Raw genomic sequence first — 55,587 nt, forward strand, 5'->3', positions numbered from 1 at the left:
GCTTTTACGTATACCGGCGGGGGGTCGCAAGCGGTTTTTTCGCGGACGGTGGCATTTTTTCGGATTTTTCTGAGAGTGCCTGTTTTTCAACGATTTTTTCGCTGACCCGTCGGTCCGGGCACTTCGTGTCAGCTGACCGCGACACTCCAATCCGAGCCGTTTTGGTGGCTCCGGGGGCGACTCAACCCTGATTCAGGGCCGAGTCGCCCCATATTTGCGTCCAATACAGCCGCGATTCAGGTGTCTCGCGGGTGAGTCACCCCAAGAGGACCCGGTGTTCGGGCTGACCCGCCACCCCGGGCCGGGACTCGAAGGTCCGGCCTTGCGACTCGTCGGGGTCATCCAGCCCCTCGAAGGCGCTGGTCACATAAAGCGTGGTCAGACCTTCCCCGCCGAAGGCCGGGCAGGTCGTGTGGTGCCCGGCCACCCCGATCACCCGGTCGAGCGTCCCGTCCGGCAGATAGCGTGCCACACGTGACGCCCCCCATTGCGCGTTCCAAAGACCGCCCTCGGCATCGACCACTGATCCGTCCGGGTTCAGCCCGTCCGTGTTCAGGTCGAGGAAGACCTCTGCCCTACCCTTCGGCCACCCGGAGGCGTCGAGGGCCTGCACCATTATCTGCCGCTTCGGCGTGTCCGCGAAATAGGCCGTGCGCCCGTCCGGCGCGAAGCAGATCGAATTGGGAATAGTGATCTCCGGATAGAGCACCTCGACCGTGCCCTTGTAATAGCGATAGATCGCGCCCGCCCCCGTCTCGGCCTTGAGCCCCATGGTGCCGATCCAGAATCCGCCCTGCGGGTCTGCCCGACCGTCGTTCGAGCGCGTCACATCGTTGTCGGCTTCCAGCGGGCATAGGGGCTCGGACGTGCCGGTCTCTATATCGAATCGCGACAGCCCGGTCTGCGATGCGACCAGCAGCGTATCGCGGTCCACCCAGCCAGCGGCGGAGACATGCGCGTCGAACTGCCACTCCAGTGGCGTGTCGCCGTCCCGGCTCAGCAACCGCATTCCGTTGATGTCGAACCAGAATAGCTGTGCCCGTTCCGGATGCCAGAGCGGCCCCTCGCCCAGACTGCAGGCCCGCGCATCATATACCGTCGTCATCCGCTCATCCCTGCCTGATATGGTATACCAGAAAGGTCACATCCTGCCCCGTCTGCGTCAAGCCGCGATCGGCCGAAGTGGAAACGCGCTGCTCCCCGGTCTAAAGAGAGCGGACTCCAGTGATCAGGACAGACACATGAAGACCATTTTCGTTTTGAACGGCCCCAACCTGAACCTTCTCGGCAAGCGCCAGCCCGAGATCTACGGTCACACCACGCTCGACGATGTCCGGGCGCTCTGCGAGGCCACGGCCAGCGAAGGGTTCGACATCCGGCTGGAACAGTCCAACCATGAGGGGCAGTTGATCGACTGGATCCACGAGGCCCGCGAAGCCGCCTGCGGCATCGTCTTCAATCCTGCAGCCTACACCCATACCTCGGTGGCAATCCTCGATGCGCTCAAGGCGTTCGACGGTCCGGTGATCGAGGTGCATATTTCCAACGTCCATCAGCGCGAGGCGTTTCGCCACCACTCTTATGTGTCGCTGCGGGCCGACGGGGTGATCGCGGGACTGGGAATCGAAGGCTACGCGGCGGGCGTACGCCGGGTGTGCCAGCTGGCATCGGATTGACGGCGCGGAAGAGCTTCGACAAATCCGCGCCGGTCCCGGACCTGATCCCGGACCTCTTGCCCAAGCCTGCGGAGAGGCCCCGGATCAAGCCCGGGGCAAGCGCCCACACCAAATCCGCGGCGCGCCCTCGCATCTCAAGCCGTCTTATTCCGCCGCGACGGTCTCCTGCCGCTGCGTGCCCAGCCCTTCGACCGTGACTTCCATCACGTCGCCGGGCCTCAGGAAGCGTTGCGGCTTCATCCCCATGCCCACGCCCGAGGGCGTGCCGGTGGCGATGATGTCGCCGGGCATCAGCTTCATGAAGCGGCTCATGTAGGACACGATCTCGCGCACCGAAAAGATCATGTCAGATGTGTTGGACTCCTGCACCGTCTCGCCATTCAGCTTGAGCGACACGCCCAGGGTCTGCGGGTCCGGCACCTCGTCCGCAGTCACGAGGTAGGGGCCGACCGGGCCGAAGCTCGGCGCCGACTTGCCCTTGATCCACTGGCCCAGCTTCTCGATCTGGAACTCGCGCTCGGACACGTCGTTGATGGTGCAATAGCCTGCCACGTGATCCAAGGCGTCCTCTTCCGAGACGTAGAGCGTCTCGCGGCCGATCACCACGCCCAGTTCGACCTCCCAGTCCGCCTTCTGCGAGCCGCGCGGAATGATCACCGGATCGTTCGGGCCCGACAGCGCCGAGCTTGCCTTGGAAAACACGATCGGTTCGGCCGGCGCATCCATGCCGCTTTCCTTGGCGTGCAGCGCATAGTTCAGCCCGATGCAGAAGAAGTTCGGCACACGTCCCAGGCACGATCCGATCCGGCCCGGATCCTCGACCACCGGCAGCGATGCCGGATCAAGCGCGCGAATGCGGTCCAGGGCCTCCGGCGTGACCGCCTCGCCGCTCAGGTCGGGCACGTGCTGCGACAGGTCGCGCACCTTGCCGTCGCCGTCCAGAAGGCCGGTCTTTTCCGAGCCTGCCGGCCCATAACGCAGAAGTTTCATGCATCACTCCAAGTTTCGTTGATTTCGATCGGATGTCTGCCGGGATCAGCTTGCGCTGTCCACCGTGTCACCGGCCTCTTCCTCGGTCAGGAAGTACTCCCGGACGTTGACCACCAAATGCTCAAGGTGTTCGTTCAAGTGCTGACGCGCCATCTCGACGTCGCGCCGCTCAAGCCCGTCGGCAATCGCCTTGTGCTGCGTCAGCACGCGATCGCGCGACCGCTTCTTGATCGCGGACAGGTACCGCGCGCGCCACAACCGTGCCAGATAGGCGGAATGGGTTTCGGCCAGCATCTCGTTGTGGGCCGCGCGTGTGATGGCAAGGTGAAAGCTCATGTCGAGTTCGAAGCGCTCGACTTCGTCGAGGGTGTCGTACTCTTCGGCCATGCGCCGTTCGAGCGAACGGATATGCGCGACCTCCTGATCGGAAGCGCGTTCGCACGCCAGCCGGACCGACAGCATCTCCAGCGCGCGCAGCACCTCGATGGCATCGGAGACCTCTTTCAGCGTAGGCTGTGCGACAGTGGGGCTGCGCGACGGGCGCAGCGTGACCAGACCCTCCTTGGCCAGGATACGAATCGCCTCGCGCATCGGAGTCCGGCTGACGCCCATCTCCAGCGCGTTGTCGCGCTCCTTTATCGGCGCGCCGGGTTCCAGCACACCTCTCAGGATGTCGCGCCGCAACTGGTTCGCGATGTGCTCTGCCCGGTTTTCTTCGGCCATGCTCCCCCCGCGGGTTACCGTAACTACAGGCGGATTTACCCCTTGCCCGCCCGGGCCGGATACGCCGCTGAAAGGGCCGGAAAACCGGCCTTCAAATTTGGTATACCAAAAGTTGTTGATTGTCGAGAAGCCTTTCGCTAGCGTTCATGACGGAATGGTATGCCATTTCGACCCGGGTGCGGGAGACGCCCGGTCAAAGCGGGCCGTCGCGGCCTTAAGGGAGGAAAGACACAATGAAATTGAAAACGCTTCTGAATTCGGCTGCGGCCACGGCCCTCGCCGTATCGGGCTCTGCCGCGCTCGCGCAGGAGGTCACCCTGCGCATCCAGACCCACTATGCCACCGAACACCCGACCGGCCAGGCGCTGGCAACCTTCATCGACGACGTGCAGACGATGTCGGGCGGCGAGATCGCCATCGAGATGTTCTATTCCTCGTCCGTCGTCGCCACGACCGAGACCTTCGACGCCGCCATCAACGGCATCCTCGACTGCGATGCCACCGGCGGCGCCTACCAGACCGGCAAGAACCCGGCATTCCAGTTCGTCGGCGACATCATGGGCGGCTACGACACCCCGTGGCAGCAGTATTCCTGGCTTTACCACGGCGGCGGCTACGACGCCGCGCAGGCGCTCTACAACGAACAGAACATGCAGCTCATCGGCTGGTCGATCTACGGGCAGGAATCGCTGTCGTCCTCCAAGCCCATCGCCGGCCCCGAAGACCTCAAGGGCTGGAAATTCCGTTCGCCCCCGGGCATGGAGACCGAGATCTTCGAGGAACTCGGTGCCTCGCCCATCGTGATGGACTTCACCGAGATCTTCACCGCGCTGGAAACCGGCATCATCGACGGCGCGGACGCCAGCGGGCTGGCCAACAACGTGGGCCTCGGTCTCTATGACATCGTCAAGCACGCCACCTATCCCGGCTTCCACTCGATGCCGTCGGACCACCTGGCCTGCAACAAGGACGTCTGGGACGGTCTGAGCGAACAGCACCGCCGGATCATCGACACCGCCTGGCAGAAGCTCGGCTTCCAGATCGCGCTGTCGAATGAAAAGGCCAATGCCGAGGCGGCTGCCACGCTGCAGGAAGAGGGCGTGACGCTCTATGCCTGGTCGGCCGAGGATCGCAAGATGTTCCGCGAAGCGGCGCAGACCGCGTGGGAGCGCTGGGGCGACAAGAACGAAGAGACCCGCGCGCTGGTTGACAGCCACAAGGAATACCTCACGCAGCTCGGCCTGATCGGCGGCGAGTGATCCCGGTGCGCGGCGCCCGGCGCCCGCACCCGTGACATCGGCGGGTCCCGTCCCGGGGCTCGCCTTTTTTGACAGACCTGCAAAGGTGGGGAGGCCTGCGCATGGAACAGAAAACCGACACGGAGTCCGTCTGGCTGGGGACGATGCAGCGGCCCGTCAAGCTGCTGGCGATCGGCTTCGCCGCCGTGACCTCGCTGCTTTACATATACCTCGTGGTCAACAAGATCATGGACCCCGAAGGCGCCATCGGCATGCACGAGATGATCCGCCCCGAGGGCAGGCCGCTGGTGCTGATCATGCTGCTGGCCATCGCCGGCACGCTGCTGTTCGCCTCGCTCTACCTGTCCGATCACATCGGCCCGATCGAGCCGAAGCCGCACGGGTTCTTCGACATCCTGTCGCTGGTGACATCCCGGCTGGCGATGATTTCCATCGGGCTGATCGTGCTGGTGATGTTCTACGAAGTGGTGTCGCGCTACGTCTTCAGCCGGCCGACGCTCTGGGCCAACGAGCTGTCGCTGTGGATCGCCGCCTTCGTGTTCCTCTTCGCCGGGCAATACGCGATGCAGCAGCGCAGCCACATCCGCATTTTCGTGATCTACGACATCATGCCTCGCTGGATGCAAAAGACCGCCGACGTGATCTCGGTCCTTCTGATCGTCGGTTTCACCTTCGCGCTGGTCTGGGGCGGCTACAACGACGCCAAGCGCCGCGCGCTCCGGATGGAGACCTTCGGCACCGCCTGGGATCCGCCGATCCCCGGCACCGTGAAGGCGGCGATCCTGATCATCATCGTGCTGGTCACGATCCAGGCGGTCTCGAACCTGATCGCCGACTGGAACAAGCGGCCCGAACACCATTCGCCGCTGGACGACATCGACCAGACCGAAATCGAGCACATCCGTGCCACCCTGAAGGATGACAAGTAATGGTCGATATCGGCACACTCAGCCTCCTCGTCCTGCTGGGCATGTTCGCGCTTCTTGCGATCGGCATGCCGCTGGGTTTCGCCTCGGCCTTCCTCGCCGTGGTGACGCTGATCCTCAAGTTCGACGTCGACATCCTGTTCCGGTCCTTCGGGCAGGGGCCGTTCAACGTGCTGGGTCAGGCGGTCTACCGGCAGATGACGAACTACGTGCTGATCTCGATCCCGCTGTTCATTTTCATGGCGGCGCTGCTCGAACGATCCGGCATCGCCCGCGACATGTACTCGTCTCTCAACACCTGGCTCAGCCGGGTGCGCGGCGGCATCGCCGTCGTCACCTCGATCATGGCCGTCATCATGGCCGCCATGTCGGGCATCATCGGCGGCGAGGTGGTGCTGCTGGGCCTTATCGCCCTGCCGCAGATGCTGCGTCTGGGGTATAACCAGAACCTCGCCATCGGCACGATCTGCGCTTCAGGCAGCCTCGGCACCATGATCCCGCCCTCGATCGTGTTGATCTTCTACGGCCTCGTCACCGAGACCTCGATCAAGGCGCTCTTCACCGCGTCGTTCCTGCCCGGCTTCATGCTGGCCTCGTTCTTCATCCTCTACATCATCGTCCGCACCAAGCTCGACCCCAGCCAGGCCCCTCTTCCGCCCGAGGACCCCACGGCCCCCAAGGGCCGCGAGAAAAGCCTGATGTTCCTCGGCTTCCTCGCCCGCTTCACCATGTGGCTGACCGCCGTGCTGCTGGTCCGCGCCCTGTTCTTCACCGTCACCGGCGCCAACGAGGTGCAGGAAGGCTTCGATCCGATCGCGCTCGGCATGGTCTCGGACATCCCCTGGATCATCGGCGCCTTCGCGATCGCCGCGCTGATCGTCTTTGGCCTGGTGGGCCGCGAACGCACCGCCGCCGGCTGGGCCATGGGCAAGGGGCTGATCGCTCCGATCATCGTGATCGGCGTGGTGCTGGGCTCGATCTACATGGGCATCACCGGCATTACCGAAGCCGCGGGTATGGGCGTCGTCGCCGTCTTCATCATCGGGCTGGCGCGGCGTGAAATGACCTTCGATATCGTCTGGGAAAGTCTGATGCGCACGCTCAAGTCCACCGGCACGATCATCTGGGTCACCATCGGCGCCGCCGCGCTGGCCGCCGCTTATACGCTGGCGGGCGGGCCGACCTACGTGGCCAACGCCATTGTTGGCGCCGACATGCCAACCATGGGGGTGATCCTGATCATGATGTTCATCTTCCTGATCATGGGCATGTTCATGGACTGGGTCGGCATCGTGCTGCTGATCATGCCGGTGTTCCTGCCCATCGTGCTGAAACTGCCGGTGGAAGAGATCGGCATACTGGGCGAGTTGAACCCCCGTCACGTCGCGGTCTGGTTCGGCGTGGTGTTCTGCATGAACATGCAGGTCAGCTTTCTGTCGCCGCCCTTCGGCCCCGCCGCCTTCTACCTGAAATCGGTGGCGCCGCCGCACATCTCGCTGACCGACATCTTCCGCGGCTTCCTGCCCTTCATCTGCCTGCAACTGCTGGCGCTGTCGGTGCTGCTGATCTGGCCGCCCATCGTCTCGATCTTCCTCTAGACCTCGACCGGGGCGGGCCCCTCCGCCCCGGCACACCCTCCAGGTCCTTCTCTGGTTTCCAAAATATCCCGGGGTCCGGGGCAGAGCCCCGAACTGCCCCACGCCCACCACGCGAGACACCCCGATGAGAACCGTCCGCCTCTCCGACGCCGACAATGTCGTCACCGCCATCGCCGCGCTGCAAACGGGCGACGACGGCGCAACCCAAGCCATCCCCCGAGGCCACAAGATGGCCAGCGAAGCGATCCCGCGCGGCGCCCCGGTCCGCAAATACGCCCAGGTCATCGGCTACGCCGCCTGCGACATCGCCAAGGGCGCCCACGTCCACAGCCACAACCTCGAATTCCGCAAGGTCGGCGACATCGCCCATGCAGGCGACGGCCCCGGCACCACTCCCGAGGCCCCGCCCTACGAATATTCCACCAACCTCCGCCCGGCGCCCGAACCGCAGACCCGCGACACCTTCATGGGCTACCGCCGCCCCACCGGCCGGGTGGGCACCCGCAACCACATCGCCGTGCTGACGAGCGTGAACTGCTCCGCCACCGCCGCCCGCATGATTGCTCAACACTTCACCCCCGAAAAGCTGGCAGCCTATCCCAATGTCGATGGCGTCACCGCCTTCGTCCATGGCACGGGCTGCGCCATGGGCGGCGACGGCACCGGTTTCGAGGCGCTGCAACGCGTGCTCTGGGGCTATGCCCGCAATTCCAACGTCGGTGGCGTGCTGATGGCCGGGCTGGGTTGCGAGATGATGCAGATCGACTGGCTCATCGAAGCCTACGGCCTGACCCCCGGCCCCCTGTTCCAGACCATGAACATCCAGGACGTCGGCGGGCTGCGCAAGACCGTCGAGCTTGGCATCGCGAAGATCGAAGCAATGCTTCCCCTCGTGAACGACATAGAGCGGCAGGAATGCCCCGCCTCCGAACTCATGGTCGCCCTGCAATGCGGTGGCTCCGACGCCTGGTCCGGGATCACCGCCAACCCCGCCGTGGGTCATGCCTGCGACCTGTTGGTGGCCCAGGGCGGCACCGGCGTGTTGGCCGAAACCCCCGAGATCTACGGCGCCGAACACCTGCTCACCGCCCGCGCGCAGACCCGCGAAGTGGGCGAAAGGCTGATCGACCTCATCAGGTGGTGGGAGGATTACACCGAGCGCAACCGTGGCAGCATGGACAACAACCCCTCGCCCGGCAACAAGAAGGGCGGCCTGACCACGATCCTTGAAAAGTCCCTCGGCGCGGCGGCCAAGGGCGGCACCACGCCGCTGACGGGCGTCTACAACTACGCCGAACCGGTCACCGCGAAAGGCTTCACCTTCATGGACAGCCCCGGCTACGACCCCGCCTCCGTCACCGGCCAGATCGCATCGGGCTGCACCCTCGTCTGCTTCACCACCGGGCGCGGCTCGGCCTTCGGCGCCAAGCCGAGCCCCTCGATGAAGGTCGCCACCAACACCGAGATGTACAACCGCATGACCGAGGACATGGATGTCAACGCCGGCCGCATCCTCACCGACGGCGCCACCGTCGAAGAGGTCGGGCGCGAGATCTACGACATGTGGCTCCGCATCGCCTCAGGCGAGCCGACCAAGTCCGAGGCGCAAGGTCTCGGCGACTTCGAATTCGTCCCCTGGCAGATCGGAGCCGTGATGTGATGCCTTTCCCCGACACGACCAAAAGTTTTCAAAAACTTTTGCAAAATTCATCAATGAATTTTCCCCCGCCGAGATGACAGCTCCCCTTCCCCTCTGCGTCATCGGGGCCGGTCTAATCGGCCTGCGCCATATCGAGGTCGCCACGGCCTCGGACCACGTGCATCTCACCGCCGTGGTCGAACCGCACGCCTCGACCCGTGACCGCCTTGCCCGGCAGGGCCTGCCCACCTGCGCCAGCCTCGACGACCTGCCCGCCGACACCCGCGCGGCCATCATCGCCACCCCGACACCGACCCATCGGCCGCTCGCCCTCGACTGTCTCGCCAAGGGTCTCGCCGTTCTGGCCGAGAAACCCCTCGCCGGCACCCTCGATGACGCCCGCGCGATGATCGCCGCCGCCGAGACGCATGGTCTGCCGCTCGTCACCGGTCACCACCGCCGCTGCCACCCCTTCAGTACCGCCGCCCGCGACGCGCTTGGCCACATCGGCGACCCGGTCGGCCTGCAGGGGTTGTGGAGCCTGCGCAAACCCGATGTCTACTACGCACCCGACTGGCGCCGGCAACCGGGCGCCGGCCCGCTGCTCACGAACCTCAGTCACGAAATCGACCTGCTGCGCTTCCTGATGGGCGAGATCAGAGAAGTCACCGCGCTGCTTTCCTCCGCCCGCCGCGATCTGGCGATCGAGGACACCGCCGCCCTCGCGCTGCGTTTCGCCAACGGCGCCCTGGGCACCTTCCTGATCTCCGACGCCGGCGCCTCGCCGTGGTCGTTCGAGACCGCCAGCGCCGAGAACCCCAACATCGGCGCCTCCGGCCAGGACTACCTGCGCCTCACCGGCACCCGGGCGGCGCTCGAATTTCCCTCCCTCACCCTCTGGCAGCAGACCGACCCGGGCGAAGCCGACTGGAAACACCCGATGGCGCCGAAGCCCGGTCCGACCCTCGCCAGGATCGACCCGCTTCGCGCGCAGATCGACCGTTTCGCCACCCTTCTGTCCGGCACCGCCGACGACGTACTGGCCACCGGCGCCGACGGTCTGGCCGCGCTCGAAATGACCCTCGCAACCGCGCTTTCCGGTCATACCGGCCGCCCGGTACGCCGCGGCGAAGTGCCCGGAGACTTCACCGGCATCCTGCCGCTGCACACCCAAGGAGCCACAGCATGAGACTGACCGGCAAGACCGCCTTCATCACCGCCGCAGGCCAGGGCATCGGCCGCGCCATCGCCCAGCGCTTCGCCGAAGAAGGTGCGCGGGTCACCGCCACCGACCTCCACGCCGAACTTCTGGACGGGCTCCAAGGCACCACCTTCGCCCTCGACGTGCTCGACAAGCAGGCATTGCAGGACGCCATCCGCGACACCGGCCCGGACCTGCTCGTCAACTGCGCCGGCGTGGTCCATTCCGGCACCATCAGCGACGCCACCGACGCCGAGTTCGACATCGCCATGGACCTCAATGTGCGCGCCCAGATGCACGCGATCCAGGCCGCGCTGCCCCGGATGCTCGAACGCGAAGCGGGCGCCATCGTCAATATCGCCTCGGTCGCCTCATCGGTACAGGGCGTGCCCAACCGCTTCGTCTACGGCACCTCCAAGGCGGCCGTCATCGGCCTCACCAAGGCGGTGGCCCGCGACTTCGTCACCAAGGGTATCCGTTGCAACTGCATCGCGCCCGGCACGGTGGACAGCCCCAGCCTGCACGACCGCCTTCGCGCCATGGGCGACTACGACGCCGCCATGAAGCAATTCGTCGCACGCCAGCCCATGGGCCGTCTCGGCGAAGCGCGGGAGATCGCCGACCTCGCCGTCTACCTCGCCTCGGACGAAAGCCGCTACATGACCGGCCAATGTGTGAACATCGACGGCGGCATGACCTGTTGAGGCACCCATGAGCACCCCCGAACCCGTCGAGGAACGCACATCCTCCGGCGTCCTGCTGATGGCGCTGGCGGTGTTCTTCTTCACCTGCATCGACAGTTCCGCCAAGTGGCTGATCATCGCCGGCCTGCCCGCGCTGCAGGTGGTCTTCGCCCGCTACATCGGCCACTTCATCGTCGCCCTGCTGATCTACCTGCCGCAAGAGGGCACCTCGGCACTCAGGTCCAACAGCCCCGGCAAGCAGTTCCTGCGCTCGGCCTTCCTGCTCAGTTCGACCGCGCTCAACTTCACCGCCCTGCAATACCTGCCGATCACCGTGACCACGACGATCATGTTCGCCGGCCCGGTGGTGGTGACCCTGCTGGCGATCCCGATCCTCGGCGAAACCGTCGGCCTGCGCCGCATCATTGCCGTCTGTGTCGGCTTTCTGGGGGTGATCGTGGTGATGCAGCCCTGGGGTGCCGAATTTCACCCGGCCATGCTGCTCAGCCTCGGCGCGCTCTGCGGTGCTTCGCTCTATTTCATCATGACCCGCAAGCTGGCCGGCGTCGAAGGCAACGCGACCCAGCAAATCTGGTCCAGCGGGATCGCCGCCGCCGCCATCCTGCCCTTCGCACTGGACACCTGGCAATGGCCCTCGGACCTCGTCACCTGGGCGGTGTTCTGCGTCATCGGCATGTTCGGCGCCTCCGGCCACATCGCCGCCACCATCGCTCACCGCTGGGCCGACGCCTCGATCCTCGCGCCGGTGATCTATATCCAGATCTTCCTCGCCGCCGTCGCCGGCATTCTCGTCTTCGACACCTGGCCCACGGTCTGGACACTGGGTGGCGGCGCCATCATCATCGCCTCCGGACTCTACATCTGGCAGCGTGAACGCAAGGTCCGCGGCCGCGTCCGCCGCCCGGTCCCCAGCACGCGCTAACTACGGCTCTTCTCTGGTTCACAATATCCCGGGGGGCAAGGGGGCAGCGCCCCCAATTCCACGCCAGCCTCAGCCGCGCCCGATATAGGGCATCCGGCTCGCCATCACCGTCATGAACTGCACGTTGGCCTCCAGCGGAAGCTCGGCCATGTGCAGCACCGAAGACGCCACATGCGCCACATCCATCACCGGCTCCACGGCGATGGACCCGTCCGCCTGTGGCACGCCGCGCGTCATCTTTTCGGCCATGTCGGTCAGCGCGTTGCCGATATCGATCTGCCCGCAGGCAATGTTGTAGGGCCGCCCGTCCAGCGACACCGACCGCGTCAGCCCGGTGATCGCGTGTTTCGAAGCCGTATAGGGCGCCGACCCCCAGCGCGGCACGTATGCCGAGACCGAGCCGTTGTTGATGATGCGCCCGCCCTGCGGGTCCTGCGCCCGCATCCGGGCAAAGGCCGCCCGCGCGCAAATGAAGCTGCCGGTCAGGTTGATCTCGATGCAGCGTCGCCAGTCGGCCACGTCCACCTCGTCGATGGTCGATCCCAGTGCCGATACGCCGGCATTGTTGAACAGCGCATCGATCCGCCCCCATTCCGCGACCGCCGTGTCAAAGGCCGCATCCACCGCCGCCTCGTCCGCCACGTCACAGGGCAACGCCAGCACGGCCTCGTGCGCGCTGGCGATCTCTTCCAGGGGCTCCGCGCGCCGTCCGACGACACCGACCCGCCAGCCGGCCTCGACGAAGGCCAGCGCGCAGGCCTTGCCGATGCCGCCGCCGCCGCCGGTAATGATGATGCTCTTCATGATGTCTCCCTCGCCTCTCGCGCCACCAAAAGTCTTCAAAGACTTTTGGCTCCGGCACTCCGCTTGTGCTCAGCCCTCAGTGATTGTCCCGCGGCAGCTGCTGGCGGATCTTCTGATAGGCCGTCGCCAGTTCCAGGCAGCCGCCCTTGTCCAGTTGGCCGACATGCGTGCGGTAAATTTCCTGCCAGGGCGTCTGGCTGACGATCTCCGGTGCCTGCCACGCGTCCTTTCGGGTCTGCCACTCGGCCTCGTCCACCAGCGCATCCATACGCGAGGCATTGAGGTCCAGCCGCACCCTGTCCCCGGTCTGCAAGAAGGCCAGCCCGCCGCCGACCACCGCCTCGGGTGAGGCATTCAGGATCGACGGGCTCTCGGACGTCCCGGACTGCCGCCCGTCGCCCACCGTCGGCAGGTGGTTGATGCCCTGTTTGATCAGCGCATCCGGCGGCTGCATGTTCACCACCTCGGCCGATCCGGGATAGCCGACGCAGCCGACGTTGCGGATGAACAGGATGCAGTTTTCGTCGATCCCCAGCGCCGGATCGTTCAGCCGGTCGTGATAATCCTCCGGTCCCTCGAACACGATCGCCCGCGCCTCCAGGATGCCCTCGCGGCCCGGCTCGGACAGGAAGCGCTTGCGGAAATCCTTGGAGATCACCGAGGTCTTCATCAGCGCCGAGTCAAACAGGTTCCCGGTAAGCACCTTGAAGCCCGCGTTCTCGCGCAGCGGCGCATCGCAGGTCTTCACCACGTCCGTGTCGACACTCTCCACTCCGGCAAGGTTCACCCCCATGGTGTTCCCCGTCGCCGTCATTGCCCCCTCGTGCAGACGCCCGGCCTTGAGCAATTCGCCCATCACCGCCGGCACGCCCCCGGCGCGGAAAAAGCTTTCGCCCAGGTATTCGCCGGCCGGCTGCATGTTCAGCAGCAGCGGCACGTCGAACCCGATGGTTTCCCAGTCCCTGACGTCCAGTTCCACCCCCGCATGCCGGGCGACGGCCTGCAGATGCGGCGGCGCATTGGTCGACCCGCCGATGGCCGCATTGACCACGATCGCGTTTTCGAACGCCTCTCGCGTCAGGATGTCCGACGGCTTGAGGTCGTCATAGGTCATCTGCACGATGCGCTTGCCGGTCTCATAGGCCATCGCCATCCGCTCGCGGAACGGTGCCGGGATCGCCGAGTTGCCGGTCAGCGTCATGCCCAGCGCCTCGGCCATCGCATTCATCGTGCTGGCGGTGCCCATGGTGTTGCAATGGCCCAGCGACGGCGCCGAGGAGCAGACCCGGCTCATGAATTCCTCGTAGTCGATCTTGCCCTCGGCCAACAGCCGGCGGCTTTCCCAAACGATTGTGCCCGAGCCCGCCCGCTTGCCCTTCCACCAGCCGTCCAGCATCGGCCCGCCGTTCAACGCAATCGCCGGCAGGTCCACCGTTGCCGCGCCCATCAGCATGGCGGGCGTGGTCTTGTCGCACCCGGTCGTTAGCACGACGCCGTCGATCGGATAGCCGTGCAGCACTTCGACAAGGCTCAGGTATTGCAGGTTCCGGTCCAGTGCCGCCGTCGGCCGTTTGCCGGTCTCCTGGACGGGGTGCACCGGGAACTCCATCGGGATGCCGCCGCCGGCGCGGATGCCCGCCTTGATGCGTTCCATCAGGAAGACATGGATCTTGTTGCATGGCGCCAGGTCGCTGCCGGTCTGGGCGATGCCGATCACCGGTTTGCCGCTTTGCAACTCCTCGCGAGTGTATTCCTGGTTCTGGTAGCGCTCGAGGTACAGCGCCGTCATGCCCGGGTTGTTCGGGTTGTCGAACCATTCCTGCGAACGGAATTGCTTGTTGGCGCGGGTGTCACTCATGGCCTGTCCTCCCCCCATGGGTCCGAATGTCTGCGGCAGCTTCGGTATTGCGACAGCTTCCGCATTTGGTATACCAAATGCAAGAGCAATTCGCCCTCCTGGCCGCGCCGTTAACCTCTGCGTCTGGGCATGGCAATCGCCGACACTTCCTGACCTGACCAGAGGCTAACATGATCGAATCCCCGCCGCTCCTGACCGTTCGCCGCAGCGCTCCGCGTCCCACCGCCGACCAGGTCGCCGCCTTTCGCAACGTTCCCACCAGCTTCGTCTGCGATGCGATGAACGGCACCGGGGCGCTTGCCGGTGGTATCGGGCCGATCGGCTTCGGCCGCGACCTTGCCTGTGCCGCCGCCGGACCCGCGCTTTGCGCCGACAACGCGGCGGGTGACGTGCTCGCCACCCTGGCTGCGCTCGAAATCGTCGCGCAGGGCGACATCCTCGTTGCCGGAGTAAGAGGCCACCAGGACGCCGCCGCCGCCGGTGATCGTGTGGCGGGGATGCTGCGCAACGCCGGCGCGGCGGGGCTCGTCACCGACGGGCCGATGCGCGACTACGACGGCATCGTCGCCGCCGGCCTGCCGGTCTGGTGCACCGGGCTGACGCCGAATTCCCCCAACGCCACCGGCCCCGGCCGCGCCGGCGACGACGTCCACATCGGCGGCATGACCGTCCACAGCGGCGACATGATCGTGGCCGACCGCGACGGCGTGGTGGTCGTCCCTTTCGCCCGGATCGATGCGGTGATCGCCCGGCTCAAGCAGATCAGGCAACTGGAAAGCCAACTCGACGCCGAGGTCGCAGACGGTCGCCGCACCATGGCCCTCATGGAAGACCTGATCGCGCGGGGCGAGGTCGTGTTCATCGACGACTAGCGCAGTTCCAGCCCGAACCCTGACCTGGAACGCGATCCTCATGCCGGAGGCGTCCCACCGGCACGCTTCCCCGTCATGGCACCAGCGAGCCTGCGTCCCTCACACCGCCCGAACCAGCCGGAGTGCGTCGTAAATCGCCGCATGGACATTCCGCGCGCTGACCGCGTCGCCGATCCGGAACAGCTGGAACCCGCCCTCGCGGTTGCGCACGGTCGCCTGCGGCGCGCCCGCCAGCAATGCCTCGTGGTCCACCTCGCCCAGGTTCGACGACAGCGGCTTAAGGTCGAAGTAGAGATCCGCCAGCGGCAGCGTACCGTAGTTCACCACCACCTGGTCGCAGCGCGCCTCGGTCCGGTGATCGCTGTAATCGGTGCCCAGCATCGCCACCAGCCGGTTGCCTTCGCGCGTGACTTCCAGCAAGCGCCGACAGACGGTCATCCTGACGTCGAGGTGCTGCAACGCCCGCATGTAGGGCGTCAGAGTCATGCCCATGATCTCGGGCGCGAAGGTGCGGTCCGGGGTCACGATCTCGACCTTCGATCCGGCTTCTGCCGCCACTTCGGCCGCCATCAGCGCCGGATGGTCGCCGCTTTCGTCGTAGATCAGAACCTCGCCCGCCGGCTTCACGTCGCCCGAGATGATGTCCCAGGCGCTCACCACATGCGGATGCGCCTCTTTGGTCTCGAACAGCGCCGTGTTGGGCAGGCCGCCGGTGGCAACGATCACCACGTCGGGGTCCAGCGCGGTCACGTCCTCGGCCTCGGCCCAACAGTTGAACCGGAACGCCACGTCCCGCGCCGCGCATTGCGCCATGCGCCAGTCGATGATGCCTTTCATCTCGCGGCGGCGCGGGTTCTGCGCCGCCAACCGCAGCTGCCCGCCCGGGTCCGGCGCGGCCTCCAGCACCGTGACGTCATGGCCGCGTTCCGCCGCGACGCGCGCCGCCTCGAGCCCGCCGGGGCCCGCGCCGACAACCGCCACCCGCTTGCGCTCGGTGGCAGGCGCGACCACGTGCGGCAAGCTCAGTTCCCGGCCGGTCGCGGCGTTGTGGATGCACAGCGCCTCACCGCCCTGATAGATCCGATCGAGGCAATAGGTGGCACCGACGCAAGGCCTGATCTCGTCCTCGCGGCCTTCCATCACCTTGCGCACGATATGCGGATCAGCGATGTGGGCGCGGGTCATGCCGACCATGTCGAGAAGCCCCGCCGAGACCGCGTGCCGCGCCGTCGCCACGTCGGCGATGCGCGCGGCGTGAAAGGTGGGCAGGCCGATCTCAGCCCTCACGGTGCCGGCGAAATCGAGGTGCGGTGCGCTTTTCATACCCTGCACGGGGATAACCTCAGTCAGCGCCGGATCGGTGTGGATGCGGCCACGGATTACGTTGAGGAAGTCGACCTTTCCGGTGGCTTTCAGGATGCGGCTGATCTCTAGCCCCTCCTCGGCGCCGATGCCGCCCGGCTGCGACTCGTCAGCGGTGTAGCGGAAGCCAACGATGAAGTCCGGGCCAACCCGGTCGCGCACCGCGTCCAGAACCTGAAGCGACAGGCGCATCCGGTCCTGCAGCGCCGGGCCGCCGTAAGGTCCCTCCAGCCGGTTGGTCAGCGGTGACCAGAAGCTGTCAATCAGATGCCCGTAGGCCTCGATCTCGATGCCGTCCATGCCCCCCGCCTGCATCCGCTCGGCCGCGTCGGCGAAATCGCGGATGACACGGGCGATGTCCCACTCCTCGACCACCTTCGGAAAGAACCTGTGCGCCGGTTCGCGGTCCGGCCCGGACGAGATCGAGGGCAGCCAGTCGCCCTTCGACCATCCGGTGCGGCGGCCCAAATGGGTGAGCTGGATCATCGCCGCACAGCCGTGTGCGTGCAGGGCATCGGTGAGGTCCCTGATATAGGGCACCACCTCGTCCTTGTAGGCGAGGATGTTGTTGAACGAAGGCGGACTGTCGCGCGACACCACCGCAGACCCTGCGGTCATGGCCAGCGCCACGCCGCCCTTGGCACGCTCTTCATGGTAGGCTCGGTAACGCGCCTTGGGCATGCCGTCTTCGGGGTAAGCCGGTTCATGCGCCGTGGTCATGATCCGGTTCTTCAGGGTCAGGTGTTTCAGCTTGAACGGCTGCAGAAGCGGGTCGTTGGACATGGGCAGGCTCCCTGTTGCCCAGTGGGTGTCCCGGCGACGATTCCAGAAATGTTCATATGCGTCAAGTTTTCGTTCACCAGTGACGATTTTCTTGTCACCGCCCGCGCGGAGGGCTAGACCCGAGGTCATGGAAACGCAGGACGGAACTCCCTCCGCCGGTTGGCGCGGCTCGCGTGAACTCTGGCTCGACGCCGCGCAAGAGGCCTTCGTCGAGAATGGCCTCGGCGCGGTGAAAATCCAGCCGCTCGGCGCGCGGCTGGGCCTGTCGCGGACCTCGTTCTACTGGTTCTTCAAGGACCGCGCGGCGCTGTTGGAGGCGCTGCTCGCGCGATGGGAGACCCGCAACACCGGCGCATTGATCGCCGCCGCCGAGGCCTATGCCGAAAGCGCCGCCGAGGGCGTCCTCAACCTGATCGCCGCCTTCCTCGATCCGGAACGGTTCGAACCGCGCTTCGACCTCGCGGTGCGTGGCTGGGCTCATGGCTCGGACAAGGTCGCGGCGCAGGTCCATGCCGCCGACGAGGCGCGGTTGGCGGCGATCCGGAAAATGTTCAGCCGGTTCGGCTTCGATGCGGCCGAGGCCGACGTGCGGGCGCGAACGGTCTACATGGTGCAGATCGGCTATATCTCGATGCAGGTGCGCGAAAGCATGGCGGTGCGGATGAACCGTGTGCCGGCCTATGTGAAGACCTTCGCAGGACAGCCGCCCACCGAAAGCGAACTGCGGCGCTTCCGGGCCCTGCTGGGATATAATGGCGAAGACCGGAAGCCTCCCGCGTCCCGGACCTGATCCGGGACCTCCACCCTAGCGCCGACCATGAGGTCCCGGGTCAGGCCCGGGACGGTGCCCCATGACTGCGTGCCTGCCTGCCCTCAATCCTGTTCCGCCCGCACCATTTCCAGCGTGCGCGTCAGATGTTCGCGCATGGCGCGTCGGGCAGCGTCGGCATCGCGGGCCTCAATGGCCTCAAGGATACGCGCGTGCTCTTCGACCGAATTGCCCTGTGCGTCGGTGCCGGGGGCGTGCGACAGGTCCAGCCGCATCCGGGGGATGAGCAAGGGGCCAAGGTAATCCAGCAGGTCCGACAGATAGGGATTGCCCGCCGCCGCCGCGATTGCGCTGTGAAAGCGGAAGTCGGCCTGGCTGGCGGCTTCGCCCGCCCCGACCGCGCGCGCGAAGGCCTCGGCCGCCTCGCGGATCGCCGTCAGGCCGGCCGCGTCGTGCCGCTCGGCCGCCAGCGCCGCGCCCACGGCCTCCAGTCCCAGCCGCATCTCGAGGATCGACACCACGTCGCTCAGCGTCTCGTGGTGCGGCAGTTCAAAGCCGTGGTCGCGCGGCACGCTGCCCGCCACCACGTAGCCTTTGGGCCCCTCGGTCAGCACGCCCTTTCCGGCCATTTCCTCGAACGCCCGGTCGATCACCGAGACCGAGGTCACGAATTCCGCCGCCAGCGCCTCGCGGTCGCCGGGGCTGTCGCCCTGCGCCAGGTCGCCTGCGGCGATGCGTTCGCTCAGCGCATGCGCCACCTGGTGGGCGATCTTCTGCAGCCAGAGTGCGCGTCTTGAAGTTGCGGATGCCATCCTAAGCCCCCTTCACCTGACGTTCGTAACGGATCGAGGCGAGCAGCGAGAGACCGATCAGGCAGGCACCGAGCAACCCGGTGATCACCTCGGGAATATGCACCAGCGACTGAACGAACATGATGATCGACAGCACCAGCACCGAATAGAACGCGCCGTGCTCCAGATAGCGGAACTGCGCCAGCGTCTTGCGCTCGACCAGCATCACCGTCATCGACCGGACGTACATCGCGCCGATCCCCAGACCAATGGCGATCAGGAACAGGTTCTGGGTCAACGCGAAGGCGCCGATCACCCCGTCGAAGCTGAAGCTCGCATCCAGCACCTCAAGGTAAAGGAATGCCCCGAGCCCGCCCTTGGCCGCCGCGCTCGCGGCCTCTTCCTGCGCATCGAGGATGTGGCCGATCAGTTCCACCGCGAGGAAGGTCACCAGCCCGCAGACCGAAGAGAACAGGAATTCCGCGCCCTTCTCCTCGGGCAGCGACACGGTAAAGCCCAGCGCGATCACCAGCACCAGCGCCACCTCCAACCCCTTGATCGAGGCCCATTCCCGCAGCCGGCGTTCCACCACCCGCACCCAGTCGACCTCTTTCTCCTGATCCATGAAGTAATTGAGCGCCACCATCATCAGGAAGGTCCCCCCGAAGGCCGAGATCGACAGGTGCGCCTCGTCCATGATGCGGGCGTATTCCTGCGGCTCGGCCGCGGCCAGGATGATCGCGTCGATCGGGCCGATCTTGGCGGCAATGACCACCACCAGCAGCGGAAACACGATCCGCATCCCGAAGACGGCGATCAGGATGCCCCATGTCAGGAAGCGGTGCTGCCATTCGGGCGTCATGTCCTTCAGCTTGTTGGCGTTGACGATGGCGTTGTCGAAGCTCAGCGAGATCTCCAGCACCGCCAGCACCGCGCCGATCATAAGGAAGGACAGCGCGCCGCCGATGGTGCCGGTGGTCTGCCAGCCAAGCCAGCCGGACAGGATCAGGCCCGTTGCCGTGACGATGAAGGGCCATTTAAAATACGACAGAAGGGGGGTCATGCGCTTTCGCTCTGTTGCCTTGGTTGAAGGGCGGACATCATCGCCAAGCCAGACCCGCATCTTTCCGGGGTATAGGCCACAGGTTTCCGCTCCGTTGATCCAGAAGTTGCATGGAAGGCACAATTCGTCAGTCTCATCCAGCCGGACACGAATGTCCAGAACACGCCCTGACGTCCCGTGCCCCGGTCTTCCTGCTGAACTGGGGTTCTGCCGAGGGAATTCCACCTTTTGTTAACCCTTCCGGTGGCTTGCTGGTGCTACCCTGGACGCAGGCGCTGCACACCGCGCGCAAGCCGGGGACCGCTGGCAAGGGGAGATCTGGTAAGAAGGCTGATGATGATATCGATTTGCAGGTATGTGGCTGGTTCGGTCATGTGCGCTCTGGCCGCGGCGCTGCCGGCGGCTTCAGGCGCGGATTACCCCGAAAAGCCGGTGGAATTCGTGGTGCCCTGGCCTCCGGGCGATCTTGAGGACGTACTGACCCGGATGATCGCCGAGGACTTCCAGCAGGCCTACGCGGTCCCGGCAGCGGTGGTCAACCGTCCGGGCGGCGGCGGCGGCCCCTTTCCCGGTGCGGTTTCCGTCGCCACGGCAGCGGCGGACGGCTATGTCGTCGGCTCCTTCAGCACCGCCGTTCCGGTGGTCGGGCCGGGCCTCGGCATCCCCGAGCTTGGCCCCGACCTGTTCGAGCCGCTCGGCATCTTCCTCACCTATCCCTTCGTGATCGTCGCAAGCGCCGACGCGCCTTATGACGACATGGCGGGGCTTGCCGCCCATGCGCGTGACAACGCCGTGGTGCTTGGCCATTACGGCGCTCCACTGGTGCCGACGCAGGTGACCAAGGCGCTGGCGCGCGAGATGGGGTTTGCCTATGCCGCCGACGCGGCATTTGACACGCTCGATTGCAACACGTTGGCTTCGGGCGATGTCGACGTGATGAACACCACCCTGCAACTGCTGATGCCCTGCATCGACCGGATCTCCGTGCTGGCCTCGCTGGGCGCCCGGCGCATCCCGGTCACCCCGGACACGCCTACGGTGGCGGAATTGGCCCCGGGGCTGGACATCGCGCTGTGGAACGGGCTCTTCGTGCACCGCGACACCCCGCAGGTCGTGCGTGACAAGATCGTTGCGGTGGCACGACAGACGGTCGAGTCCGCGCGTGCGCAGACGCTGGCCGCCAAGACCGGGGCACTTGTCTACTGGCAGGACGCCGCGGCGGCCACAGTGCGGATCGGACAGGATATCGAAACGCTTCGCGCCATCCGGACGACGATGGACGACTAGCCCGAACTCGGCAAGGCAGGAGCGAAGATCATAAAGACTCAGCGCAAACTCGGCAGCCGCCATACCGGAGACCTCGTCTTCGCCTGCGCCTTCCTCGCGCTGTCGGTCTTACTTCTGTCGCAGCTCGGCCAACAGACAGCAGCCCCCACCGGTGGGCCGCTGGCCGCCCAGCCCCGGTTCTGGCCCGCAGTGTCGCTGGGCGGAATGTGCCTGTTTGCAACGTTGCACCTGTTGTCGAGGGCGATGGCCCCTCGCACCCCCGGCCGTTGGCGCGAAGTGCTGACATGGCTCCGCGCGCTGGAGTTCGCCAGCTGGTTTGTCGCCTACGCGCTCTTGGTGCCGATCCTCGGATACCTGCCCACAACCCTCACCATTGTGCTGACGCTGCTGGTCCGGCTCGGGCACCGCTCCGCGCGGATGCTGGGCTGGGGGGCCCTGGCCTCGACGGTCGTGGTGGTTCTGTTCCGCACGCTGCTCGAGGTCAGGCTGCCGGCCGGCGCGGTCTATCAGCATCTGCCGGACGGGTTGCGGCAGGTCCTGATGATCTATCTCTGACGGGGGCACGGCGCGTGGAGACCTTTCTGGACGGGGCCGCAATGGTGTTGCGCTGGGACGTGGCGGCCGCGCTTGTGATCGGGTCGGTCGGCGGCGTGGTGATCGGCGCCATACCGGGTGTGGGCCCGGCCGTCGCCATCGCCATCCTGCTGCCGGCCACCTTCGCCTTCGACCCGCTGGTCGGCCTGACCCTGCTGCTGGGTATCTACGGCGCCTCGATGTACGGCGGCGCGCTGCCTGCGGTGCTGATCAACACGCCGGGCACGGCGGTCAACGCGCTGACCACCTGTGACGGCCACCCCATGACCCGGCGGGGCGAGGCCAAGCGCGCGCTTGCGCTGGCCTATTCGGCCTCGTTCTGCGGTGGCGTCGCGGGCATCCTCTGCCTGATCCTCCTGTCGCCGGTGCTGGCGCATGTCGCGCCGCTGTTTGGCAGCCGCGAGCTGTTCCTCGCGGCGGCCCTCGGTCTCGTGTTGGTGATACTCGGCCATCGCGGCCAGATTTTCGCGGCGGGCATGCTGGCGATGCTCGGCGTCTTCCTGCAGACCATCGGGCTGGACGCCATCACCTATACCAGCCGCTACACCTTCGGCATGAGCTGGCTGACCTCGGGCGTCGACCTGATTGTCGTTGTGCTGGGCCTCTTCGCGCTGTCGCAGGCCTTCGCGCTGATGATCGCGCCGGACACCCGCCCGCTCCCGCAAGGCCCCGCAGGCTCACCGGCTTCGGGCTTCCGCGAAATCGCGCGTTACAAGCGGGTGACGGCGGCGTCCTCAGGCCTCGGCGTGCTGGCCGGCATGGTGCCCGGCGCAGGCGAATTCACTGCGCAGTACCTGAGCTACACCTATGCACGACGCACGTCGCTCACGCCCGAGGCGTTCGGCAGAGGCGCGCCGGAAGGGCTGATCGCGTCGGAGGCCGCCAACAACGCGGTGCCGGCGGCGGCAATGATCCCTCTGCTGGCGCTGGGCATCCCCGGCGAGGCGCTGACCGCCATGATGCTGGCGGTGTTTCACGTCCACAACGTCATCCCCGGCCCGACGCTGTTCCAGACGCAGATGGATTTCGTCTATGCGCTGTGTCTCGCGCTGCTGGGGCTGAACGTGATCGTCATCGCATTCCTGATGGTCTCGTCTCACATGCTGGTCGCCGTGGTCCGCATTCCTTCACGGTTTCTCGGCGTGATGATCCTGATCCTGAGCTTCGTCGGGGTCTATTCGCTGCGCAACGCGCCAAGCGACTGCTTTGTCGCGGCGGGGGTCGGGGTTTTCGGGCTGATCCTGCGGCGGCTGAGGCTGCCGCTGGTGCCGGTCGTGCTGGGCATGGTGCTGGGCGGCATTATGGAGGTGAAGCTGCGCAGCGCCATGGCCCGGATCAGCACGCCGCTCGACCTGATCGACAGGCCCGTCGCGCTGCTGCTGTTTGCCGCCATCGTGCTGGTGATCGCGCTGCATGTCCGTGCGGTCCTGCGCGATTCCGCGTCCAGAAGCGGCAAACCCGGCACCCACCGCGCCGCACCAGAGTGAGACGCCGCCACGCCATGCGCCGGGTCAGGGTGACACAACGTCATGCTGCAATTGCAGCAATATCAGAACGGGTTATCACGCGAATTTGCCAGAATTGCCGGGTATTTGGCTGGATAGATGCGAGGGAAAATGTTTCGATGGCTTATGTCGCACATAGACAAGTCGTGTCGCATTCATATGATCCGTTCGCGCCCCCCGGCCCCACACTCGGTCGGCAGGTCCGGTGCCGGACATATAAGAACGCGCGCGTTCCGGATGCAGAATCCGGGATGACGCAAGAATACCGGCAACCGCAAACCCGCCGGACCTACGCATGACCACAGGGAGAGAACACATGCGAAACACCAAGCAACCAGGGCTGATGGATCGGCTGGCCGATGCGGCCCGTTCGGGACGGCTGTCGCGGCGCGACTTCATGCGCCACTCGGTCGCCGCGGGCGTCACGGCATCGGCCGCAACCGGCATCTGGACCACCGAGGCAAAGGCGCAGCCGAAACGCGGCGGCACCCTGCGGGTGGCGCAACATGACGGCAACACCTCGGACACGCACGACATCGGCGTCTACCAGTCGAACTTCGACATCAACCTGGCGCACTGCCACCGGTCCTACCTGACCATGATCAACCCGGACGGCACGCTCGGCCCCGATCTGGCCACCGAATGGAGCGCCACGCCAGACGCCACCGAATGGACCTTCAAGCTGAATCAAAACGCCACGTTCCATGATGGCAACAAGGTCACCGCCAACGATGTCATCGCCTCGATGAACTATCACCGCGGCGAAAATTCGACCTCGGCAGCCGCGTCGCTGCTGTCGTCGGTCACGGACATCACCGACAACGGCGATTCGATCACCTTCAAGATGGATTCGGGCAACGCCGACCTGCCGTGGCTGATGACCGACTATCACCTCGCCATCGTGCCGGCCAATGACGACGGCACCGCCAACTGGCAGTCGGGCATCGGCTCGGGCCCCTACAAGATCACCGAACTGAACTTCGGCACCGGCTGCAGCCTCGTCCGGCACGAGGACTGGCACGGCGAAGGCGCCTATTTCGATGCGGTCGAGATCCTCGTGATCAACGACCCGAACGCCCGCCAGACCGCGCTGGTCACCGGCGACGTCGACTGCGCCTCGCTGCTGGAAAACAAGACGCTGGGCCTGCTGGGCCGTGACCCGTCGATCGTGGTTGAGAACGTGCCTTCGGCACAGGCGATCACCATGCCGATGTTCTGCGATCAGGCCCCGTTCGACAACGTCGACGTGCGCAATGCGCTGAAGCTGGCGATGAACCGGCAGGAACTGGTCGACAAGATCGCCTTCGGCGCCGCCACCATCGGCAACGATTTCCACCATTCGCCGGCCATGCCCTATTGGCCCGAGGACATCCCGCAGCGTGAATACGACCCTGAGCAGGCCAAGGCGCTGCTCAAGAAGGCGGGGATGGAGAACCTTTCGGTCAGCTTCTCGACCGCCGATTCGATCACCACCGGCGCGGTCGACGCCGCCGTGCTCTACTCCGAGCAGGCCAAGGCCGCCGGTATCGACATCCAGGTGGTGCGCGAACCCAACGACGGTTACTGGTCGGACGTCTGGCTGGTCAAACCGTGGTGCATGGTGGTCTGGGGCGCGCGTCCGACGCCGGACGTGATGTATTCGCTGGCCTACAAGTCCGACGCCGCCTGGAACGAATCGCACTGGCAGAACGAACGCTTCAACGAACTGCTGCTGCAAGCCAAGGCCGAACTGGACGAAGGCCTGCGCGCCGAGATGTACCGCGAAATGGCGATGCTGGCGCGGGACGACGGCGGCACGCTGATCCCGTACTTCCCGAACTTCGTCTATGCCCGCCGGTCCAATGTTGCGCGCGGCGACAGCGTTGCGGCAAGCTGGCAGATGGATGGCTATCGCTACGCCAGCCGCTGGTGGTTCGACAGCTAAGCACGAACGCGGCGGCCCGACATCACACCGGGCCGTCGCACCGGCCCCGCAACGGGGTCCAATAAACGCGCCCGAATGCGGTGCAGGAAAAGGGGGATCCTCGTGGGGGACATTCTCAGTCTTATTCTGAAGCGGTTGGGCTTCGGCCTAATCACCTTGTTGATCATATCCATCATCATCTTCTTCATGGTCGAGCTTTTGCCCGGCGACATTGCCCAGCAGGTTCTGGGCATGGGCGCGACAGAAGAGAACCTCGCCGCCCTGCGCGAACGCATGGGCCTCAACGATCCCGCCCCGGTGCGCTATTTTGCCTGGCTGGGTGGTGCGGTGACCGGAGACTTCGGCACCTCGATCGTCAGCGGCGAACGGGTCAGCACGGTCATCACCGAGCGCTTCATCAATACCCTGTTCCTCGCCGCCTATGCGGCGGTCATCGCGGTGCCCTTCGCCATCGTGCTCGGCGTGATCGTGGCCCTGCTGCGCAACACGCTGTTCGACCGGGTGGCCAACGTGCTGACGCTGACCTCAATCTCGTCGCCCGAATTCTTCCTGGGCTACGTGCTGATCCTGTTCTTCGCGGTAAAGTGGCAGATGTTCCCGGCGATCTCGTCGCTCAGCAGCGACATGTCGTTCCCGGACCTGCTGGAACGCACCTTCCTGCCGGCGCTGACGCTGGTGCTGGTGGTCACGGCGCACATGATGCGCATGACCCGCGCCGCCATCATCAACCTGCTGGCCTCGCCCTATATCGAAATGGCCCGGCTGAAGGGCACGCCACCGTGGAAGGTGATCGTGAAACACGCCCTGCCCAACGCCTGGGCGCCGATCATCAACGTGATCGCGCTGAACCTCGCCTACCTCATCACCGGCGTGGTGCTTGTCGAGGTGGTCTTCGTCTATCCCGGCATCGGGCAGGCGCTGGTCGACGCGGTGTCCAAGCGTGACTTCCCGGTGGTGCAGGCCTGCTGCCTGATCTTCGCGGCGACCTTCATCCTGTTGAACCTGGCAGCCGACGTTGGTGCGATCCTCACCAACCCGCGCCTGCGGCATCCGAAGTAAGGATAAGAAACCATGAGCGTCTTCGTCATCCTCTACTTCGCCGCGCTGATCATCGCATCGGTGCTCGCCGCCTTCTACGAAAAGCGCGGTCCCTTCATCCTGCTGTTCTCGCTCACGCTGGTCAGCTTCGTGCTGGGCATCGTCGGCGGCACCGGCGCCCTGCGCTTCATCGCCATTTCGGCAGCGATCCTGGCGTTCGCCGGGGGGGTCGCCTACTGCTTCCGCGAGTTCCTGATCCTGCTCGTGCCGACCAACCTCGGCAAAGAGCTGAAAACTGCGCCGCTGACCGCCGCCTTCGGCATGTTCGTGATCTTCACCTATGCCATCGCCGCCATCTTCGCGCCCTGGATCGCGCCGTTCGGCGAAAGCGAAGTCGTGTCGTCGGCCTTCGCACCCCCGGATGAGAACATGCTGCTTGGCGCCGATCAGCTGGGCCGTGACATGTTCAGCCGGATCATCTTCGGTGCGCGCAACTCGGTGGGCCTCGCGCTGACTGCCACCGTCGCGGCCTTCGTGATCGGCGCCGGGGCGGGGCTTCTGGCGGCCACCAAGGGCGGCTGGTTCGATCAGTTCATGGGCCGCTTCGCCGACGTGATCATGTCGATACCGTCGCTGATCTTCGCGCTTCTGATGCTGTCGATCTTCGGGCCGCACATCTATGTCATCATCATCGCGGTGGCGATCATCTACGCCCCGCGCGTCTTCCGCCTGACCCGCGCGGTCGCCGGCAACGTGGTGGTGATGGACTATATCGAGGCTGCCAAGCTGCGCGGCGAGGGCACCGGATACCTGATCCGGCGCGAGATCCTGCCCAACTCCACCGCGCCGCTGATCGCGGAATTCGGGCTGGAGTTCTGCTTCGTCTTCCTGCTGGTGGCGGGTCTGAGCTTCCTTGGCCTCGGCATCCAGCCGCCCACCGCCGACTGGGGCTCCATGGTGCGCGAAAACGCCACCCTGATCTCGTTCGGCGATTACACCCCGCTGATCCCGGCCGCCGCCATCGCGCTGCTGACCGTGGCGGTCAACTTCGTCGTCGACTGGATGCTGTTCCGGTCCTCCGGCCTGAAGGAGCAATAAGCCATGGTACATGACAAGTCCGTCCTGCTCGAAATCAAGGACCTCAAGATCGAGGGCTACACCGGCGAGGAATGGGTGCCGATCATCAAGGGCGTCGACCTGACGCTGCACAAGGGCGAGGTGATGGGCCTGATCGGTGAAAGCGGCGCCGGCAAGTCCACCATCGGCGCCGCCGCCATGGGCTATGCCCGCGACGGCACCCGCATTGTCGAAGGCTCGAAGATCGAATTCGACGGCATGGAACTGACAACCGCCACCGAAGCCGAACGCCGCGCGCTGCGCGGGTCGCGCATCGCCTATGTGGCGCAATCGGCGGCGGCCAGCTTCAACCCGGCGCACAAGATCATCGACCAGCATACCGAGGCGCCGCTGCACTATCGCATCCAGAAACGGATGGAGGCGCAGGAAGACGCGATGGACCTCTACGAGCGTCTGCGCCTGCCCAACCCCAAGGAAATCGGCTTCCGCTATCCGCACCAGGTTTCGGGCGGCCAGCTTCAGCGGGCGATGACCGCGATGGCCATGTCCTGCCGGCCCGACCTGATCATCTTCGACGAGCCGACGACGGCGCTCGACGTGACCACCCAGATCGAGGTTCTGGCCGCGATCCGGGACATTGTCGACCAGTTCAACACCGCCGCCATCTACATCACCCACGACCTTGCCGTCGTTGCGCAGATGGCGGACACCATCAAGGTGCTGCTCAGGGGCGAAGAGGTCGAACAGGCCTCGACCGAGGAGATGCTGGAAAACCCGCAGGAGGACTACACCAAATCGCTCTGGGCCGTCCGCAGCTTCAAGCGTCCGCAGAAGCCGCGCCCCACTGGCGAGGAACCGGTGATCTCGGTGCAGAACGTCGACGCCGCCTATACCGGCGGGGTCAAGGTGCTGGACGACGTGTCCTTCGACATTCACCGTGGCATGACCGTGGCCGTCGTGGGCGAATCCGGCTCCGGCAAATCGACGACGGCGCGGGTCATCACCGGGTTGCTGCCGCCGATGAACGGCCAGGTGCTGTTCAAGGGCGATCCGCTGCCGCCGAACTACAAGGACCGCTCGAAGGACCAGCTTCGGCAGACGCAGATGATCTATCAGATGGCCGATACCGCGCTGAACCCGAAAGTGCGCATTTCCGAGATCATCGGCCGTCCGGCGCAGTTCTACTCGGGGCTCAAGGGCGCGGATCTCAAGCACCGGGTGGACGAATTGCTCGACCTGATCGAGCTTGACCCGGCGAAGTTCTACGATCGCTATCCACCAGAGCTGTCAGGCGGCCAGAAACAGCGCATCGGCATCGCCCGCGCGCTGGCCGCCGAACCCACCTTCATCATCTGCGACGAGGTCACATCGGCGCTCGACCAGCTGGTTGCCGAGGGCATTCTGAAACTGCTCGACCGGCTGCAAAGCGAGCTGGACCTGGCCTATATGTTCATCACCCACGATCTGGCCACCGTGCGTTCGATCGCGGACGAGGTGGTGGTGATGCAGCACGGCAAGGTGGTCGAGCAGGGACCGAAGGACCAGATGTTCACCCCGCCGCACCATCCCTACACCGATCTGCTGCTCAGCTCGGTGCCCGAGATGGACCCGAACTGGCTGACCACCCTGCTTGAGGAACGCGGCGTCGACAACGTCGGCGAAGCCGCCGACGTCTAAGGCCATAAGCGCCGCCGCCCCGGATCATGTCCGGGGCGTGCGCAGGGCCAATCACTCCGGATCAGCGCGACCGGATTGAACAGAACATGAAACAGGGGTAAGGGACCGCTCGGGTCTCAGGTCATTGCCATGCCGGTGGCCAGCATCGTCGCCAGCAGAATGCCATAGACAACGAACACGGCCGGCAGGGTGCCGGCGCGGGTGCGTGCATCGCGGATGAGTTCGTCACGTGTCATCATCGGTCCACTCCTCGGGCATTGAGCGGTTGGCGTCCAAATGGCGCTGAGCCATGAATCGCAGGTAGGACAACTATCCGAGTCGAACAAGCGCTCAGTTATTAAAATCAATGCCATCTGTGCATACCTGTGTTGCGCCCGCTGCATGATATGCGCTTTCATGCCGCTTCCGGATCACGCGTGTCGCAAACCGACCAGACTGCGTGGCAGCCCCTGTCCGGTCACGCGCTGATGTGACGACAACGCCCCTTCAATCCCGACACCCCGCACATCGCCTGTCGCGCCCGCGCGTCCGCCGAAAAATCCAGCCTGACCGTGTCCGCCGGCGATTGAGTGCGCCCCGGTCAAGTCTGCGCGAGGCCTCGCCCAGCGCAGGGAACCCCCGGAACAAACTCTACCAGCCTCGCGTTTATTCGCCAGCAAGGGAAAAGAAGGACCCTGACAATGACACTGAAGATTCTTAACAACAGCACGGCGCTGGCGCTTTGCCTTGCGCTGGTGGCACCCGTGGCCGGCACGGCCCAGGAAAAGCGGATCTGTGCCGATGGATCGAACGCGCCTTGTACGGCCGCCGACCAACAGGCTGCGCTCGACGATGTGGCGGCGACGATCAACGCTGGCCAGACTCCGACGGAGTTGCAGATCGACGCTCTGGCCAAGCCGGCACTTCTTGCTCTGGCGGCAGAGATCGACATCCCCGCAAACGAGGCTGAACGCCTGCCCGAAGATACCCTGCGGGAACTGGTGAAGCGCGTTCTGGGCGTCGATGCCGACGCGGCAGTCGCACGCGCGACAGAGCTGTCCATGGATCGCGGCGACTCTGTCGAGGAACTCGCGCAATCGCTCGATGCCGAGGCCCGCGCCTCCGGTGAGGTCGAACAGGCCAGCCCCGAGGTGGTTGAAGTCGCTCCCGAGGTCGAAGCTGCTCCGCAGGTCGAGGCCGAAGCGGAAGTCGAAGTCGAAACCGACACCGACCTGCCGCAGGTCATGAACAACGAGAGCGCCGGCGAGATCATCGTCGAGTCCGAGGCCGCACCCCAGGCCGAGATGATCGAGAACACGGCTAGGGACGTCGAAGTTGATCCCGGCCGGCCTTTCGATGCCTCGACGCTGACGGCTACCGATATCGACATGCTGGGACGCAACAACCTGATCCAGCTCAGCTCCAACCTTGACCTCGACATCGGCAATGCCGACGCGATGAGCGACAACGAGTTGCGCAATGCGGTCAAGAACGCGCTGGGCCTGCCGGTCGATATGCTGGACCCCGGCACCACCGAGGTTGTCGAAGCCGACAACGGCACCGCCGTGATCAGCGAAAGCGACAGCCCGGAGATCGACAACACGCCTATGGCTGCGGGGGACGATACCTCGGGCCAAGGCGAGGTTGTCGTGGAAACGCTGACCGAAGACGACGTGCGCTCCAGCGACGAAGAGTTCGAAACCGACGTGATCGTCGACGGCCGTGCGCAAGCGCAGTCGGACAATAACGATGACGACGACGACGACCGCCGCGGCCTGAACAACGCCGAAACCGCCGCTGCCCTCGGGCTTGGCGTTCTGGCACTGAGCCAGATCCTTGGTGGCGACGACGAGGTCGTGTCGAACTCGGGCGACCGGATCGTGGTTCGCCGCGACGGCGAACTGGAGGTTTTCCGTGACGACGACGTCCTGCTGCGTCGCCCCGGCGCCGAAGTCGAAACCACCCGTTTTGACGATGGGTCAACCCGGACCGTGGTGAACCGTCCCGATGGAGCGCAGGTCATCACCGTGCGGGCCGCCGACGGCACCGTGCTGCGCCGGGTGCGCGTGCGCCCCGATGGCACGCGGATCATCCTGTTCGATGACACCGCCCAAGAGGTCGCACCGGTCGACGTGACGGTCCTGCCCAAACCGCGCCGGCGTGAGGTCGTGGTCACGACCGACAGCGACAGCGCAGCCCTCGAAGAGGCGCTGAATGCCGAGCTTTCCGTCAACATCGACCGCCGCTTCTCGCTGCGTCAGGTGCGCTCCATCAGCGAGGTTCGCCACCTCATCCCCGAGGTGACCGTGGACGCGATCAACTTCCGCACCGACTCGTCGGTCATCCTGCCGGAAGAAGCCGAAGAACTGGCTGATCTCGGCCGCAAGCTGGCGGACTTCATTGCCGCCAATCCCGATGAGGTCTTCCTCGTGGAAGGTCACACCGACACCGTGGGCAACGCGGCCTACAACCTTGCCCTGTCGGACCGCCGGGCGGAATCCGTGGCGCTGGCGCTGGTCGAATACTTCGATGTGCCGCCGGAAAACCTGGTGATCCAGGGTTACGGTGAATCCGACCTGCTGGTTCCGGTCGAAGGCGACGAACGCGCCAACCGCCGCGCCACGGTGCGCCGGATCACGCCGCTGCTGCAGACAGCGCGGATCGACTGACGCGCCGAGTGTCTTGTTAATGAGTTCGGGCCCCGCCATTGCCCTTCGGCGGGGCCCTTTTGCATTCGGCGAACGATCTGCGCACTGACTGACCGCCTGATTGCGCTATACAGGGCTGACTGCTGCGGGGGTTACCCCGCAAGCCGTCAAAGGCCTTGCGCAACGCGCCGCACCGTCTCAACCCGCGCGAGGTTGGGCGGATGCGTCCCGAGGAAGCGGTTGCCGGGGTCGGGGATGCGGGCAAAGAACTCGGCACCGCGCACCGGATCATACCCGGCCCGATAGGCAATCACCGTGCCCAGCGCATCGGCCTCAAGCTCGAAATCCTTGGTAAAACTGCGCCGTCCCAGGGTGGCCCCAAGTTCCAGCCCGGCCCGGATCGCCGCATCGTCGCCGCCGGCGATGGTCGCCACACCGCCAAGGATCTGACTACCAAGCGTGGCATGGCCGCGGGCGCGCTCGATATGACCGGCGATGTGGTGCGCGGCTTCGTGACCCATGATGAAGGCCAGTTCGTCGGCATTCCGGACGGCGAGGATCAGCGCGAGGTTGAAGGCCAGAAGCGGGCGGCCGCTTTGATCGACGGTGTGAAACGCATTGGGCGCCTGCCCGAAGGTGTCGTCGATCACGATCTGGAAATCGCACGGCCCCTGCACCCGGCGCTTGCGGCACTCGGCCTCGGCCACCGGTTCGACGGTCTCGACCACCCGGATGAACTGCCGCGCGGCGGCCTCGGCCCGGCGCTTGATCTCGGCCTCGCCAAGCTCGGCCTCTTCCGATTGCGGCACCGGCACCACGGGGGCCGGTGCGACACAGGCGGCCAGAAGAAGCAGCGAAAGGATTTGCAGGAAACGTGTCATGTGACCGGCACCTTAGGGGGCCTCCACTGCGGGGACCAGAGGTCAGACAGAGGCAAGGCGGGGAATTGCTCATGCCCGGTCCCGCCAGCGGTTGCAAACCCCTGCCAAGCAGATACTCTTTGCGCATGTTCAGCATCGAGCACGAATTCGACGCCACGGTCGTCACACTGGTGGACGAGGGCGAAACCCCCTTGCAGGAGGACGTGATCGTACACGGCTTTGCCGAATGCATCACCGTCGAGCAATACGACCCGCGCGAGGACAGGGTCCACAAGATCACGCTGTCAATCGCCCAGATGCGCGATCTGGCGACCGCGATAGATTTGCCCGAAGGGGTGTATCGGCGGTCCAAGGAAGAAGAGTGACGGCGGCCGAATTGTTTCGCGCGCGAAACATTTTCGTTTATTAACATACGGTTAATTCCTGAGTGACCGCACCTGCCGAACGCCGTATGGCGGCGATGGACGGGCAGAAAGCCGGGCGGGCGGGCTTGAAAACACCGGCGCGGCGGGTGACATAGTCCGCGACCCCGAGGAGACGCCCGATGCCCCAGCCCGCCCACGCCGCCCTGGACTTCCTGCTCAGCCGTCGATCGCGACCGGCCAAGCTGCTGCGCGCACCCGCGCCGGACCGCGACGCGCTGATGCCGATCCTGACAGCGGCGGCGCGCAGCCCGGACCACGGCAAGCTGGAGCCCTGGCGTTTCGTGGTGCTGGAGCGCGGCGCGCTGGACCGGCTGGCGGCGCTTGCGGTGAAACGCGGGCAGGCGCTGGGCCATGACGCCGAGCAGATCGAGAAGACCCGCGCCACCTATGCCGGCAGCCCGCTGGCGGTGGCCGTCGTCTCTTGCCCGAAGCCGTCGGAAAAGGTGCCGGAGATCGAGCAGGTCTATTCCGCCGGCGCGGTCTGCCTGTCGCTGCTGAATGCCGCGCTTGCAAGCGGCTGGGGCGCGAACTGGCTGTCCGGCTGGGCCAGCCATGACCGCGGGTTCGTCGAGGAAGGGCTGGGTCTGCAACCCGGCGAGGCCGTCGCCGGGATCGTCCATATCGGCACCGAGAAGAGCGCACCGCCCGAACGCCCCCGCCCCGATCTGGATGCGATCACCATATGGCTGGACCGATGATCTTCGCCGCCTTCATGAAGTCGCTGGCGCAGCTCAGCGACGCGCGGTTCCGCCGGGTGCTGTGGATCGGCATCGGGCTGACGGTGGCGCTGCTGGTGGCCGCCTACGCCGGGCTGCTGTGGCTGATCGAGTGGCTCACGGGCGAGTCGGTGACACTGCCGCTGGTGGGTGAGGTGACGTGGTTCGGCGATCTGCTGAGCTTCGGATCGTTGCTGTTCATGGTGGTGCTGTCGGCCTTCCTGATGATCCCCGTGGCCTCGGCCATCACCTCGATGTTCCTCGACGAGGTGGCGCAGGCGGTGGAGGACCGGCACTATCCGGCCCTGCCCGCTGCCGAACCGGTGCCCTTTGCCGCGGCCTTGCGCGACACGGTGAACTTTCTCGGGCTGCTGATCGTGGCGAACCTGCTGGCGGTGGTGCTCTACCTGCTGTTTCCGCCCTTCGCGCCGGTGATCTTCTGGGCGATGAACGGGTTCCTGCTGGGGCGGGAGTATTTCACGCTGGCCGCCATGCGGCGGATCGGCCGCGATGGCGCCCGCGCGATGCGGCGCAAGCATGCCGGGACGATCTGGATGGCCGGCGTGCTGATGGCGATGCCGCTGAGCCTGCCGCTGGTGAACCTGCTGATCCCCATCCTCGGGGCGGCGACGTTCACCCATATCTTCCACGCGCTGCACGGCCGGTGACGGATCGGCAGGCCACGACGGCCGTCGTCGGGGCCCCTTGCGTCAGTCCGCGAAGGCGCTCTTGGCCCCGGCCGATTTCTGCGTCTTGAAGATCGACGAGGCATCCGGCGCCGGCGGCAGGGGCATCCGCACCGGCACCGGCTCAAGCCGTGGCGCGAGACACGGTTCGCCGATCACCATCCGGTCCTGCAAATCCTCCCAGAACCGCGCCTGACCCAGCGCGTGGATGTAGGAATTCGCCCCGAGGATCGGCCAGGCATCCGCCTTTGCCAGTTCATAGAACAGGATCAGCCGCGGCCGGTCGCTGACATTCGGCGCCGAGCCGTGCAGCGTGCGCGCGTGATGCACCGTCATGTCGCCGGCGCGGCCGGTCAGCGTCACGATCCTGTCGCGGTGGAAATCCGGATCGTCCGGGTCCACCGCGCCGGCGAAGACCCCGTTCATCTGGTGGCTCAGCACCGGCCCGCGGTGCGAGCCGGGGATCACCTGCAACGGTCCGTTGGCCTCGGTCACGTCCTCCAGCATCAGGCCGAAGGCCAGCAGGTCGTCGTTGGTGTGCGGATAGAAGGCCCAGTCCTGATGCCATTCCACCGCCGCGCCGCCACCCGGCGCCTTGGTGTTCAGCTTGGCGGTGATCAGCGCCGCGCTGTCGCCCAGCAGATCGCGCAGCACTTCGGTCACGTTTGACCGCTTCAGCACCTCGTCATAAAGCGGATGCTGCTTGTGGGGCAGCTTGATCCGGGTCAGCCGGGGGGTTTCAGACGAATGCCCCTCGTCCAGATCATAGACGTCGTTGCTCTCTGAAACCTCCCGCGCGGCGTCGATCAGATCATGGGTGATCCGCTGCAGCCGCGCCAGTGCCTCGCCGGTCACCACGCCTTCGACCTTCAGATAGCCCTCGGTTTCGTAAAACCGTTTCTGATCCTCGCTCAGCATATCCGTTCCTCCCGTCCAGCGCGCGCGTTTACCGGGCGCCGCCCTTCTTCACTTCCTCCGCCAGATCCATCCCGTTCAGGCGCGCCACGTGATCCGAGATCATCGGCACATAGTCCGCGCCCTTCCCGATCGCCTCCACATGGGTGAAATACTGCTTCACCGCCGAGGCCATTACGTTCATCACCCCCGCGTCGTTGGCCATGTTGTTCAGGTACCGCACGTCCTTCGACGCGTTGGCGATCGAGAACTTGTGCGCATCACGGTCGCGGCCCACGGTATAGGCCATGAAGGTGTCGAAGAAGCCGTTGCCCAGCCGCGAGGTGCCGATCACCTGCTGCACGGTCTGCGGGCTGACGCCAACCTTGGCGCCCAGCACCGTCGCCTCGGCGAAAAGCGCGGCATAGCCCATCGAGATGAAGTTCATGATCAGCTTCATCTTGTGGCCCGAGCCGACCGGCCCGATCCGGTTGATGTTGCCGCCCCAGCATTCGATGACGGGGCGAACCTTGTCCCATGTGGCATCGTCGCAGCCCACCATCACGTCCAGTTCGCCCGCCTCGGCCTCTTTCGGCGTCCGTCCCAAAGGCGCATCGACCATGGCGCCGCCACGCGCCTGCATCTCTTCCGCCAGCTTCATGGTCGACACCGGGTCCGCCGTTGTAGCGTCCACCACGATCAGCCCCTCGCGCATCCCCGCGAAGATGCCGTCGTCGCCATGAAACACACCTTCGACCTGCTCGGAATTCGACAGGCAGAGGTGGATGATGTCACATCTATCGGCCATCTCCCGCCCGGTCAGGACCTCCTCGGCCCCGCGCCCCAGCAGATCCTCCACCGGCGCGCGGTTGCGGTTGCCCTTGATGCAGAGCGTGTAGCCCGCCTCGACAATGTTCTTCGCCATGCCATGACCCATCAGGCCGACGCCGATAAAACCGATCACCGGTTTGTTCATTTGTTCACTCCCTCAAAGGCTGGCCGTGATGCCGCCATCGACATACAGCACATGCCCGTTCACGAAACTCGCCGCGTCCGACGACAGGAACACCGCCGCGCCCACCAGTTCCTCGACCTGCCCCCAGCGGCCGGCCGGGGTGCGTTTCTCCAGCCAGGCCGAGAACTCCGGGTCCGCCACCAGCGCCGCGTTCAGCGGCGTGTCGAAATACCCCGGCGCAATCGCATTGCAGTTCAGCCCGTGTTTCGCCCAGTCCGTCGCCATGCCCTTGGTCAGGTTGGCCACCGCGCCCTTGGTCGCGGTGTAGGGCGCGATTCCGGGCCGGGCGAGCAAGGCCTGCACGCTGGCGATATTGATGATCTTGCCCTTCCCGCGCGAGATCATGTGCCGCGCCACCGATTGCCCGACAAAGAAGGCCGAGGTCACGTTGGTCAGCATCAGCTTCTCGAACATCTCCGACGGGAAATCCTCCAGCGGGGTCCGGTGCTGCATTCCGGCGTTGTTGATCAGGATGTCGATCGGGCCGCTGTCGGCCTCGTAGCCGTCCACCGCCGCCCGCACCGCGTCCGCGTCCGTCACGTCAAAGGCCAGCGTGTCCACCTCGGCCCCCTCGCCCCGCAGGGACTGCGCCGCCGTTTCCAGCCGTTCGACGTTGCGCGCATTCATCACGATGCGTGCGCCGGACTGCGCCAGCCCCGAGGCCAAGGCCCGTCCGATCCCCAGCGACGCGCCGGTGATCAGGGCGGTGCGCCCCGTCAGATCGAATAGTGTCATGCATCTCCCCCGTCCGCACGGTGCCGCGCGGTTGACAATCCGGGCCGCAACCCGCTTCATGACAAAATGGTATACCAAATCCGCGTCGAATCAAGCCGCCATCTGCCTGCGTTGCAGGCCCTCCCCCGGGGGACGGCATGAAGGCGCTCTATGCCCATGGCGCGCACGACCTGAAGCTCGCCGCCTTCGGCACCCGCGCCCCCGGCGCGGGCGAAGTCACCGTGAAGCTGGCCCGGGGCGGCATCTGCGGCTCTGACCTGCATTACTACAACCACGGCGGCTTCGGTCCGGTGCGCCTGCGCGAACCCATGGTGCTGGGCCACGAGGTCTCGGGCCATGTCACCGCGCTGGGCCCCGGCGTCAGCGGGCTGGCCGAAGGCGATCTGGTCGCGGTCTCGCCCTCGCGCCCCTGCGGCGCCTGTCCCGAGTGCCTGCGCGGCCTGCCGAACCAGTGCCTGAACATGGCCTTCTACGGCTCCGCCATGCCCTTTCCCCACATCCAGGGCGCGTTCCGCGAGGAACTGACCGTAAAGGCAGCGCAATGCGCGCCCGCCGATGGCCTGACACCGGCGCAGGCCGCCATGGCCGAGCCGCTCTCGGTTGGCCTGCACGCGGTGCGCCGCGCCGGCGAGGTTCTGGGCCGTCGTGTGCTGATCACCGGCTGCGGCCCGATCGGCGTGCTTGCCATCATGGCCGCCCGTCGCGCCGGTGCCGCCGAGATCATCGCCTGCGACATCGCCGCCCCGGCGCTGACCTTCGCCGCCGGGGCCGGGGCCGACGTCACCCTCAACACCGCTGAAAGCCCGGACGCCCTTGCCGCCTATGGCGCCGGGAAAGGCCAGCTCGACGTGCTCTTCGAATGCTCCGGCGCGCAGCCCGCGCTGGCCGCCGGCATCGCGGCGCTGCGCCCGCGCGGCGTGATCGTGCAGCTGGGCCTGTCGGGCGACATGGTCCTGCCGATGATGCAGCTTACCGCGAAAGAGCTCGACCTGCGCGGATCGTTCCGCTTCCACGAGGAATTCGCCGTGGCCGTCGACCTGATGCGAAAGGGCCTGATCGACCCCTCGCCGCTGCTTACCCACACCTTCCCGCTTCAGGATTACGAAAAGGCCTTCGCCACCGCCTCGGACAAGGCGCAATCCATGAAGGTCCAGCTGGACTTCTCCTGATGCTCACATTCGCCGCCGCCGTCATCCTGCTGATCATCACCCCCGGTCCGGGCGTCCTGTCGACCGCCGGTGTCGGCGCGGCCTATGGCTTCCGTCCGGGGCTCAGCTATGTCACCGGGCTTTTCGTCGGCACCAACATGGTCGCGCTCGCCGTCATCACCGGCCTTGCCGCCGTCGTCCTGTCGGTCCCGCTGCTGCGCGAGGTCCTGATGGCCGCCTCCGTCGCCTACCTGCTTTACCTCGCCGCGCGCATCGCCTTTGCCGGATCGCGCATTGCCTTTATCGAGGCGACAACCGCCCCAGGTATCGGCGCAGGCGTTTTGCTGCAGGCGATCAATCCCAAGGCCTATGCGGTCAACACCGCGCTGATCACCGGTTTCGCATTCTATCCCGCCAGCCTTGCGGTCGAAACCGGGCTGAAGCTGGTCATCATGAACCTGATCTGGATACCCATTCACCTCGGCTGGCTCTGGGCCGGTGTCGCCTTGCACCGGCTGAATCTGCCCGAGCGCACCCAACGCACGATCAACTACGCCATGGCGCTGGCCATGCTAGGCGTCGTCGCGCTCGCCATCCTGTCCGCCACTGGAACCGCCTCATGACCCACGACACCGCCCTTGCCGAATTGCGCGCCCTGCTTGGCGACCGCCTTGCCACCTCGGACAGCCACCGCAGCCAGCACGGCCAGAACGAAGCCTGGTACGCCGAGGCCCTGCCCGACGCCGTCGCCTATCCCGAAACCACCGAGGACGTGGCCGAGATCGTGAAGATCTGCGCTCGCCACGGCTGCCCGATAACACCCTTCGCCGCCGCCTCGTCCCTCGAAGGCCAGCATCTGCCGGTCAAGGGCGGCCTCAGCCTCGACATGATGCGGATGAACAGGCTGCTCGCGGTCAATGCCGAGGATCTCAATTGCACCGTTCAGCCCGGCATCACCCGTGAGGAACTGAACACCGAGTTGCGCGCCACCGGGTTGTTCTTTCCCATCGACCCCGGCGCCAATGCCTCCCTCGGCGGCATGGCCGCGACCCGCGCCAGCGGCACCATGGCGGTGCGCTATGGCACCATGCGCGAAAACATCCTCGCGCTCGAAGCGGTCATGGCCGACGGCAGCATCATCCGCACCGGCAGTCAGGCGCGCAAATCCTCCTCCGGCTACGACCTGACGCACCTGCTGATCGGGTCCGAGGGTACGCTGGGAATCATCACCGAGATCACCCTGCGGCTTCAGGTCCAGCCCGAGGCGATCAGCGCCGCCACCTGCCGCTTCGAAACCGTCGAGGACGCGGTCAACTGCGTGATCCTCACCATCCAGTCCGGCATCCCCATGGCACGGATCGAACTGGTGGACGAGATGATGGTGAAAGGCTTCAACCTCCACAACGATGCCGGCCTGCCGGAAAAGCCGCACCTCTTCCTCGAATTCCACGGCTCCCCTGCCAGTGTCGCCGAACAGGCGCAGGCCTTCGGCGACATTGCCGAGGACTTCGGCGCCACCGCGTTCGCCAAGGCTGAAAAACCCGAGGACCGCACCAGGCTCTGGGCCATGCGCCACAACGGCCACTACGCAACCGCCGCCCTGCAGCCGGGCAAGCGCACCATGGCCACCGACATCTGCGTCCCGATCTCTCGGCTGGCCGAGGCCGTCACCACCGCGCAGACGCGCACCCGCGAACTGGGCCTGACCTCCGCCATTGTCGGCCATGTCGGCGACGGCAACTTCCACTGCGGCATCCGCGTGAACCCCGACGATCCCGAGGAGCTTGCCACCGTGAAGGGCTTCGTGGCCGAGTTGAACGACCTTGCCCTCAAACTGGGCGGCACGGTGTCGGGCGAACATGGCATCGGCATCGGTAAGCAGGACTACATGGCGCGCGAACACGGCACCGCGCTGGCCTACATGCGCGCGCTCAAGTCCGCATGGGACCCGAAGAACATCCTCAACCCCGGCAAGCTCCTGCCGCCGGGCAACTGATCGGAGACGCACATGCTCCCCCAGACCAACCCGGACCCGCGCGCCTGCCTTGTCGGTCGCGTCTGGCGGCCCGACATCGGCCCCAGCATTGTCACCCTGCGCGGCGAAAGGGTGGTCGACATCACCAGCCCCACCGCGCCCACCATGCGCGACCTGCTGGAACTGGACGACCCCGCCGGCCATGTCACCGGCCTGACCGGCGAAGACATCGGCACCTTGTCCGAACTCGCCGCCGCCTCGTCCGAAGCTGCCACGGACGACAGCCTTCACCTGCTCGCGCCCTGCGACCTGCAGGCGATCAAGGCCTCCGGCGTCACCTTCGCCGCCTCCATGGTCGAGCGCGTCATCGAAGAGCAGGCCGCCGGCGACGCCGACCGCGCCCAGGCGATCCGCGCCAAGGTTCACGACGTGATCGGCGATAGCCTGTCCGGCATCACCCCCGGTTCCGATCAGGCCACGCAGGTCAAAGAGGTGCTGCTCAACGAAGGTCTCTGGTCGCAATACCTCGAAGTCGGCATCGGCCCGGACGCCGAGATTTTCACCAAGTCGCAACCCATGGCCGCCGTCGGCTGGGGCGCGGCGGTCGGCCTGCACCCGGTGTCGAACTGGAACAACCCCGAGCCCGAGATCGTCCTCGCCGTCAATTCGCGCGGACAGATCCGCGGCGCCACCCTTGGCAACGACGTCAACCTGCGCGACATCGAGGGGCGATCCGCGCTGCTTCTGGGCAAGGCCAAGGACAACAACGCCTCTTGCGCCATCGGCCCCTTCCTCCGGCTGTTCGACAAGGGCTACGGCCTCGACAACGTCCGCCGGGCCGAACTGACCCTGCGGGTCGAGGGCGACGAAGGCTTCACCCTCGACGGCACCTCGTCGATGACGCAAATCAGCCGCGACCCCGCCGAGCTGGTCAAACAGACCATCGGCCGGCATCACCAGTATCCCGACGGCTTCTTCCTGTTCCTCGGCACCATGTTCGCCCCCGTCAAGGACCGCGATGCGCCGGGCCAGGGGTTTACCCACCACCCGGGCGACGTGGTGACGATCTCGGAACCCGGCCTCGGCGCGCTGGTCAACACGGTGCGGCTGTCCACCGACTGCCCGGAATGGACCTTCGGCAGCGCCGCCCTGATGCGCAATCTCGCGCGGCGGCGGCTGCTGTGAGCGGTCGACCGATCCGATGGACCTTCATGCCGGATTGCACCAGCGCCCGGGAGGCTCCGCTATGACCCACAAATCCTTTCTCGCCCTCGGCGAATGCATGGTCGAGATCGCCCCGGCAGACGACGACCTGTACCGCCGCGGCTTCGCGGGCGATACCTTCAACACCGCCTGGTATGTCCGCCAGCTGCTGCCCGGGGACTGGTCTGTCGCCTATGGCACCTGCATCGGCGACGACGCGATCTCGGACGAGATGGCCAGCTTTGTCGCCGGCTTCGGCATCGACACATCGACGATGCGGCGGCTGAAGGACCGCACCGTCGGCCTTTACCTGATTTCGCTTCAAAACGGCGAGCGCAGCTTCTCTTACTGGCGCGGCCAGTCCGCCGCCCGCGCCCTGGCCGAAGACACCGGCTGGCTGGCGCGGATCACCCAAGGCCGCGACATCATCCATTTCTCCGGCATCACCTTGGCGATCCTGCCACCTGATCAGCGCAGGGCCTTCTGCGGCGTGCTGTCCGACGCCCGCGAGAACGGCGCCCAAATCGCCTTTGACACCAACCTCCGGCCGAGGCTCTGGGACAGCGAGGAGGCGATGCGCGCGGGCCTGACCCTCGGCGCCTCGGTATCCGACGTCGTCCTGCCGTCCTTCGACGAGGAATCCGAACTGTTCGGCGACGCCAACCCGGAGGCCACCATCGCGCGCTACCGCGAAGGCGGCGCCCAACTGATCGCGGTCAAGGACGGCGGCGGTCCGTTGACGGTCTGGACCGCGGACACCGGTATCACCACGCATCAACCGCAGAAGGTCACGCCGGTGGACACCACCGCCGCCGGCGACAGCTTCGCCGCCGGCCTTCTGGCGTCCCTCGCCGCCGGCCATCCGCTGACGGCCTCCATCGACCGCGCCATGCGCCTCGCGGCGCTGGTCATCCAGGCCCGGGGCGCATTGGTGCAAGACATATTCGAGAAAGGCGACTTCGCATGAACATCCTGATTATCGGCGGCGGCGGGGTCGTCGGCCAGAAACTGGCGACGGCACTGGTCAAACGCGGCCACCTGCGCGGCACGGACATCACGCAGATCACGCTGGCCGATATCGTCGACCCGGCCCCGGTGGCGGGCGACATCCCGGTCAGGACCGCCCGCAGCGACATCACGGACCCCGATTCCATCGCGCAGGTGCTGACCCGCGACACGGACGTCGTCTATCACCTGGCTGCCGTGGTCTCGGCCCATGCCGAGGAAGCCTTCGACGACGGCATGGACATCAACCTTTTCGGCGCGCTCAACGTGCTGCAACGCTGCCGCCAGCTCGGTACGAAACCGGTAGTCGTCTTCACCTCGTCCATTGCCGTCTATGGCGGCGAGGTGCCCGACCCGATCCTCGATCACACGGCCCTGAACCCGCAGACCTCTTATGGCGCGCAAAAGGCGATGGGCGAGCTTCTGGTCACGGATTTCTCGCGCAAGGGCTTCATCGACGGCCGTGGCTTCCGCCTGCCGACAATCTCGGTCCGGCCGGGCAAGCCCAACCGCGCGGCCTCGTCGTTCATGTCCTCGATCCTGCGCGAGCCGCTGAACGGGCAGGAGGCCGTCTGCCCGGTGGACGCGGATTTCCCGCATTACTACCTCAGCCCGCGCAAGTGCATCGACAATCTGATCCGCGGCGCCGAAATTCCCGAGGCCGACCTCGGTCAGAACCGCTGCATGATGATGCCCGGCCGCACCTGGACCGTGCGCCAGCTGATCGACGCCATGACCGCCGTCGCCGGGCCCGAGCCGGCGAGACTGATCCGTTGGGAGGCACAACCAGACATCCAGCGCATCGTCAGCGGCTGGCGCTTCGACCTGCGCCCCGAAAAGGCGGTGAAGCTGGGCCTGACCGCCGACGACAGCTTCGAAGACAACATCCGCTACTACCTCGAGGATGACAGGCCCGTGACCTGATCCCGACCGGGCGCGCGGTAGGATGGGTGCTGAGCACCCATCCTACGCCGTTCGCCGAACTTGCCGACAAAAGCCAGCGGCGAGACTTCCGGGATCCTCCTCCCCCGCGCGATCTCGCGGTGCACCGAGGACCAGCGCCACTCCTCCGGTTTGTCCTTCAGCCCATGCATGACGGGGTTGAACCAGCAGTACCGCACATGCCGCAGGTAATCTGCCTCGTCGCGGATAGCATGCTCCCAGAACCGCCGCTGCCACAGCCCGCGCTCGCGCTTGGCCGCCACCGACGGCGGTCCGCACCGCCGCACGCCCACCCGCCGGGTGAAGCGCGCCTTGATCAGCCGCCAGCGGGTCGAGAAATCGTCGTCGCCCTCCGGCAGGGTCCAGACCGCGTGCAAGTGGTCGGGCAGCACGACGATGGCATCCGTCTGGAACGGCCGCTCCAGAAACGTCGCCGCATAGGCAGCCCGCAGGTCATCCACATGATCCAGCAGGTCCGTCGCCCCGGGCCGCGCCAGCATCACCGAAAAGAAGTAGGTCCCGCCGCGTATCCGCAGCCGCCGGTAAGAGGTCATGCCCGAAGACTGACCGAGTCGCGGTTAACGACCGGCAAACGCGGTCGGGTAGGATGGGTGGTCCCCACTCATCTCAGTTCACCGGGGTCTTCAACGCCTCGCCCGCCAGATGTGCCTTGATGTTGTCGCGCTGCAACTGCGCCATCGCGGCCCGCGTCGCATGGGTGCCGGACCCCTGGTGCGGCTGAAGCACCACGTTGTCCAGCGCGAGGAACCGCTGGTCGAAGTCCGGTTCGCTGGCAAACACGTCCAGCCCCGCCCCGGCCAACCGGCCGCTTTCCAGCGCGTCCAGCAGGGCGGACTCGTCCACCACCGACCCGCGCGAGATGTTCACGATCACCCCGTCGCGTCCCAGCGCCCCGATCACCGCTTTCGACACGTAGCCTTCGGTCGCCTTGCCGCCGACCAGCGCCACGAACAGGAAATCCACAGCCTCCGCCAGCGCCACCGGATCGGCATGATAGGTCCAGCCGGGCGTCTCCTTCTCGGACCGGGCGTGATAATGCACCTCGCATTTAAACGCCGCCAGCCGGTTCGCGATCTCGCGCCCGATCCGGCCAAGACCCATGATGCCCACCTTGCCTCCGCTCAGCTTGCGGTTCAGGGGGTACGGCCCCTCCGACGCCCACTTGCCTTCCCTTGTCCAGCGCCCGGCCTGCTCCATTTCGCGCCCCTGCATCAGCCACATCGCCACCGCCAGATCGGCAACGTCGTCGTTCAGCACATCCGGCGTGTTGGTCACCTTCACACCGCGCGCGTCCGCCGCCGCCACGTCGATGGCGTCATAGCCGACGCCGTAGTTCGCCACGACGCCGAGGTTCGGCAACATGTCCATCTGCGCGGCACCGAAGGCATGATGCCCCTTGTAGGCCACCGCCTCGATCTCCTCCCGCTCGCTTTCGGGCAGGCCCGCGATGCCCTCCGGGCCGGTCACGTACCGGCAATCCAGCTGCGCCTGATGGTCGCGCAGCTCGCTTTCCGAATAGGCCCCGACGGCCAGTACCTTGCTCATGTTTCGTCCTTTCCGACGGCTTGGCGGATCTCCGTCAGCCATCCAATTCCATCTTCCACCCTGCCGCCCCGCGGCCGGTATTCCGCGCCCACCGGACGGTTCCAGCCAAACCCGGCCAAAGCCCGCAACACGTTGGGATAATGCACCTCGCCCGCGTCCGGCTCGCCCCGGTCGGGCACCGCCGCGATCTGTACGTGGCCGATCACCGGCAGGTGCGCCTCCAGCCGGGTCAGCAGGTCGCCCTGCATGATCTGCACGTGATAGCAATCGAACATCAGCCGCAGGTTCCCGGCCTCCAGCCCGTCGATGATCTCGGCCCCGTGTTCGACCTGCGACAGGTGATAGCCCGGCGCATCGCGCAGGTTGATCGGCTCGATCAGCACCACCATGTCACCTGCCGTGTCACAGGCGTACCGCAGGTTCTCGCGATAGACCCGCTCCGCCGCCGCGCCGCCGCCGCTCTTGCCGGCCATGACATGCACAGCGCCCGCGCCGATTGTACGGCCATAGGCCACCGCCTCGTCGATTGCCGCCCGTGCCTCGACCTCCTGTCCCGGCATGGCAAGGAACCCCATGCTGTCGCCCGGCCGCGTGTTCAGCCCCAGCATCTCCAGCCCGGTCTCGTCCAGCGCGGCCTTCACCTCGCCCGGGTCGAACGCGTAGGGAAAGTGGCACTCCACCGCGTCGAAACCATCGCGCCGCGCCGCCCGGATCCGTTCGGGGATCGGCAGGTCGTCGTAGAGAAAGCCTATGTTGGCCGAAAACCGCATCAGTCCCACTCCACATCGAAGGCCGTCACCACCCGGTCGATCTGTTCCGAGGTCAGCACCTTCGCGTCAACGCCCCTGAGCAGCAAGGCCAGTTTCGCCGTCTCTTCCAGTTCTTCCATCGCGTAGACCGCCGCATCAAGGTCCTTGCCCGCCACCACCGGCCCGTGGTTGGCCAGCATCACCGCCGAGCGCTTGCCCGCCAGTCCGCGCACCGCATCGCCCATCGCCGGATCGCCGGGCACGAAGAACGGCAGCAGCTTGACCTTGCCCAGCCGCATGATCGCGTAAGGCGTCACCGGCGGCAGGAAATTGTCTTCGTCCGCCTCGGGCATGAGTGACAGCGCCACCGAATGCGTCGAATGGATATGCACCACCGCGCCCGCGCCTGCCCGCGTTTCGTAAAACGCCGAATGCAACGGCATCTCCTTGGTCGGCCGGTCGCCGCCGACGTGCCGTCCGGCGGCATCGAAGCGCGACAGCCGCGCCGGATCAAGCCGGCCAAAGCTGCTGCCCGTCGGGGTCACCAGCAGCCCGCCGTCGTCGCACCGGACCGAGATATTGCCCGTCGCGCCCCCCGTCAGCCCGCGCTGAAACAAGGACGCCGCCTGTGCGCAAACCTGTTCCCTGAGCCGTGCCTCGCTCATGCCCCCTGCTCCATCAGGCCCGCCGCCTTGGCAAAGAAATCCTCGGCGCCGAAGTTGCCCGATTTCAGCGCCAGCACGAGCCCCTCCGAAGGCCGCACGACCGGCACCCCGGGGTCGATCTCGGGCCCGATGCGAAAGCTCTCCGGCGCCAGCGCCTCGACCACCGCACCGGAAGTCTCGCCCCCGGCCACGATCAGCCGCGTCACGCCGCGCGCCACCAGCGCCCGTGCCAACCCGGCCATCAGCCCTTCAAGCGTCTCGGCCACCGCCGCGCGCCCGAACCGGTCCTGTGCCGCCTTCACCGTCTCCGGCGTCGCCGACGAATAGACCAGCGGAATGCCTGCGGACTGCTCCGCCATCACCCAATCGGCCAGGCTCTCGGCCGTGACATCGCCCGCCATTGCCTCCTCGGCGGTCACTTCCCACGCCGGATTGCCCTGCATGTGCACCTCGATCTGCCCCCGCGTCGCGGCGGAGCACGACCCCGACAGCACCGCCGCCGGCCCCGCCTGCCCGTCCCAGCCTGCGGCGGTCCCCGTCAGCAGCCCGTCGTCCGAGAAATTCGCCGGTAATCCCATGGCGATCCCCGACCCGCCGGTCAGCAGCGGCAACCCCTTGGCCGCCCGCCCCAGCGTCATCAGGTCGGCGTCATGGATCGCATCCGCCACCAGCAGCCGGTGCCCCTTGGCCTCTTCCTCCAGCATCCGCGCCCGGACCATCCCCGGCCCCTTCGCCACCACCTGCGCCGGCACGTGTCCGACCGGGCGCCGGACCTGCAATCCCAGCCAGCGCCGCAAGTCGGGGTCCGTCATCGGCGTCAAGGGGTGGTTCTCCATGCCGCTCTCGCTCAGCAGCCGGTCGCCCACGAACAGGTGCCCCATATAGACCGACCGCCCCGTCGCCGGAAACGCCGGACAGACCAGCACCTGCCGCGCGCCCAGCGCATCGGCCAATGCCTCGGCCACCGGCCCGATGTTGCCCTCGGGCGTCGAATCGAAGGTCGAGCAGTACTTGAACAGGAACTGCCGGCAGCCTTGGTGCTGTAACCACTTCAGCGCCGCCAGCGACTGCGCCACCGCCTCGGCCACGGGGATCGAGCGCGACTTCAGTGCGACCACCCCTGCCTCGACATCCGCCGCCGCATCGCCTTTCGGGACGCCGACGTATTGCACCGTCCGCATCCCCTGCTTGACCAGCGTGTTGCCCAGATCGGACGAGCCGGTGAAATCGTCGCCGATGCAGCCCAGCAGCATCAATCGTCCCCCGGCAGCTTGATCCCGGCGGCGCGCGCATAGACCCGCGTGATCGCCGCGTCGTCAATCGCGCCGTCGCCGGCGTCCGAGGCCTTGCGGTACTGTCTCAGCGCCACCTCGGTCAGCGGCAGCGGCACCTTGGTGCCCGCGGCGATGTCACAGACGATGCCCAGATCCTTCGGCCAGATATCCACCATCGACCGTGGTTCGTAGTCCGCCGCCACCACCCGTGGCGCGCGGTTCTCGAACATCCACGAATTGCCGGCCGAGTTGCGGATGATCTCCACCACTTCCGCGAGGTCGAGACCCTGCGCTGCGGCAAAGTTCAGCGCCTCGCCCATGGCCGTCAGGTGCACCCCGGCCAGCAGCTGGTTCACCGCTTTCATCGCGCTGCCCGCCCCGGCCCGGTCGCCCAGCCGGTAAACCACCTTCGACACCTCCGCCAGCGCCGCGCCGGCCTTGTCGAACGCCTCCGCCGATCCCGACGCCATGATCGACAACGTCCCGCTCTCGGCCCCCACCGCCCCACCGCTGATCGGCGCGTCCAGATAGAGCATCCCGGCAGCGCGCGCCTTGTCCCCCATTTCGCGGGCAAAAGCCGGCGGAACCGTCGCACAAGAGACGAAGACCGCGCCGTCGCGCATCCGCGGCAGGCAGTCGTCCAGCACGGCCTCGGTCTGCGCCGCGTTCAGGACGACGCAGAACACCACGTCGCTTTCCGCCACCGCCTCGGCCAGCGTCGCCTGCTTGCCGCCCGCCGCCTCGAAGGCCGCCAGCCGCGCCTCACTGACATCCACGCCGCGCACGTCGAAGCCCGCCTCCAGAAGGACCCGCGCCATCCCCATGCCCATCGAGCCGAGCCCGATGACCGTCACCGCCGATTGCGCCATGTGTCCCCCTGAAAATGGTATACCAAATCAGGATGGCGCTATCCCGGTGGCGTGTCAACCGCCGCGGGACGGGCGCGCGGCACCCGGCGTCAGCCGCGTACGCGCCCCGAATACAGCCGCACGCGGATACCGCCGTGGTCCACCACCGGCCCGGCCTGAAGCCCCAGCCCCGTCGCCTTTGCCAGCCCGGCCTCGCTGGTCACCAGACCCACGCGCCAGCCCCCGAACTTCGCCTGCATCACCTGCCCGAACGCGCCGTAAAGCGCGTAAAGCAGCTTCTTGTTGCCGATCCGCCCCCCGTACGGAGGGTTCACGATCACCAGCCCGGCCGGACCGTCGGGCCGCTCAAGATCGCTCACCGCGTGATGCTTGAACCTGCAGACCCCGGCCACCCCGGCGCGCTCCGCATTCTCCTGCGCCATCGCCACCGCGCCGGCGTTGCGGTCCGAACCGTGAAACCGCAGGTCGGTTTCGCCGCCGTCGCGCTTCATCGCGGCAAAGGCTTCGGCGTCGAAGGACGCCAGCCGCTCGAAGACAAAGCTGCGCGACCGCCCCGGTTGCAGGCCCATCGCCATCTCGGCCGCCTCGATCACGAAGGTGCCCGATCCGCACATCGGATCGACGACCGGCATCGCACCGTCATACCCCGCCGCCCGCAGGAACAGCGCCGCGAGCGTCTCGCGCATCGGGGCCTTGCCGACCCCCGGCTTGTGGCCGCGCCGATGCAGCAACTCGCCCGAGGTATCCACGCTGAAGGTGCAGAGGTCATCCTCGATCCGCGCCCGCACCGTCAGGTCAGCCTCGGCCGACACCGTGATTCCAGCCGCCTCGAGCGCGCCCGCGACCCGCTGCGCCGCCGCCTTGTCGTGGTAGATCCGCGATTTCCGGCAGCTGGCCTCGACCTTCACGGGAACATCCGGCCGCAGCACCGCCCGCCAGTCCAGCTTCTTCGCCCGTTTGTCGAGCTGCGCCAGATGCATCGCCCGGAACTCACCGATCCGCGCCAGCACCCGCGCCGCGCCGCGCAGGTCAAGATTGGCCCGCCAGACCTCGGGCCAGCCGCCGCGAAAGCTGACGCCCCCCGGGACGCAGAGCGGCTTGGCGAAGCCGGCGTCGCGCACCTCGTCGCGCAGGACCGGCTCCAGACCGGGTGCGCAGACCAGAAATATCTCGAACTCGAAGTCCATCCCGCCCCCTTTGCGCCCGCCCGGACCCATCAATGGATCAGGTCCGATCCGGTAACGCCTCAACAGGCCATCGCCCACGCCCGCAGTGCAGCCTGATCCGTCAACGGATCAGCACCGATCTGTCGACAGATCGGCCTCCGTCACAAGGGGTGCGAAGGCGCCTTGCCCGAGACCGCACCATAGGGCCGCGTCACATCCTTCAGCGTCACCTCCAGCGCCTCGACCTGCAACCGGATCGCGCCGTCGCCGGCCAGCGTCAGCAGCACCTCGCCGGTGCCGTCCTCACCCGGCGTGAAGGTGACCGCCAGCAGTGACAGGATCACGTCGCGGTCCGACCGGTCGATGCCCTGGCTCGCCACGCGCTCCACGTTCTCGACCACCAGCACCGATTGCACCCGCTCCGGCTTGCGCGCGCGGCGCTCGGCCGCCGTCAGATCCTCCCAGCGGAACCGGTTCACCAACAGCGCGAACCGGCGCGCCTTCGCTTGCCACCGCATTTCGGTGATCGGAAACACCGCGTCCTGCGCCAGCGCCGACAGCACCTGCAGATCCTCGCCGTCCCAGGCTGCCAGATACAGGGGCGCTTCCCGCCCCTCTTCAAAGGTCGCGTCGCGCTGGCTCATTCCTGGACCCGCTCGATCTGCGCACCGACGCCGCGCAGCTTGCCGACGACATGCTCGTACCCGCGGTCGAGGTGATAGACCCGGCTCACCCGCGTCTCGCCCTCTGCCGCCAGACCGGCGAGGATCAGCGACACCGAGGCCCGCAGATCCGTCGCCATCACCGGCGCTCCCTTCAGCCGTTCGACCCCGCGCACCCTGGCCTGACCGCCGTGCACCTCGATATTCGCGCCCATGCGCGTCAGCTCGGGCGCGTGCATGAAGCGGTTCTCGAAAATCGTCTCATCCAGCGTGCAATCGCCCTCGGCGGTGCACATCAGCGCCATCATCTGCGCCTGCAAATCCGTGGGAAAGCCGGGGAACACCTCGGTCCGCACATCCACTGCCCGGATGCGCCCGTTCTTCCGCGCCACCTTGAGCCCGGTCGCGGTCTCTTCGACCGAAACACCGGCCTCGTCCAGCTTTTCGGCGAAGGCCGTCACCAGTTCCAGCTTGCCGCCCAAGCATTCGACCTCGCCCCCGGCAATCGCCGGCGCGATCATGTAGGTGCCCAGTTCGATCCGGTCGGTCACCACCGGATGCGTCGCGCCGTGCAGCCGGTCGACACCCTGAATGGTGATCTCCGAGGTGCCCTCGCCCTCGATCTGCGCGCCCATCGCGCGCAGGCAGCGCACTAGGTCGACGATCTCGGGCTCGCGCGCGGCGGTCTTCAGCACCGAGGTGCCCTTGGCCAGGGTCGCCGCCATCACGAAGTTCTCGGTCGCGCCGACAGACGCGAACCGCAGCTCGTGCACGGCCCCCTTCAGCCCGCCAGTGGCCTTGGCGTGCAGGTAGCCGTCCCTCAAATCGATCTCCGCGCCCAGCGCCTCGAGCGCCGAGATGTGCAGGTCCATCGGCCGCGCCCCGATGGCACAGCCGCCGGGCAGCGAAACGATTGCCTGCCCCATCCGCGCCAGCATCGGCCCCAGAACCAGGTTCGATGCCCGCATTTTGCGCACGATCTCGTAGTCGGCGGTGTGCGAGGTCAGATCATGGCTCGACAGTGCAATCACCTTGCCGTCCTGCATCGACGACACCTCGGCCCCCAGCGAGCCCAGCAGTTCGCTCATCGTCTTTATGTCGCTGAGCCGCGGCGCGTTGGTCAGCGTCAGCGGCTCTTCACTCAGCAGAGTGGCCGGCATCAGCGTCAGACAGGCATTCTTCGCGCCCGCAATCGGGATCTGCCCGCTCAGCGGGCCATTGCCCGTCACGATGATCGAATCCATGCCTCGTCAGTCCTTTTTCTCGGTCTTGCCGTCGGTTGTCCGCGCCTTCGCCTGCGCCTTGCGCCGTGCCAGATTGGCCTTCAACGCCTTTTTCAACCGCGCCTCGCGGGTTTCGGTTCCGGCACCCTTGCCGGAGGATTTGGTGTCGCTATCACGGGTCATGGCTCCGTGGTATCGCAAGTGCGAAAAAGGGTCCAGATTGCGCTTGCACTGCCACGCTTTTGCGTCTAATCACCCGCCACGCCGCGACGGACCGTCCGGCACCGGCGCTGCTGTAGCTCAGAGGTAGAGCACTCCCTTGGTAAGGGAGAGGTCGAGAGTTCAATTCTCTCCAGCAGCACCATCAAACCCACGTCAGACATACCCGGCTGCGCCTAGCCTCCTACGTCCCCCGGCGTGTGTTAGGGAATCGGGTATCGCAGGTCCGACCGTGCGCCATCGCTCAAAAGTCCATTACGTTGCTGCCCCGCCAGATAGGGGTTTCGCCCCATCCGTTCACCGATCGACAGACTGCGGACACCCCGATGCCTGCGGCGCCCTCCTCAAGGAGTCCCGCGACCGAACGAATCCGAAGCTTTCATCTGAAATGGTGCCCCCACACAGCAAGGAATACCCATCTCTTGTGACTTCAAATAGTCTCAGCATGGGACAGGAGGCGCCCAAGACCGTTATTTACATAGAACATCCTGCCTCGGCTTGTTTCAATCCATCTCACCCCATGCTGCATGCTGTGGGTGGACTGATAGGTGGATGGAATGACACGCGCATTGCACAGGCTCTCCGCAGTAAGAGTTCGGACGGCGCCGCCTGGAAAATATGCAGATGGCGGCGGCCTCTGGCTCAACAAGCGCTCTGACGGCGGGGCGCAGTGGTTTCTGCGCGTGACGGTTCACGGACGCCGGCGTGAGATGGGGCTGGGATCAATGCAGCATGTCTCGTTGAAGGAAGCCCGACAAGAGGCCGAGAAATGGCGGGCGCTTGCTCGCTAGGGCATTGACCCGGTGAAGGAACGACAGCGTCTGGCGCGGGTTGCCGCTCGGAACATGTACCTCTTGCGGGACATCGCTCAGGACGCTTTCGAGAGCCGCAAGGCCGACCTCAAGGACGACGGCAAGGCCGGGCGATGGCTCTCGCCGCTCGAGCTGCATGTCCTGCCAAAGCTGGGGGGCGTGCCGGTCTCGCAAATTGACCAGCAGGACATCCGCGACACCCTGCGTCCGATCTGGCACACCAAGGCCGATACCGCGCGCAAGGCGATGAACCGTCTCGGTATTTGCCTCAAGCATGCAGCCGCGCTCGGCCTCGATGTCGACCTGCAGGCCACCGAAAAGGCAAAGGCTTTGCTCGGGCGCCAGAAGCACAAGGTCCAGCACGTGCCGGCATTGCCTTGGGTCGAGGTTCCTGCCTTCTACGCCAGCCTGTCCGATGGGACGATCACTCACCTCGCTCTGCGTTTGCTGATCCTGACGGCAGTTCGATCGAAACCTCTTCGTTTCCTGCGGCTCGATCAGATCGAGGGCGATGTCTGGAAAGTTCCGGGCGAGATGCAAAAGGGCCGGCGTGACCGCACACCGGACCTGGCTGTTCCACTGTCTGAGGAAGCAATGGCGATCATCGAACAGGCAAGGCCGTTCGCGCGCGACGGCTACCTGTATCCGAGTGTCCGCAAGGGCGTCATTAGCGACGCCACCATGGCCCGCCTGATGGAACGGCGGGGCATGGAGGCACGACCGCACGGCTTTCGCTCCAGCTTCCGGGACTGGTGTGCAGAGAGAACGGATACGCCGCGCGAGATCGCCGAGACCGCGCTCGGTCACGTGGTTGGCGGGGCGGTAGAGCGCGCCTATCGGCGGACCGATTTTCTGGACCAGCGTCGCGAACTGATTGAACGTTGGGCACAATTCGTCTGCCATGACGGCCCAATGGCGAAATCTGGCGATGGGTGAGGGCGATGCCGCACGGCAGTTCAACTGGGAGCCCCTTGTCCAAGCAAGGGACTGGGACGCCGTGGATAACTGGTGGCGCGAAAGCTTCCTGGAGCGCCCTGACGACAAGGAACCTCTGCGGTTTCTTCTCATCGCACTACGCAATCTGGTTCCGAAGACCACGGTCGTAAACGGAATTGAGAAGATGGAGCGCCATTTGACGCGAGCAGACAGCCGGTCTGATTGGGCGGGGCGCGAGGCCCTGAAGGGCGCAGCTGACATCCTGGAACTTGGTGAACTGGAAGCCGCGGCCAATGGCCAAATAGCGACGGCCGGTGAAGCCTGGACCGAGCACAAGGATATGCTCATCGCTTTCTTGCAGGACGCTGTCGAGAAGCCTGAGGCAACCACCGGTTCAGAAGAGTTATCGCGTCAGCAGCACGCCAAGGAAGCACTCAATCTGTTAAAGCAGGTCGAATTTATCGAGCGCGCAATGTTGGCGCAGCTGGAAACTGACAAAGATGGAGCGTGGCTCCAGGAGTTAGTGGCCGAGGTCGCGTTTTCCGCGGTCGAAGCCGGGCGCCGTATTCAGCAGGCTTGGGGTAAGGACTTCGAAAAGCATGCGGCCGACAGGATCAAGAGTATTGACCGTTTTGCGCATCATAACGACGGGCGCAATAACAGAAACGAAGAGCGAAAGATTAAAATGGTGACATGGCAACGAGAAGCCCTGCGGATGCGGGCAGAGCTGCCGGGCAAGAATCGAAGCGCCTCTGAAGAGGCTGGTATCATCGAGAAAGAGTTGCGCAAGTTGGCGGCTGCCGGGGCAGAATTCGACCCGCCTGCGAAAAAGACGATCCAGAACTTTCTCTCGACCCAAAAGTCGACCCAAAAATAGTTTTCCGCGCACGTTCGTGCCCAGGAAAGCCACAGCCTTACACCATCAGCCAGACGCAACCCATTGCACCAAGCGCAATGCAGCATCGAGGCTGATCAATGACAAAGCTCTCAAAAAAAATCGATACGACCCAGCGCCCTGAACTGCTCGCATATGATCCGCTCATTCGCGACGCCGAGGGCGCCCGGCTACTCGGCTGCTCGAAGGCCACCTGGTGGCGCCGTGTTGCCGACGGGACGCTTCCCCGCCCCTTGAAGATCGGGGGGATGTCGCGCTGGAAACTCTCCGAGGTGCTGGCGGTCATCGAGTGCGCGGTCGGCAAGCGTGCCGATAGTGAATAGCCGGCCCACAATGCCCCCCTTCAAGAGCGGCGGGACCTTCATGGTTTCGCGCGCCGTTTGGCAGCACCCGGCATTCAAGGACGAAAAATTCTCGGAGCGTGAAGCGTGGCTGTGGATGCTGAGCGAGGCAAGCTGGAAGGCACGTCAGAAGCGCGTGGGTGCCGCGATCGTTTCACTGGAACGGGGCCAGCTCGCTATGTCGCTGAGGTTCGCTGCGGCGGCCTGGAAATGGACGGACAGCCGCGTCCGGCGTTACCTCGAACGGCTCAAAAAGCAGAAAATGGTCGCAACCCAAACCGACGCAGGCGTGACGGTCATAACCATCCGCAACTACGACGTTTATCAGCTTGGCAGCGCCTTGTCAGACGCGGGTGCGACGCAGCAGCGACACACCTGCGACGCAAACGATAAGAAAGAAGAAATACATAAGAAAGAAGGGAAGAAGCATACTTGTGCGTCTTCCACCGGCAGCCTTTCGGTTGACAGCGACATTTCGCAGGCCGTTGGCAACTACAATTCTGCCGCCGATCAGGCCGGGTGGCCGAAGGTCCAGAAGCTCACACCGGCCCGTACCAAGAAAATCGGGGCACGCCTGCAGGACGCCGGCGGGCACGATGGGTGGCGGGCAGCAATCGGAAAAGCGCTCAATAGCGATTTCTGCCTTGGGCGGACAGCAAACGCCTGGAACGGCTTCAGCCTTGACTGGCTGATCAAACCCGAAAACTTCACGAAGCTTATGGAAGGCAACTATGACAACCGACATCAGCCGCAAGCTCGCGGGTACGCCGCCCAAGGAAAGAGACAAGGCTCTTCGTTCGCAAGCATTGCAGCTCGGCGTCGGTCTCAACGTCAAGTATAGAACGTGCTTCAAACCCGGAGGAGTCAGCGTTGACCTTCCAACAGGCTGTGAACTGTATGGCAACCGGGCTCGGCT

Annotated in this window: 53 protein-coding genes, 1 tRNA gene and 1 pseudogene; 32 read left to right on the forward strand and 23 right to left on the reverse strand. The window is 65.8% G+C overall.

Going from position 1 to position 55,587, the window contains the following annotated elements; genetic code table 11:
• Window positions 1-256: 256 nt before the first annotated feature.
• On the reverse strand, window positions 257-1,105 hold the full coding sequence (locus tag AC04PT_RS14710; RefSeq protein ID WP_482874477.1) for an SMP-30/gluconolactonase/LRE family protein: 849 nt from the start codon (window positions 1,103-1,105) through the stop codon (window positions 257-259).
• Between the two features lie 136 nt (window positions 1,106-1,241).
• Between AC04PT_RS14710 and aroQ the strand changes: the two genes are divergently transcribed.
• Window positions 1,242-1,676 carry a type II 3-dehydroquinate dehydratase gene (gene aroQ / locus AC04PT_RS14715; RefSeq protein WP_482874478.1) on the forward strand — a complete coding sequence of 145 codons (435 nt, stop codon included), beginning with the start codon at window positions 1,242-1,244 and terminating at the stop codon, window positions 1,674-1,676.
• A gap of 144 nt (window positions 1,677-1,820) precedes the next feature.
• On the opposite strand, the gene AC04PT_RS14720 is transcribed toward aroQ, so the two are convergent.
• Together AC04PT_RS14720 and AC04PT_RS14725 are read right to left on the reverse strand one after the other, a co-directional pair.
• Window positions 1,821-2,666 (reverse strand): fumarylacetoacetate hydrolase family protein, encoded by an 846-nt coding sequence (locus AC04PT_RS14720; RefSeq protein ID WP_482874479.1) that lies wholly within the window; start codon window positions 2,664-2,666, stop codon window positions 1,821-1,823.
• Between the two features lie 45 nt (window positions 2,667-2,711).
• Window positions 2,712-3,389, reverse strand: a complete 678-nt coding sequence (locus tag AC04PT_RS14725) for a GntR family transcriptional regulator (RefSeq protein WP_482874480.1) — start codon at window positions 3,387-3,389, stop codon at window positions 2,712-2,714.
• Window positions 3,390-3,622: 233 nt separating this feature from the next.
• Between AC04PT_RS14725 and AC04PT_RS14730 the strand changes: the two genes are divergently transcribed.
• The 7 genes from AC04PT_RS14730 to AC04PT_RS14760 all read left to right on the forward strand — a co-directional run bounded on the left by AC04PT_RS14730 (window position 3,623) and on the right by AC04PT_RS14760 (window position 11,638).
• Window positions 3,623-4,648 carry a TRAP transporter substrate-binding protein gene (locus tag AC04PT_RS14730; RefSeq protein ID WP_482874481.1) on the forward strand — a complete coding sequence of 342 codons (1,026 nt, stop codon included), beginning with the start codon at window positions 3,623-3,625 and terminating at the stop codon, window positions 4,646-4,648.
• Between the two features lie 101 nt (window positions 4,649-4,749).
• Entirely contained in the window at window positions 4,750-5,577 is an 828-nt protein-coding gene (locus AC04PT_RS14735) for a TRAP transporter small permease subunit (RefSeq protein WP_482874482.1), read from the forward strand.
• Window positions 5,577-7,172: a TRAP transporter large permease gene (locus AC04PT_RS14740; RefSeq protein ID WP_482874483.1), complete on the forward strand. Its 1,596-nt coding sequence runs from the start codon at window positions 5,577-5,579 to the stop codon at window positions 7,170-7,172. The genes AC04PT_RS14735 and AC04PT_RS14740 overlap by 1 nt, the downstream gene beginning before the upstream one ends.
• Window positions 7,173-7,296: 124 nt before the next feature.
• Window positions 7,297-8,832: a UxaA family hydrolase gene (locus AC04PT_RS14745; RefSeq protein ID WP_482874484.1), complete on the forward strand. Its 1,536-nt coding sequence runs from the start codon at window positions 7,297-7,299 to the stop codon at window positions 8,830-8,832.
• A 73-nt stretch (window positions 8,833-8,905) separates the two neighbouring features.
• Window positions 8,906-10,000 (forward strand): Gfo/Idh/MocA family protein, encoded by a 1,095-nt coding sequence (locus tag AC04PT_RS14750; RefSeq protein WP_482874485.1) that lies wholly within the window; start codon window positions 8,906-8,908, stop codon window positions 9,998-10,000.
• Window positions 9,997-10,716 carry an SDR family oxidoreductase gene (locus AC04PT_RS14755; RefSeq protein ID WP_482874486.1) on the forward strand — a complete coding sequence of 240 codons (720 nt, stop codon included), beginning with the start codon at window positions 9,997-9,999 and terminating at the stop codon, window positions 10,714-10,716. The genes AC04PT_RS14750 and AC04PT_RS14755 overlap by 4 nt, the downstream gene beginning before the upstream one ends.
• Before the next feature lie 7 nt (window positions 10,717-10,723).
• A complete protein-coding gene (locus AC04PT_RS14760) occupies window positions 10,724-11,638 on the forward strand; it encodes a DMT family transporter (protein ID WP_482874487.1) in 915 nt (304 codons plus the stop codon).
• A gap of 69 nt (window positions 11,639-11,707) precedes the next feature.
• Here AC04PT_RS14760 and AC04PT_RS14765 read toward each other — a convergent pair whose 3' ends face one another.
• Together AC04PT_RS14765 and AC04PT_RS14770 are read right to left on the reverse strand one after the other, a co-directional pair.
• Complete coding sequence (locus tag AC04PT_RS14765; RefSeq protein ID WP_482874488.1) at window positions 11,708-12,442, reverse strand: SDR family oxidoreductase; 735 nt, start codon at window positions 12,440-12,442, stop codon at window positions 11,708-11,710.
• A 76-nt stretch (window positions 12,443-12,518) separates the two neighbouring features.
• The gene (locus tag AC04PT_RS14770; protein ID WP_482874489.1) at window positions 12,519-14,300 is read right to left on the reverse strand and encodes an IlvD/Edd family dehydratase; all 1,782 of its coding nucleotides are present in this window, start codon (window positions 14,298-14,300) and stop codon (window positions 12,519-12,521) included.
• Window positions 14,301-14,470: 170 nt separating this feature from the next.
• Here AC04PT_RS14770 and AC04PT_RS14775 point away from each other — a divergent pair, with 170 nt between their 5' ends.
• Complete coding sequence (locus tag AC04PT_RS14775) at window positions 14,471-15,172, forward strand: RraA family protein (RefSeq protein WP_482874490.1); 702 nt, start codon at window positions 14,471-14,473, stop codon at window positions 15,170-15,172.
• Between the two features lie 99 nt (window positions 15,173-15,271).
• Here the strand turns inward: AC04PT_RS14775 and AC04PT_RS14780 are convergent, their stop codons facing one another.
• Window positions 15,272-17,317 (reverse strand): oxidoreductase, encoded by a 2,046-nt coding sequence (locus AC04PT_RS14780; RefSeq protein WP_482874491.1) that lies wholly within the window; start codon window positions 17,315-17,317, stop codon window positions 15,272-15,274.
• 127 nt (window positions 17,318-17,444) lie between these two features.
• On the opposite strand from AC04PT_RS14780, the gene AC04PT_RS14785 reads away from it, so the two are divergent.
• Window positions 17,445-18,107: a TetR/AcrR family transcriptional regulator gene (locus AC04PT_RS14785; protein ID WP_482874492.1), complete on the forward strand. Its 663-nt coding sequence runs from the start codon at window positions 17,445-17,447 to the stop codon at window positions 18,105-18,107.
• A gap of 83 nt (window positions 18,108-18,190) precedes the next feature.
• Here AC04PT_RS14785 and AC04PT_RS14790 read toward each other — a convergent pair whose 3' ends face one another.
• Together AC04PT_RS14790 and AC04PT_RS14795 are read right to left on the reverse strand one after the other, a co-directional pair.
• On the reverse strand, window positions 18,191-18,898 hold the full coding sequence (locus AC04PT_RS14790; protein ID WP_482874493.1) for a FadR/GntR family transcriptional regulator: 708 nt from the start codon (window positions 18,896-18,898) through the stop codon (window positions 18,191-18,193).
• Window position 18,899: 1 nt separating this feature from the next.
• The gene (locus AC04PT_RS14795) at window positions 18,900-19,940 is read right to left on the reverse strand and encodes a DUF475 domain-containing protein (protein ID WP_482874494.1); all 1,041 of its coding nucleotides are present in this window, start codon (window positions 19,938-19,940) and stop codon (window positions 18,900-18,902) included.
• A gap of 372 nt (window positions 19,941-20,312) precedes the next feature.
• Between AC04PT_RS14795 and AC04PT_RS14800 the strand changes: the two genes are divergently transcribed.
• From AC04PT_RS14800 to AC04PT_RS14830, 7 genes are all read left to right on the forward strand, one after another.
• Complete coding sequence (locus AC04PT_RS14800) at window positions 20,313-21,227, forward strand: tripartite tricarboxylate transporter substrate-binding protein (RefSeq protein WP_482874495.1); 915 nt, start codon at window positions 20,313-20,315, stop codon at window positions 21,225-21,227.
• Window positions 21,228-21,257: 30 nt separating this feature from the next.
• Entirely contained in the window at window positions 21,258-21,782 is a 525-nt protein-coding gene (locus AC04PT_RS14805; RefSeq protein WP_482874664.1) for a tripartite tricarboxylate transporter TctB family protein, read from the forward strand.
• A gap of 14 nt (window positions 21,783-21,796) precedes the next feature.
• Window positions 21,797-23,308, forward strand: coding sequence for a tripartite tricarboxylate transporter permease (locus AC04PT_RS14810; protein WP_482874496.1), 1,512 nt, complete (start codon window positions 21,797-21,799; stop codon window positions 23,306-23,308).
• Window positions 23,309-23,642: 334 nt separating this feature from the next.
• Complete coding sequence (locus AC04PT_RS14815; RefSeq protein ID WP_482874497.1) at window positions 23,643-25,250, forward strand: ABC transporter substrate-binding protein; 1,608 nt, start codon at window positions 23,643-23,645, stop codon at window positions 25,248-25,250.
• Between the two features lie 102 nt (window positions 25,251-25,352).
• Window positions 25,353-26,309 (forward strand): ABC transporter permease, encoded by a 957-nt coding sequence (locus AC04PT_RS14820; RefSeq protein ID WP_482874498.1) that lies wholly within the window; start codon window positions 25,353-25,355, stop codon window positions 26,307-26,309.
• Between the two features lie 12 nt (window positions 26,310-26,321).
• Window positions 26,322-27,386, forward strand: coding sequence for an ABC transporter permease (locus AC04PT_RS14825; protein ID WP_482874499.1), 1,065 nt, complete (start codon window positions 26,322-26,324; stop codon window positions 27,384-27,386).
• 3 nt (window positions 27,387-27,389) lie between these two features.
• Window positions 27,390-29,042 carry an ABC transporter ATP-binding protein gene (locus tag AC04PT_RS14830; RefSeq protein ID WP_482874500.1) on the forward strand — a complete coding sequence of 551 codons (1,653 nt, stop codon included), beginning with the start codon at window positions 27,390-27,392 and terminating at the stop codon, window positions 29,040-29,042.
• A gap of 116 nt (window positions 29,043-29,158) precedes the next feature.
• Here AC04PT_RS14830 and AC04PT_RS14835 read toward each other — a convergent pair whose 3' ends face one another.
• A complete protein-coding gene (locus AC04PT_RS14835) occupies window positions 29,159-29,281 on the reverse strand; it encodes a hypothetical protein (protein WP_482874501.1) in 123 nt (40 codons plus the stop codon).
• A gap of 441 nt (window positions 29,282-29,722) precedes the next feature.
• Between AC04PT_RS14835 and AC04PT_RS14840 the strand changes: the two genes are divergently transcribed.
• Window positions 29,723-31,690, forward strand: coding sequence for an OmpA family protein (locus AC04PT_RS14840; protein ID WP_482874502.1), 1,968 nt, complete (start codon window positions 29,723-29,725; stop codon window positions 31,688-31,690).
• A 146-nt stretch (window positions 31,691-31,836) separates the two neighbouring features.
• Here AC04PT_RS14840 and AC04PT_RS14845 read toward each other — a convergent pair whose 3' ends face one another.
• Complete coding sequence (locus AC04PT_RS14845; protein ID WP_482874503.1) at window positions 31,837-32,550, reverse strand: M48 family metallopeptidase; 714 nt, start codon at window positions 32,548-32,550, stop codon at window positions 31,837-31,839.
• 125 nt (window positions 32,551-32,675) lie between these two features.
• Here AC04PT_RS14845 and AC04PT_RS14850 point away from each other — a divergent pair, with 125 nt between their 5' ends.
• The 3 genes from AC04PT_RS14850 to AC04PT_RS14860 all read left to right on the forward strand — a co-directional run bounded on the left by AC04PT_RS14850 (window position 32,676) and on the right by AC04PT_RS14860 (window position 34,359).
• Entirely contained in the window at window positions 32,676-32,915 is a 240-nt protein-coding gene (locus tag AC04PT_RS14850; protein WP_482874504.1) for a hypothetical protein, read from the forward strand.
• Between the two features lie 179 nt (window positions 32,916-33,094).
• On the forward strand, window positions 33,095-33,673 hold the full coding sequence (locus tag AC04PT_RS14855) for a nitroreductase family protein (RefSeq protein WP_482874505.1): 579 nt from the start codon (window positions 33,095-33,097) through the stop codon (window positions 33,671-33,673).
• On the forward strand, window positions 33,670-34,359 hold the full coding sequence (locus AC04PT_RS14860; protein ID WP_482874665.1) for an EI24 domain-containing protein: 690 nt from the start codon (window positions 33,670-33,672) through the stop codon (window positions 34,357-34,359). The genes AC04PT_RS14855 and AC04PT_RS14860 overlap by 4 nt, the downstream gene beginning before the upstream one ends.
• Before the next feature lie 42 nt (window positions 34,360-34,401).
• Here AC04PT_RS14860 and AC04PT_RS14865 read toward each other — a convergent pair whose 3' ends face one another.
• The 3 genes from AC04PT_RS14865 to AC04PT_RS14875 are packed head-to-tail and all read right to left on the reverse strand — an operon-like array spanning window position 34,402 to window position 37,021.
• Window positions 34,402-35,295 carry a phytanoyl-CoA dioxygenase family protein gene (locus AC04PT_RS14865; protein WP_482874506.1) on the reverse strand — a complete coding sequence of 298 codons (894 nt, stop codon included), beginning with the start codon at window positions 35,293-35,295 and terminating at the stop codon, window positions 34,402-34,404.
• Between the two features lie 28 nt (window positions 35,296-35,323).
• Window positions 35,324-36,247: an NAD(P)-dependent oxidoreductase gene (locus AC04PT_RS14870; RefSeq protein WP_482874507.1), complete on the reverse strand. Its 924-nt coding sequence runs from the start codon at window positions 36,245-36,247 to the stop codon at window positions 35,324-35,326.
• A gap of 12 nt (window positions 36,248-36,259) precedes the next feature.
• Entirely contained in the window at window positions 36,260-37,021 is a 762-nt protein-coding gene (locus AC04PT_RS14875) for an SDR family oxidoreductase (RefSeq protein WP_482874508.1), read from the reverse strand.
• Between the two features lie 137 nt (window positions 37,022-37,158).
• Here AC04PT_RS14875 and AC04PT_RS14880 point away from each other — a divergent pair, with 137 nt between their 5' ends.
• From AC04PT_RS14880 to denD, 6 genes are all read left to right on the forward strand, one after another.
• Window positions 37,159-38,190, forward strand: coding sequence for an L-idonate 5-dehydrogenase (locus AC04PT_RS14880; protein ID WP_482874509.1), 1,032 nt, complete (start codon window positions 37,159-37,161; stop codon window positions 38,188-38,190).
• A complete protein-coding gene (locus tag AC04PT_RS14885; RefSeq protein ID WP_482874510.1) occupies window positions 38,190-38,792 on the forward strand; it encodes a LysE family translocator in 603 nt (200 codons plus the stop codon). The genes AC04PT_RS14880 and AC04PT_RS14885 overlap by 1 nt, the downstream gene beginning before the upstream one ends.
• Complete coding sequence (locus AC04PT_RS14890) at window positions 38,789-40,165, forward strand: FAD-binding oxidoreductase (protein ID WP_482874511.1); 1,377 nt, start codon at window positions 38,789-38,791, stop codon at window positions 40,163-40,165. The genes AC04PT_RS14885 and AC04PT_RS14890 overlap by 4 nt, the downstream gene beginning before the upstream one ends.
• Window positions 40,166-40,177: 12 nt before the next feature.
• The gene (locus tag AC04PT_RS14895) at window positions 40,178-41,329 is read left to right on the forward strand and encodes a fumarylacetoacetate hydrolase family protein (protein WP_482874512.1); all 1,152 of its coding nucleotides are present in this window, start codon (window positions 40,178-40,180) and stop codon (window positions 41,327-41,329) included.
• A 61-nt stretch (window positions 41,330-41,390) separates the two neighbouring features.
• A complete protein-coding gene (locus AC04PT_RS14900; RefSeq protein ID WP_482874513.1) occupies window positions 41,391-42,314 on the forward strand; it encodes a sugar kinase in 924 nt (307 codons plus the stop codon).
• Window positions 42,311-43,276, forward strand: coding sequence for a D-erythronate dehydrogenase (gene denD / locus AC04PT_RS14905; protein ID WP_482874514.1), 966 nt, complete (start codon window positions 42,311-42,313; stop codon window positions 43,274-43,276). The genes AC04PT_RS14900 and denD overlap by 4 nt, the downstream gene beginning before the upstream one ends.
• Here the strand turns inward: denD and AC04PT_RS14910 are convergent.
• The 10 genes from AC04PT_RS14910 to AC04PT_RS14955 form a co-directional block, all read right to left on the reverse strand.
• Window positions 43,246-43,848: an REP-associated tyrosine transposase gene (locus AC04PT_RS14910; protein ID WP_482874515.1), complete on the reverse strand. Its 603-nt coding sequence runs from the start codon at window positions 43,846-43,848 to the stop codon at window positions 43,246-43,248. The two genes, denD and AC04PT_RS14910, sit on opposite strands and share 31 nt — an antisense overlap.
• Before the next feature lie 73 nt (window positions 43,849-43,921).
• Window positions 43,922-44,860, reverse strand: a complete 939-nt coding sequence (locus tag AC04PT_RS14915; protein WP_482874516.1) for a 2-hydroxyacid dehydrogenase — start codon at window positions 44,858-44,860, stop codon at window positions 43,922-43,924.
• Window positions 44,857-45,630, reverse strand: a complete 774-nt coding sequence (locus tag AC04PT_RS14920) for a hydroxypyruvate isomerase family protein (RefSeq protein ID WP_482874517.1) — start codon at window positions 45,628-45,630, stop codon at window positions 44,857-44,859. Before AC04PT_RS14920 ends, AC04PT_RS14915 begins: the two co-directional genes overlap by 4 nt.
• Window positions 45,630-46,274, reverse strand: a complete 645-nt coding sequence (gene otnC / locus AC04PT_RS14925) for a 3-oxo-tetronate 4-phosphate decarboxylase (protein WP_482874518.1) — start codon at window positions 46,272-46,274, stop codon at window positions 45,630-45,632. Before otnC ends, AC04PT_RS14920 begins: the two co-directional genes overlap by 1 nt.
• A complete protein-coding gene (gene otnK / locus AC04PT_RS14930) occupies window positions 46,271-47,527 on the reverse strand; it encodes a 3-oxo-tetronate kinase (protein WP_482874519.1) in 1,257 nt (418 codons plus the stop codon). The genes otnC and otnK overlap by 4 nt, the downstream gene beginning before the upstream one ends.
• Entirely contained in the window at window positions 47,527-48,417 is an 891-nt protein-coding gene (gene ltnD / locus AC04PT_RS14935) for an L-threonate dehydrogenase (RefSeq protein WP_482874520.1), read from the reverse strand. The genes otnK and ltnD overlap by 1 nt, the downstream gene beginning before the upstream one ends.
• An 89-nt stretch (window positions 48,418-48,506) precedes the next feature.
• Window positions 48,507-49,604 (reverse strand): THUMP domain-containing class I SAM-dependent RNA methyltransferase, encoded by a 1,098-nt coding sequence (locus AC04PT_RS14940; RefSeq protein ID WP_482874521.1) that lies wholly within the window; start codon window positions 49,602-49,604, stop codon window positions 48,507-48,509.
• Window positions 49,605-49,744: 140 nt separating this feature from the next.
• A complete protein-coding gene (locus AC04PT_RS14945) occupies window positions 49,745-50,227 on the reverse strand; it encodes a DUF2948 family protein (protein WP_482874522.1) in 483 nt (160 codons plus the stop codon).
• Window positions 50,224-51,489 (reverse strand): UDP-N-acetylglucosamine 1-carboxyvinyltransferase, encoded by a 1,266-nt coding sequence (murA, locus tag AC04PT_RS14950; RefSeq protein WP_482874523.1) that lies wholly within the window; start codon window positions 51,487-51,489, stop codon window positions 50,224-50,226. The genes AC04PT_RS14945 and murA overlap by 4 nt, the downstream gene beginning before the upstream one ends.
• 6 nt (window positions 51,490-51,495) lie before the next feature.
• Complete coding sequence (locus AC04PT_RS14955) at window positions 51,496-51,651, reverse strand: hypothetical protein (RefSeq protein ID WP_482874524.1); 156 nt, start codon at window positions 51,649-51,651, stop codon at window positions 51,496-51,498.
• Window positions 51,652-51,757: 106 nt separating this feature from the next.
• Here AC04PT_RS14955 and AC04PT_RS14960 point away from each other — a divergent pair.
• From AC04PT_RS14960 to AC04PT_RS14980, 5 genes and pseudogenes are all read left to right on the forward strand, one after another.
• Window positions 51,758-51,832, forward strand: a tRNA-Thr gene (locus tag AC04PT_RS14960).
• Window positions 51,833-52,244: 412 nt separating this feature from the next.
• Window positions 52,245-53,435, forward strand: a pseudogene (locus tag AC04PT_RS14965) (tyrosine-type recombinase/integrase).
• Window positions 53,428-54,312 (forward strand): hypothetical protein, encoded by an 885-nt coding sequence (locus AC04PT_RS14970; RefSeq protein WP_482874525.1) that lies wholly within the window; start codon window positions 53,428-53,430, stop codon window positions 54,310-54,312. Before AC04PT_RS14965 ends, AC04PT_RS14970 begins: the two are co-directional and overlap by 8 nt.
• A 98-nt stretch (window positions 54,313-54,410) precedes the next feature.
• The gene (locus AC04PT_RS14975; RefSeq protein WP_482874526.1) at window positions 54,411-54,653 is read left to right on the forward strand and encodes a helix-turn-helix transcriptional regulator; all 243 of its coding nucleotides are present in this window, start codon (window positions 54,411-54,413) and stop codon (window positions 54,651-54,653) included.
• A 10-nt stretch (window positions 54,654-54,663) separates the two neighbouring features.
• Window positions 54,664-55,512, forward strand: coding sequence for a hypothetical protein (locus tag AC04PT_RS14980; RefSeq protein WP_482874527.1), 849 nt, complete (start codon window positions 54,664-54,666; stop codon window positions 55,510-55,512).
• Window positions 55,513-55,587: the final 75 nt, after the last annotated feature.

This window comes from Litorisediminivivens sp. KMU-197 (genome assembly GCF_056858395.1).

Excerpts from the sequence above, each read along its gene's own strand:
- AC04PT_RS14710 (WP_482874477.1), bottom strand. The coding sequence starts at position 1,105 with ATGACGACGGTATATGATGCGCGGGCCTGCAGTCTGGGCGAGGGGCCG.
- aroQ (WP_482874478.1), top strand. The coding sequence starts at position 1,242 with ATGAAGACCATTTTCGTTTTGAACGGCCCCAACCTGAACCTTCTCGGC.
- AC04PT_RS14720 (WP_482874479.1), bottom strand. The coding sequence starts at position 2,666 with ATGAAACTTCTGCGTTATGGGCCGGCAGGCTCGGAAAAGACCGGCCTT.
- AC04PT_RS14725 (WP_482874480.1), bottom strand. The coding sequence starts at position 3,389 with ATGGCCGAAGAAAACCGGGCAGAGCACATCGCGAACCAGTTGCGGCGC.
- AC04PT_RS14730 (WP_482874481.1), top strand. The coding sequence starts at position 3,623 with ATGAAATTGAAAACGCTTCTGAATTCGGCTGCGGCCACGGCCCTCGCC.
- AC04PT_RS14735 (WP_482874482.1), top strand. The coding sequence starts at position 4,750 with ATGGAACAGAAAACCGACACGGAGTCCGTCTGGCTGGGGACGATGCAG.
- AC04PT_RS14740 (WP_482874483.1), top strand. The coding sequence starts at position 5,577 with ATGGTCGATATCGGCACACTCAGCCTCCTCGTCCTGCTGGGCATGTTC.
- AC04PT_RS14745 (WP_482874484.1), top strand. The coding sequence starts at position 7,297 with ATGAGAACCGTCCGCCTCTCCGACGCCGACAATGTCGTCACCGCCATC.
- AC04PT_RS14750 (WP_482874485.1), top strand. The coding sequence starts at position 8,906 with ATGACAGCTCCCCTTCCCCTCTGCGTCATCGGGGCCGGTCTAATCGGC.
- AC04PT_RS14755 (WP_482874486.1), top strand. The coding sequence starts at position 9,997 with ATGAGACTGACCGGCAAGACCGCCTTCATCACCGCCGCAGGCCAGGGC.
- AC04PT_RS14760 (WP_482874487.1), top strand. The coding sequence starts at position 10,724 with ATGAGCACCCCCGAACCCGTCGAGGAACGCACATCCTCCGGCGTCCTG.
- AC04PT_RS14765 (WP_482874488.1), bottom strand. The coding sequence starts at position 12,442 with ATGAAGAGCATCATCATTACCGGCGGCGGCGGCGGCATCGGCAAGGCC.
- AC04PT_RS14770 (WP_482874489.1), bottom strand. The coding sequence starts at position 14,300 with ATGAGTGACACCCGCGCCAACAAGCAATTCCGTTCGCAGGAATGGTTC.
- AC04PT_RS14775 (WP_482874490.1), top strand. The coding sequence starts at position 14,471 with ATGATCGAATCCCCGCCGCTCCTGACCGTTCGCCGCAGCGCTCCGCGT.
- AC04PT_RS14780 (WP_482874491.1), bottom strand. The coding sequence starts at position 17,317 with ATGTCCAACGACCCGCTTCTGCAGCCGTTCAAGCTGAAACACCTGACC.
- AC04PT_RS14785 (WP_482874492.1), top strand. The coding sequence starts at position 17,445 with ATGGAAACGCAGGACGGAACTCCCTCCGCCGGTTGGCGCGGCTCGCGT.
- AC04PT_RS14790 (WP_482874493.1), bottom strand. The coding sequence starts at position 18,898 with ATGGCATCCGCAACTTCAAGACGCGCACTCTGGCTGCAGAAGATCGCC.
- AC04PT_RS14795 (WP_482874494.1), bottom strand. The coding sequence starts at position 19,940 with ATGACCCCCCTTCTGTCGTATTTTAAATGGCCCTTCATCGTCACGGCA.
- AC04PT_RS14800 (WP_482874495.1), top strand. The coding sequence starts at position 20,313 with ATGTGCGCTCTGGCCGCGGCGCTGCCGGCGGCTTCAGGCGCGGATTAC.
- AC04PT_RS14815 (WP_482874497.1), top strand. The coding sequence starts at position 23,643 with ATGCGAAACACCAAGCAACCAGGGCTGATGGATCGGCTGGCCGATGCG.
- AC04PT_RS14825 (WP_482874499.1), top strand. The coding sequence starts at position 26,322 with ATGAGCGTCTTCGTCATCCTCTACTTCGCCGCGCTGATCATCGCATCG.
- AC04PT_RS14830 (WP_482874500.1), top strand. The coding sequence starts at position 27,390 with ATGGTACATGACAAGTCCGTCCTGCTCGAAATCAAGGACCTCAAGATC.
- AC04PT_RS14835 (WP_482874501.1), bottom strand. The coding sequence starts at position 29,281 with ATGATGACACGTGACGAACTCATCCGCGATGCACGCACCCGCGCCGGC.
- AC04PT_RS14840 (WP_482874502.1), top strand. The coding sequence starts at position 29,723 with ATGACACTGAAGATTCTTAACAACAGCACGGCGCTGGCGCTTTGCCTT.
- AC04PT_RS14845 (WP_482874503.1), bottom strand. The coding sequence starts at position 32,550 with ATGACACGTTTCCTGCAAATCCTTTCGCTGCTTCTTCTGGCCGCCTGT.
- AC04PT_RS14850 (WP_482874504.1), top strand. The coding sequence starts at position 32,676 with ATGTTCAGCATCGAGCACGAATTCGACGCCACGGTCGTCACACTGGTG.
- AC04PT_RS14855 (WP_482874505.1), top strand. The coding sequence starts at position 33,095 with ATGCCCCAGCCCGCCCACGCCGCCCTGGACTTCCTGCTCAGCCGTCGA.
- AC04PT_RS14860 (WP_482874665.1), top strand. The coding sequence starts at position 33,670 with ATGATCTTCGCCGCCTTCATGAAGTCGCTGGCGCAGCTCAGCGACGCG.
- AC04PT_RS14865 (WP_482874506.1), bottom strand. The coding sequence starts at position 35,295 with ATGCTGAGCGAGGATCAGAAACGGTTTTACGAAACCGAGGGCTATCTG.
- AC04PT_RS14870 (WP_482874507.1), bottom strand. The coding sequence starts at position 36,247 with ATGAACAAACCGGTGATCGGTTTTATCGGCGTCGGCCTGATGGGTCAT.
- AC04PT_RS14875 (WP_482874508.1), bottom strand. The coding sequence starts at position 37,021 with ATGACACTATTCGATCTGACGGGGCGCACCGCCCTGATCACCGGCGCG.
- AC04PT_RS14880 (WP_482874509.1), top strand. The coding sequence starts at position 37,159 with ATGAAGGCGCTCTATGCCCATGGCGCGCACGACCTGAAGCTCGCCGCC.
- AC04PT_RS14885 (WP_482874510.1), top strand. The coding sequence starts at position 38,190 with ATGCTCACATTCGCCGCCGCCGTCATCCTGCTGATCATCACCCCCGGT.
- AC04PT_RS14890 (WP_482874511.1), top strand. The coding sequence starts at position 38,789 with ATGACCCACGACACCGCCCTTGCCGAATTGCGCGCCCTGCTTGGCGAC.
- AC04PT_RS14895 (WP_482874512.1), top strand. The coding sequence starts at position 40,178 with ATGCTCCCCCAGACCAACCCGGACCCGCGCGCCTGCCTTGTCGGTCGC.
- AC04PT_RS14900 (WP_482874513.1), top strand. The coding sequence starts at position 41,391 with ATGACCCACAAATCCTTTCTCGCCCTCGGCGAATGCATGGTCGAGATC.
- denD (WP_482874514.1), top strand. The coding sequence starts at position 42,311 with ATGAACATCCTGATTATCGGCGGCGGCGGGGTCGTCGGCCAGAAACTG.
- AC04PT_RS14910 (WP_482874515.1), bottom strand. The coding sequence starts at position 43,848 with ATGACCTCTTACCGGCGGCTGCGGATACGCGGCGGGACCTACTTCTTT.
- AC04PT_RS14915 (WP_482874516.1), bottom strand. The coding sequence starts at position 44,860 with ATGAGCAAGGTACTGGCCGTCGGGGCCTATTCGGAAAGCGAGCTGCGC.
- AC04PT_RS14920 (WP_482874517.1), bottom strand. The coding sequence starts at position 45,630 with ATGCGGTTTTCGGCCAACATAGGCTTTCTCTACGACGACCTGCCGATC.
- otnC (WP_482874518.1), bottom strand. The coding sequence starts at position 46,274 with ATGAGCGAGGCACGGCTCAGGGAACAGGTTTGCGCACAGGCGGCGTCC.
- otnK (WP_482874519.1), bottom strand. The coding sequence starts at position 47,527 with ATGCTGCTGGGCTGCATCGGCGACGATTTCACCGGCTCGTCCGATCTG.
- ltnD (WP_482874520.1), bottom strand. The coding sequence starts at position 48,417 with ATGGCGCAATCGGCGGTGACGGTCATCGGGCTCGGCTCGATGGGCATG.
- AC04PT_RS14940 (WP_482874521.1), bottom strand. The coding sequence starts at position 49,604 with ATGGACTTCGAGTTCGAGATATTTCTGGTCTGCGCACCCGGTCTGGAG.
- AC04PT_RS14945 (WP_482874522.1), bottom strand. The coding sequence starts at position 50,227 with ATGAGCCAGCGCGACGCGACCTTTGAAGAGGGGCGGGAAGCGCCCCTG.
- murA (WP_482874523.1), bottom strand. The coding sequence starts at position 51,489 with ATGGATTCGATCATCGTGACGGGCAATGGCCCGCTGAGCGGGCAGATC.
- AC04PT_RS14955 (WP_482874524.1), bottom strand. The coding sequence starts at position 51,651 with ATGACCCGTGATAGCGACACCAAATCCTCCGGCAAGGGTGCCGGAACC.
- AC04PT_RS14970 (WP_482874525.1), top strand. The coding sequence starts at position 53,428 with ATGGGTGAGGGCGATGCCGCACGGCAGTTCAACTGGGAGCCCCTTGTC.
- AC04PT_RS14975 (WP_482874526.1), top strand. The coding sequence starts at position 54,411 with ATGACAAAGCTCTCAAAAAAAATCGATACGACCCAGCGCCCTGAACTG.
- AC04PT_RS14980 (WP_482874527.1), top strand. The coding sequence starts at position 54,664 with ATGCCCCCCTTCAAGAGCGGCGGGACCTTCATGGTTTCGCGCGCCGTT.